We start from the raw sequence: 57,671 nt of genomic DNA, 5'->3' as shown, positions 1-57,671 counted from the left end.
ACGCAGAACCTGCGCACGCTCACCCGCAGCACCGTTCGTACCGGACAGGTCGCCGGTCGCATTGTGCATGTGCAGGAACAGTGCAGAAACGTTCTTCGCGTCGCCGTTACGGTGCGCCACCAGCTGAGCCTCCGGCGCGTCCACGAACAGGTTCGGCACGCCCGCCTCTTCGCCGCTGAACCACAGCTTCGGCGCCGCATAGTTGAACACCACCGAATCAGTCGTATCAACCACGGTCGTTGCGGAGAACGCGCTAGAAGTGGTCACCGAGTACGAAATCTCAGTGGACTCGGCGTCCGGGTCCAGACCCAGAACGCTCAGCGGAACAGTCATCACCAGAGTGTTCGAATCCATGATGTTGGTGTCCGTATCACCCCAGGTGCCGTTCAGCGGGTACAGGGCGTTCTCAATGGCCTGCCACTTGCCGTTGCTGCGCTTAGAAACCTTCACCAGCGGGTAGTCCAGGCCCTTCTCACGCACGGTCTGCAGGCGGTAGTCGCTCGTGCCGTCCTTGTTGGTGTCAACGAACACGTAGTAGGTGCCGCGCGGGGTCACCTCCTGCCAGTTACCCCAGGTGGAAATACCGAAGGACAGGTGCGCCTCGGAGGTGTCCGCACCGGCTGCCTTCAACTCCGCCACGTTCGAGGCGGCACCCACGTACTGCAGGTCCATGCGGGAATCCGAACCCACACCCAGCTTCGCGGTCGGGATGCGCGGGCTCGAAGCGCCCAGCTCAAAGGCACCCAGCAGGGAGCGGTAACCGCCCTGATCCACTGCGGTACCCTGCAGGGTCAGGGGCTGCTCGGTCGCGCCGGAACCCTCCGCGTCGAAGGCGATATCGGAGCCAGCCACACGCATCGCGGAGACAGGCTTCGGTGCCACATGCAGCGGCATGCGCAGGGTCTTCACCGCAGCCGACGAATCAGCGTCGGTCAGGATCAGGCGGCCCGAAGCACTCGCAATGTACTGGCGGGCACCCGAAATGGTGACCGTACCGGTCGAGTAGTTCACTGAATCCTGGTTCGGGTACATGGACGGGTCGCGGGTCTTTTCCAGCTTCGACGGGTCAATGCGCACCGTCACGGTGAACGTTGCCTTCTGGCCGGCACCCACAGACACGGACTGCGGGTAGGAGAACTCCACACCCGGGATGCTCGTGCTGCCCTCATAGTTCAGGGTGTAGGTGTGCGCCACCGAGTCGGTATTCTCGACGCTCACGCGGTGCTGCAGGGTCTGCACACCGGCGTTCGGGGTGTACTCGAGCACGCCGAAAGTGTCCGAAACCTGTTCGGGGCGTGCCGCGTTGAACAGCATGACGCGGTCAGCCACCGCCGCACGGGTGTTGATGCGGCCGGTACCCACACGGTCCACCGCGTAGGGGTTGCCCCAGGCGTCCTGCATGTGGTGGTCGGCGGTGTTCATGATAGCGGTCTTAATCATGCGCGGACCGTACTCCGGGTGCGCCTGCATGATCAGCGCCGCAACACCGGCAACAAAGGGCGTGGACATGGACGTACCGGTCTTCACGCTCGAACCGGTACCGCTACCAACCTCGATGGAGGAAATGTTCGTACCCGGTGCCGCAACGTCCGGCTTGGTGATGCCGTGCGAACCGTGCAGACCACGCGCGGTGGAGGTGTTCGCCTGATCCAGCTTGCCGTTGGGCACGCGAATCGAGTCGCGCAGGTTCTCGCCGAGCTGCAGGGTCAGCTCACCCGAATCAATCTGCGCGGAAAGGCGCTCCACCTGGCTCTTTGCCAGGCGCACGCCCGGAATGGAGGAGTTACCGCCGATAGCGGTGTCACCGACCTCAGTGTTCGAGGTGAGCACCACGCCGGTCGCGCCAGCCGCCTGCAGGTTGTCGAAGCGTACCTTCGAACCGCAGGGGGCGGTGCCGTCAGCGTCCGCCCAGTCGATGAGAGCCCACTTGCCCTTCAGTGCTGCAGCTTCCTCTTCGGTGAATGCCTCGCAGGCGTAGCGGTTGCGGGAGGCGGCACGCACCACGGTACCGCGCAGCTGCTCTTTGGTTGCCTTCGAATAGTCGAAGCTCACCGAGTAGTCACCGTAGGTGTCCGCCTCGTTCGCGGGGGCGAGAATCTTCACGCGGTCCACCAGCTGGGTCGAGCCGATGGAGTTCGCCACGGTCAGGCCGTAGGCGCTGGTGCCGGGGCCGCCCGAGTTGGAGTAGGTGTCGCCCACGGCGTTGTAGTTGTTGGCGTTACCCGCCGCGACCACGGAGAGGATGCCCTCGCGGTAGAGGGAGCCGACCGCGTAGTTCACGGTCTCATCGAACACGCCGAACTCGTTGCCGAGCGACAGGTTCGCGATGTCGGCGCGGTCGGAGAAGTCGCCGTCGTCGTTGGGGTCGAGCACGCGGTCCAGGCCCTTGGGGACGAACGCGGTGGTGCCCTTACAACCGAAAATGCGCAGGCCAATCAGCTGGGCGTCCGGTGCGGAGCCGGGGCCGATCTTCATGTCCTTGAGCTGCTCTTCGGTGAGCTTGGAGTAGTCGCCGTGGAAGGTGCTGCCGTCCGCGTTCACGCCGTAGCCTGCCGCGGTGCCGGCCACGTGGCTACCGTGGCCGCCGCAGTCGAGCGGGTTGTTATCCGGGTGGGGAGTGGAGGTTTCCTTCTTACCGGAGTTGTAGTCGTCACCGACCAGGTCGTAGCCGCCAAGGAACTTCTTCGGATCGTAGGTGCCCTCGGGAATCGTGTCGGATGCCTTCGCCTTCTCGAAGGCTTCCTGCGTGCCGGGGCCGCCCAAATCGGCGTGCGTGTAGTCGATACCGGTATCGAGCACGACAATCTTCACGCCCCTGCCGGTGTAGCCGGTGGAGGCGGGGTTTGCCGGGCTCTTCGCCCACACGGAGAGCGTGTCCGTATCAATGAGGGTGCCGCTGTTCTGCGGTGCCATGTCCTCAATGATGCTGATGCGTTCCACATCGTCACGGTTCGCGAGCGCACGAATCTGCTCGACGTTACCGTAGAGCGCCACGCCGCGCATCGTGTTGTGGGTGGTGTACAGGACCTGCGCGCCGGATTCCTTCGCCGCGGAGGCGCCCTGCTGCTGCACGCTGGCGCGGATTGCCTGCACCTGTGCTTGCGCGTTGACGGGTGCCTGCGCGCGGGAGCGGACCGCGTCCGGCTGGGTCTGGGCGTACGCGCCCTGACCCTTGAATCGGACGAACACGGCGCGTTCGCCGGTGGCGCCGTCCAGGCTGGGGGAGAGAACTTCGTTGTTGTTCTCGCCGGTGCCGGTGTTCTGGTGGGGTGCGTCCCGGTCTGCGCCGCGTACTACGCCCGGTGCCGCGTAGGCGGCGGTACCGAACGGCAGGGCGGTCAGCCCGAGGGTGAGCCCCAGGGTGAGTGCGCCGCAGCTGCGTGCCAGCTGCTTGAGGCGACCCGGCTGTGTGTGCCGGGCGGCTCGCGCGGGGGTAGCTTCAGGGAAGGTTGCCACTGAATGCTCCTTTTTAGTGATGGTGCGTTTCTTAGCGGTTTCTGCGCCGAGGTTCTGCGCCGAGGTTCTGCGCCGAGAGTTCTACTCGGAGAGCTGTACGGCAAGGGTTCTGCACCGAGAGTGCTTCGGTGCGTCTGCACTGTGTTTCCAGTGCGCCTCCAGTGCGTCTGTGCGGCGTGAACGTCAAGGTTCATGCCGATGGTGAAGAAACCTTCACTTATTGTCTCAACGATTCTTTATATAACCTAGTCAAACTCGTATTACGGAACATTACGCGTAAATAACAAAGCACCCAACCACAGAAAAAGGGAGCCGCACCGCGCAGAAACTGCAACGGTACGGCTCCCTCGGTGAAACCTGCTGAGGTAGCACCTACAGCGGTAGAACCTTACGAAACCTAGAATTTAGGGTTCTTAGATTCTGTGCCCCTAGATTTCAGGGCTTTCCTTCAGCACACCCGTGCTGTAGCGGTACACGAACGCCGCCATAGCGTCGCGGTGTACCGGCTCCACGGGGCGGAACGAACCATCGGGCCAACCGGTGGTCACGCCCTGCTCAGCCAGCCACGAGATTTCGCGGTAGAACTGCTTGTCGGTCGGAACATCCGTGAAACGAGCCTGCGCGGGGGCAGTGTACTCGGGCGAACCCGCGTAACGGTAGAAGAATGCAGCCATCGCGTCACGGTTCACCGAACCCTCGGGGCGGTAGGTGCCATCGGGCCAGCCGGTGGTGATGCCCTGAGCCTTCATCCACTCAATCTCCTTGTAGTAGGGGTGGTTGAGCGGAACATCCGAGAAGCTCGGGGTGGACGGTGCGGTGTACTGCGGCGAGCCGCTCATACGGTAGAAGTACGCAGCCATGGTTGCGCGGTCCATGTTGTTCAGCGGGCGGAAGGTGCCGTCCTGGTAGCCGCGGTCAATCTGACGGGCAGCAATCCACGTGATTTCACGGTAGAACTGGTTATCCGCCGGAACGTCGGTGAAGCGCGCATCGTGGAGGGTGCGAGCCACCTTCACGACCTGCGCACGGTCGCCAGCGGCAACACCGTTCGCGGTCTTACGGCCGCTCAGGTCGCCGGTCGCGTTGTGCATGTGCAGGAACAGAGCCTGACGCTCCTTGTTGTTGTTCTTGCGGTGAACGGTCAGCTGGCCGCCGTCACGGTCCACGAACAGGCCGGGTACGCCCGACTCCTCACCGGTGAACCAAACGCCGGGGTTGAAGGGGGAGTACTCGATAGCCGAGGTGGTGTCCACGTAGGAGTTACCCTCGTTGTACCAGGTGTCGGTCTGCACCGTGTACTTGATGGTCTGAGCCTTCTCAGCGGTCAGGCCCAGGTCCTTCAGCGGCACACCCAGAATCATGGTGTTGGTGTCCATGATGTTGGTGTCGGTGTCGCCCCAGGCGTTGTTCAGCGGGTAGCGTGCCACCACGGTGGATGCGTTACCGGAGATGGACCAGACCTTCACCAGCGGGTAGTCCAGACCCTTCTCGCGGGTCACTTCCAGAACGTAGTCTGCGGTGGAGTCGTTGTTGGTATCGATCTGCACCTGTACCTGACGGCCCCAGTGCATGCTATCCCAAGTACCCCAGGTCGAAATACCGAAGAACAGAGAACCATCGTTCGGGTTCTTGCCGGCAGCCTTCAACGCCGGAGCATCCGAGGCGGCACCCACATACTGCAGGTCAACAGACTGGTTCGACGGCAGCTTCAGCTGACCGGTCGGAATACGGTCACTGACCGCACCCAGCTCAAACGCACCCAGCAACGAACGGTAACCGCCCTGGTTCAGGGTCGTACCGCGCAGAGTCACTGTGGACTCCTTATCGGCAATGCCCTTGTAATCAATACGGGACGCATCAACACGCATCTTCGAGACGGGCTTCGGTGCCACGTGAATCGACTGGCGGATTGCCTCGCGGCCATTCTCAGAGAAAATCAGGCGACCAGAAGCGCTCGCAATGTACTGGCGCTTACCAGCAGCCAGAGTCTTACCGGTCGTCCAGTCCTGAGCGACCTGGTCGGCGCTCATCGCCGGGTCCATGGTCTTCTCCAGCTTGGACGGGTCAATGCGCACGGTCACGGTCACGTTCTTACGCTCACCGGCACCCACGCTCACCTGCTGCGGGTAGGAGTACTCCACACCCGGGATGGTCGTGCTTGCCTCGTAGTTCAGAGTGTAGGTGTGAGCCTGCGAATCGGTGTTGTCCAGAACGATTTCACGCTGAACAGTCTGAATACCCGAATCGGGGGTGTACTCCAGCACACCAAACGCGGTCGAAACACGCTCGGGGGTCTTCGCATCGTACGCGATAACCTTCGCGTCCACGGCGGCGCGAGCATTCACCATGCCCGTACCCACACGATCCACCGCGTACTGGGCACCCTGCTCATTCTTGATGGGGGTGGACGCGCCGTTCATCAGCGCAGCCTTAATCATCTGCGGGTTGTAATCCTGATGCGCCTGCATCACCAGGGCGGCAATACCGGTCACATGCGGGGTAGCCATGGAGGTACCGGTGAAGGAAACACCCTTATTACCCGTGCCCACAGCGGCAGAGACAATCTCAGTACCCGGTGCCGCAAGGTCAGGCTTAATGAAGCCATCAGAACCGTGCTGACCGCGAGCGCTCGAGGAATTCAAATCAAAAGCGTGCGAGTGAGGACCGCGGCCCGAAGCCTTGTAGTCCAGGTTCATCTCAACGGTCACCGGACCGGCTGCCAGAGCCTTCTCCAGGTCCTTCGTCGAAGAAGCAGTCAGACGCAGACCCGGAATGGTCGCATTACCACCAATGCCGATTGTGTAGCGCTCAGCCTTACCGGCCATCACCACGCCAACACCGCCGGCAGCCTGAACGTTATCGAAACGCACCTTCGAACCGCACGGGAACGTCAAATCGTCCTGATCCCACTCGAAGTAAACCCACTTACCCTTCAAAGCCTTCGCCTCTTCAGCGGTGAAAGCCTCGCAAGCGTAACGGTTACGCTTCGGTGCGGCAACAACCTCGCCGCGCAGCTGATCAGCGGACGCCTTCGAATAATCGAAGTTCACCGAGTAATCACCCTGCAACCACTCCAAACCAGTCTTCGTGGTCACGCGGGCACGGTCAATCGGCTGAGTGGAGCCGTAGGCGTTCGCCACCGACAGCGCCGCAGCAGCATTCGCCGGGCTACCCGAATCGGAGTAGGTGTCACCCACACCGTTGTAGTTATTGGCGTTACCGGCAGCAGCCACAGTGAACACACCCTGGCGCGCCATCGTATTAATCATGTACGACTCGGGGTCGTCAGCCGGAGCGAATTCGCCACCGAGAGACAGGTTCACAATATCGGCGCGGTCAGAGAAATCACCGTCACCATTCGGGTCCATCACGGTATCGAGCGCCTTCATCACAACACTCGAATTGCCGTAGCAGCCGAACACACGAATCGCCAAAATCTGAGCCTCAGGAGCAGTACCGGGGCCAATAGACATGCCCTTCAGCTGCTCCTCCGTCAGGTTCTTGTAATCGCCACGGTAAGTCGTACCGTTCGCCGTCACACCATAACCGGCGGCAGTACCCGCCACGTGGGTGCCGTGACCGCCAGAACCGAAACCATCCGGGCGGCAATCCAGCGGGTTATTGTCCGGCTGCGGAGTCGACTTCTCAGCCACCGACGCATTGTAGTCATCACCGACCAAGTCAATGCCGCCAATGAACTTATTACGATCAATCAGACCCGAATCAGCAGACGGAAGCTCCGTCATCGCCTTAGCCTTCAGGTACGAATCCACCGTACCGGGGCCACCAAAATCAGCGTGCGTATAGTCAACACCGGAGTCAACAACCGCAATCTTCACGCCCTTACCCGTGTACCCCGTATTCTCACGAGTCCACGTGGCAAGAGTTTTCGTATCAATCTCGCTACCGGAGTTCATACGCTCCTTCGCGATAATCGGCGAAATACGCTCCACATCCGGGCGCTCCGCCAACGCACGAATCTGCGCAGCATCACCAGTAATCGCCGCACCACGCATCGCATTATGCGTGGTGTACATCAGCTTCGCACCAGAAGCAGCCGCCACAGACTGAGCCTGCGACTGCACCTGAGCTGCAATAGCCTGCACCTGCGCCTGACGGTTTGTCGGCGCCTCCTTACGTGCCAGAACAGCCGCGGACTGGGTCTGCTCATACGCGCCCTTGCCCTTGAACTGCACATACACGGTGATTTGGCCTTCAGCCTTCTGCAGGCCCGGGCTGATACGCGAGGCAGCGTCACCGGATGCGCTCGCAGTGTTTCCTTCGACCTGCTGGGGGCTCTGAGCGTGAGCTGCAGAGAAAGTGGCGGGAACGCCGAGAGTAAGGGCAAGAGCTGCACTCAAACCGGTCGCACCGACAGCCTTCATTCTGCGGCGTGGCGCATGAGGCGTTGTCATGGAATCCTCCTTCGGATTTTCTATTTTTCGATAGTGCTGTGTGCTCTGTGGTTGTGTATCGGTGATACGCGGAGGCGGCCCCACCGGCAGACGACGAGTGAGTGCATCCGCCGGTGAAACCGCCACCAAAACTTGAGAGGTTCCGGGATTTTTAGGCCCCGGACCCTGCCGGTTCCGGGTCCCCTCCCACCCCATGCAGGAGGTGGGAGGGGACCCGAACTGTTCGCTACCGGTTAGCTACCGTCTAGCGGCCGGCCTGGTTAGCGACCTTCTCGGTGTAGCGGTAGATGAACGCCGCCATTGCGTCGCGGGCAATGGGGGTCACCGGGCGGTAGGTGCCGTCCGGCCAGCCGGTGCTGATGCCCTTCGAAGCCAGCCACGTGATTTCACGGTAGAACTGGTTATCGGTGGAAACATCGCTGAAGTGGCTGGTTGCGGGCAGGTCCACGTGCGGGGAACCCGCTGCACGGTAGAAGAACGCAGCCATGGCGTCACGGTTCACCGGTGCGGAGGGGCGGAACGTGCCGTCCGAGTAGCCGGTGGTGATGCCCTGAGCCTTCATCCACTCAATCTCCTTGTAGAAGGGGTGCGTGGTGGGCACGTCCTTGAAGCTCGGAGTGGAGGGGGCAGTGAACTGCGGGGAACCCTGCATGCGGTAGAAGAACGCCGCCATTGCGCCACGTTCCACGGACTCCAGCGGGCGGTAGGTGCCGTCCGGGTAGCCGGTGGTGATGCCGCGCTGAGCCAGCCACGAGATCTCGGTGTAGAACTGGTCTGTGTTCTTCACATCGGTGAAGCGGGACGGAGTGATGTACTCGGTCTGCTGCTCCTTGATGTTCAGCACCTCGGCGCGGTTGCCCTTGGCGCCGTTGGTGCCGGAGAGGTCGCCGGTGCCGTTGTGCAGGTGCAGCAGCAGCGCCTTGGCGGGGGTACCGGATTCGCCGAGCGCGGGGATTGCGTCAGCGGAGCGGTGCGCCGTCAGGGTGGTGGTGGGGGCATCCGGGTGGAGGCCAGCCACGGCGGAGGAGTCGCCGCTGAACCACAGCTTGGGGCTGAAGGGGCGGTACTTGATCCAGCCGGTTTCGCTGACGTTACCCCACTCGTACTGGGTGGTTGCGCTGACTCGGTACTGGATGTCCGGGTTGTTTGCGCTGGTCAGGCCCAGGTCCTTGAGGGGTGCACTCATGATGAGGGTGTTGGTGTCCATCATGTTGGTGTCCACGTCACCCCAGGCGCCGTTGAGCGGGTAGTAGCCGAGCTCGACGAGGTTGCCGTTCTTGTAGCCGTAGAGGCGAACCAGCGGGTAGTCCAGGCCCTTAGCGCGGTCGGTGACCAGCTTGTAGTCGGCGCGGTTGTTGCCGTCGGTGTCGATTTCTACGGTGAAGGTGTTCTCGTAGGAGACAACATCCCAGTTCGCCCAGGTGGAGATACCGAAGCGCAGGGTGCCGTCATCGGCGTTGCCGCCGGCTGCCTTCAGTGCGGGCGCATCCGAGGAAGCGCCGACGTACTGCAGGTTCGCCTTAACGTTGCTGTTCAGTGACAGGGAGGTGGGAGCCACACGGTCCACGCTCGCACCGTACTCGAACGCGCCGAGCAGGGAGCGGTAGCCGCCCTGGTTGACCTCGGTGCCGCGTAGCGAGATCTGGGACTTGGTCCAGCCGGTGTCTGCCTTCTGAGCCTCGTCGCTGGAGGGCTTCTGGGTGAAGGTGACGGTGTCTTCGGCAGCGTGCATGGTGCTCACGGGTTTGGGTGCCACGTGAACGGGCAGGCGCAGTGCCTTGGTGCCGTCTTCGGTGAGGACGAGTCGGCCGGATGCGCTGGCAATGTACTGACGGTACTGTGCGGGAACGGTTTCGGTGCCGGTGTAGTAGTCAGTTGCGTTCTGGGTGGTGTCCATTGCTGCGTCGCGGGTCTTCTCCAGCTTGGACGGGTCGATGCGCACGGTGACTTCGAACTTCTTAGTTTCACCGGGTGCGAGGGTGACCGCGGAGGGGAAGGAGTATTCCACGCCGGGAATATTAGTGCTTTCAGCGTAGGACAGGGCGTAGGTGTGTGCCACGGAGTCGGTGTTCTCGACCGTCACCTCGCGGGTGAGGATCTGAACGCCAGCATCCGGTGCGTACTCGAGCACGCCGAAGCTCAGGGACACGGTGCCGCTCTTGTCAGCGTTGTAGACGAGGGACTTCGACTGCACGGCAGCGAGGGTGTCGACTCGTCCGGCGCCCACACGGTCCACCGCGTATGCGGCACCGGATTCAGTGCGCACATCGTGGGTTGCGGTGTTCATGAGGGCGGACTTGACCTGTGCGGGGGTGTAGGTCGGGTGGCTCTGCATGACCAGGGCGGCGGAGCCGGTCACGTAGGGTGCCGCCATGGAGGTGCCGCTGAAGGTCACGGAGTTGCTACCGGTCGCTACCGCCGCGGAGGTGATGTACGAGCCGGGTGCTGCAATGTCGGGCTTGGTGTAGCCGTAGCTGCCGTGGAAGCCGCGGGCACTCATGGGGTTCAGCTGATCCAGCTTATCGGTGTCCACGCGCAGGGAGGACTTCAGCTCGTTGCCGAGGCGCACGGTCAGGGGCTTACCTGCCGCTTCTGCTGCGGTGATCTGTGCACGCAGGTCCTTAGCGGCGGATGCTGCCAGGCGGAAACCGGGCAGGGTATCGTTACCGGCAATACCCAGGCCGGGTTCTTCGTCGTGGCCTGCAAGCAGTACGCCCTTGGCGCCTGCCGCCTCCAGGTTGTCGAAGCGCACCTTGGAGCCGCAGGCGAGTTCACCGTCATCTTTAGCCCAGTCGATGAGCACCCACTTGCCCTTTACAGCTGCCGCTTCGTCGGCGCTGAGGGCGTTGCAGGCGTAGCGGTTGTTCTCGGAGATTGCGGTGAGTTCACCGGTAAATTCCTTGGTGCCCGCCTGTGCCCAGGGGTAGGAGACGCTGTAGTCGCCGCGTACCTTGCGGGTGGTGCCGGTGGCGGGGTCGGTCAGCTCTGCCGCATCCACAGCACGGGTGGAGCCGTAGGCGTTAGCTACGGTGATTGCGCTGGCTGCGGTGGCGGGGTGCCCGGAGTTGGAGTAGGTGTCGCCGCGCAGGCTGTAGTCGTTGGCGTTACCCGCGGAGATGACGGAGAGCACGCCGGCGCGGGTGAGCGCGTCAACGGCGTAGGCTTCGGGGTCGTCCTGCGGGGAGAATTCGCCACCGAGGGACATGTTGACCACGTTCACGCGGTCGGAGAAGTCGCCGTCACCGTTGGGGTCGAGGGCACGGTCGAGCGCCTCAATAACGACGTTGGTGCTACCGCTGCAGCCGAAGACGCGGAAGGCGTAGATTTCAGCGTCGGGGGCGACGCCGGGGCCGATCTTCATAGTCTTGAGCTGCTCTGCGGTGAGCTTGCTGTAGTCGCCGGTGAAGGTGGTGCCGTCGGCGTTCACGCCGTAGCCTGCTGCGGTGCCCGCCACGTGGGTACCGTGGCCGCCGGTGGTGCAGTCGAGCGGGTTGCCGTCGGGGGTTGCGGTGTTGCTGCCGTCGTAGGCGTCACCAACGAGGTCGTAGCCGCCAGCAACCTTGGTGCGGTTGATGAGTCCGGAGTCTGCGGAGGGCAGCTCGGTGAGCTTGGATGCCTTCTCGTAGTCTTCGAGCTTGCCGCTACCGCCGAAGTCGGTGTGGGTGTAGTCGATGCCGGAGTCGATGACGGCGATCTTCACGCCCTTGCCGGTGTATCCGCCTGCACCGGCGGGGTTGGTGGTGCCGGTCCAGGTGGCGAGGGAGCCTGCGTCAATAGCGGCGCCCGCGTTCTGGCGGTACTTGGGCAGGATGGGTGAGATTTTCTCTACGTCGGGGCGGTTGGCGAGTGCCTTGATGGACTCGGCGTCACCGCGCACTGCCACGCCGCGTACTGCGTTGTGGGTGGTGTAGAGGACCTGCGCGCCGGACTGGCTACTGACCTGCTGTGCCTGGCTCTGCACCTGGGAGGCGATTGCCTGCACCTGTGAGCTGGTGTTGACGGGTGCCTGCACGCCGGCGCGTACGCCTGCGGGCTGGGTCTGTTCAAAGGCGCCCTTACCCTTGAAGCGGACGAAGGCGGTGACGGTGCCGCTGGCGTTCTTCATGCTTTCGCTGAGTACCTGCTTGACGGCGTCGGGGTCTTCCGCGGCGTGGGCGGTGGTGCCCAGGGCCGCGAGGGGGCTCAGCGCCATGCTGAGGGTGAGTAGCCCGCTGCCGATTCGGCGTCGATGCGACCGGCCGCGGGGGTTTGGGGAGGCGGTGTGTGTCACGGTGCTCCTTTGCTTGGCTCCCGGGGTGTTTCTGGGAGGCTTGTGGTGTTGTTCTGGTGGGTTCCAGCTGAACTTGAACACACTAGATGTGAACTAGGATACACCTCAAAATGGCTTGTGAAGCGTTTATTACTTCTAAATGCATCAAATTGTGGACATGTTCGACCCTTTTCTTTTTCACGTTTTTCATTTGCACTCGGGTTCAGGTTCTTTTCAGGTTCGGTTGTTACTGTAAAACCATCTATTGAACATCTATCAAAAATGTTGGGATAGGGAGGGTCGAACCATGGTTAAGCGACGCATTTCCACTGAGGATTCTGTTCTGCTGATGTCCTCCCAGATTATTTACGGTCGCCCCGGCCCACGGATAGAACGCATCCATAGGGGAGAGGTGCAGGGCATCCTCACCGAGCGCAGCTCATCCGCCTGGCAGATTGGCGATGTGGTAGGCTACGCCCCCATGGAAAAGCCACCCGAAACCTTGGATATGAAGAGCCTTTTCACCGACTGGAGCGGCTTCACCTGGTATGTCCTGGGGCCGCTGCTTCGGATGGTGTTCTGGTCATCTTTCTTTATCGTGCTGATGAGCCCGATACTTTTCAGCCTGGGTTTCAGGGGAGTGGGCGAGGAAATGGCGATGATACTTGTCATTTTTTTGATTCCGCTCTTTTATTTCCCTCCACTGATTTTGATTGTGGGCTTTGTCGGCCTCGTCGCAGAAATCTGGTTGCTGCTCCTCTGCGTAGGAAAGTTTCTGAATGCTGTTGGGGATGCCGTCGAATCGACGCGCCTGCTCGTTAGGCAGCACAAGATTCAGCAGGATTTTCAGTTCCGGCTGGTGTACGAGTGCACCCCGCTTGACGGTGGTTCAGCCACGGCGTTGCTGCACCGCATCTTTGAATCGCACCATGAGGAGGAATCATGACCGCCGATAACAACCAGCCCATCGACGACCAACCCGTTTCCCCTCATCAGCGTGTTTTGAAGGTGGCACCCCAGGTGCATTACGGTCGCCCCAACCCGCAACTGATGCGCATCCACGCCGATGATGTTCAGGGAACTCTCCCCCAAGGAGAATTGCCGGAGGAGCACGGCGGCGAGCTGGTCGGATACAGCCCCGTGCCGGTTCCTTACCGTAAGCCTGGCACTGGTAGACGTGTGGTGGAGGCGTTGGCATATCTGGCGTTGGCTATCGCGGCGAATCCTTTCGTATATTTCTTGTTGCCTTCTTATACCCTGAGCGAAGAAACTCTAGGTTCTCTTTACCTGGCAGGCATAGGATTTTCGGTGCTGAGCATCGGTATTCTTCCGCTAACGCTGTTCTTTTTCTCTCTGTGGGCTCTCATCAATTTCTTAGGTGTGATGGTGCGGCTCATCTGGAGGCGTAAGGCCGGGGAGAAGCTTACGTTCCGGCTGGTGTATGACTGCGCCCCGCCCTCTAAAACAAACCAGGAGCGCTACGCTTCGCCTCGTCGTATTGGCATTACTCAGCCGGTGACGAGTTTTGGCGGTTCGTCTGATTCATCTCAGAAGGGGGAGGCGAAGCTTCTGTTCTTTGCCGTTTCCGTACTGAATCCTTATATTGCGGCGGGGATTCTCTCCATTACGGGCCTGTTCGGGGCGGGGCCACTCGTCGCAGCTCTCTTTGTGACGGTGAATCAGGTGAGCGCAGGGCTCATGGGGATTCCCGGCATCATCTGGTTTGTGGCGTGGATTCTGAGCCTTGTGCGGCTTAACGAATCGGACGAGGCTTAAGCAGATGAGCCCCCGCGCATCGAACACACAATGTAGACAACACAACAGACACATAACAGCAGACAAGCATTGGAGGAGGTCACCGTGGCGGAGCATCGCGAAGCACCGAAAAACCCTCAGAACCCAACCGAGAAGAGCGATAGCGAGTATCAGCCCCTCTGGGATATGGAGCAGCCCGCCCCCGAATACTCGGCTTTGCTACTTCACGGAACGCCGGTTCCCACGCCGACCGGGGATATTCCCGAGCCGGTGAAGGAGGTCCTGGAGATACAGAAGGCTCGTTCTGCATCCGCGACTGCTGATTCTGCGGTTCCTGCTGCGCCCGATTCTGCGGTGTCCAACCCTGCAACGCCCAATCCTGCGGCATCCACTCTGGCGGTTTCTGCTCCTGCGCCGTCTGTGCAGGCGGCGAATTTTTTCCCTTCCGCGGAGGGGTACCCGGTGCTGAACCGCCCGCTGTATGGCCGTCCAGGCCCCACGATGCGCCGCATGTCCCCCATGGGCACGGAAGGTAGCGCAGCCACAGATCAGCAGGTGCCAAGCGTGTTTCCCACCTGGCAGGAGGGGAAAGTAGTGGGTACACCGCGACCCATCGGGTATATCTCAGCGACCCCACTTGCGGGCAAGGTGCGTGTATCAGACCTGTGGTGGAAAGCCTGGCCTGAGTTCATAGTGCTCTTCTTCGTGGGTGTGGTGTTTAATCCCCTGACTTATCTTCTGTTGGCTACCGTTACAGAGGACCCTCGCTTCGGCGGGTTTGTTTACTATTTCTTCCTGATGCTTTCTCTGGTGACGGCGGGTCTTCCCATGTTCTTGTGGGTTGGTGCGCTGTTTTTTGCGCTACTCCGAGTGAGCCGAAAGTATCGGGCACTGAAGTGGAAGGCCATGCCTCTCGGGTCGTTCTGGTTCTACCTGGTGTACGACCGCCTGCCTAAGGATGCCGAGGAGATGCAGTGGATCCTGGGTGCGGCGTCTTCGATGTCTTCCGTGGCGGTTGCACCTACTCCTCAGCCGCCGGTCGCTCCGAACCTTGGCTCTGCCTCGAACATGGGTGGCGCATTATGACCGGTGGAGCGCAGGCGCAGAGCCTGCAGTGGCGGATGGATTCTTTCACCGTTGATGCCGCTCTGCCGGTGGCGACGGAACCTGTCTACGGCATCCCCGACTCGAACCTGCAGCCCATGCAGCTACTGAGTGCGCTGTCGAAGGATGCCGGACCCACGCAGGTGGCTTCTGTGCGCTGGCAGAATCAGCCCGGCACCGCTGCGGCTCTGTCTGCACCGGGTCTGTCTGCACTGGGGGAAGACACCGGCGAAGCTCGGGCTGTTGGCTACATCCCCGCAAGTACACCGGAAGCCACCGTGGATTGGGCTAAGGCTCGTCTCGGGTACGTGTGGTGGCTGATTTTGTGCGTGGTGTTGCAGGTGGTCAACCCGTTCCTTGTGCTGCCCCTGCTGTATATGGTGGATGAGCAGGCTGCATGGCAGGTTTTTGGCGCCTATTTCTTTGTCGGGCTGTATTCGTTTTTCACGGTGCCTTTTATTTGGCTTGGCTTGATGATTTATTCGCTGGTGAAGTTCCCGCAGAAGCGTCGGGAGGCGGTGGCGCGGGCAACGACGTACGGTGCGTTCTGGTACTACCCGGTGTACGACTGCCTGCCGGAAGGATCTCCTGTTCCAAACTCAGTGGATGCAGCCTAAATAGCTTCCCGTGAGTCTCGGAGCTCCGGCAGCACTGAACCCCCGGCAGTGTTAACACGTGAGTGTTTGCGCTTGTCCGGGGGTTTTTAGATTCTGGCGGGCAGGTTTTAAGGGACTGTTCAGTATGAGCTGGTACTGTGGGTGCGCTAGGAGTATGTCAGGTGAGCGAAGGAGACAACCATGGCAGACCGCCCCACCGCGAAACGTGAAGGTACGCATCACGAAAATATGAAACACGAAGAGGCATACCAACCCCTCTGGGACACTGACCAGCCCATCCCGGAATACATGACGCTACTCATGGGCGAGCAACCGTCGACCACAGAAGATGCTGAGCTGCACGAAGACTCCGAAGAGTACGAGTATGAAGAGCTAGAGCACCCCGACCCGGATTATGAATACGTCTACCCGGGCGCCCCTAAGCGCTACGACTCTGCGCGTAAGGACTCAGAAGATGAAGAGCCCGAGTATGAAGATGATGAGTATGAAGAGTACGAGCCTGAACCCTCTGATGATGCTGACGATAACAAGGATGATACGGAGAACTCCCAAGACAACCGGTTGGTAGCGCTCGCCTCCACCCAGCCCGCCCAGGCCACTGAGCCCACCCAGCCAGCGCTCTCTGCCTGCGAGGGAACAACCGAAAATACGGGACGCCTCACGACTGACGGAACACAGACGCAGAGCCCGCCGGAGCCTACGAAGCCCTCTACCGTTGACACTTCCTTGCCCGTGGCAACGGAACCCGTCTACGGTATTCCTGACCCGAACCTGCAGCCCATGCAGCTACTTCATGCGCTGTCGAGTGATGCCGGGCCTACGCAGCTGGCTTCAGTGCGCTGGTGGAATAAATCTGGTGCCGCTGTGGCTCCGTGGGACGCGCTTGGGGAAGAGACGCCGGGGGAAGAGGCAGAGACCGCGCGGATGATTGGTTACATTCCTGCAAGTACACCCGAAGCCACCGTGGATTGGGCTAAAGCTAGGCGGGGCTACATGCCCTGGGTAATTTTTGTGGTGGCGATGCAGGTCATCAATCCGTTCTTACTGTTGCCACTGGTGAATATTGTGAGTATGGATGCGGCGTTGCAACTTCTCGTACTCTATCTCGCCCTTGCGGTGCAGACGACGCTCCTGGCGCCTTTGATATGGCTGATACTGATGATCTACTCCTTGGTGAAGCTCTCGCAGAAGCGGCAGGAGGCGGTGGCGAGGGCAACGACGTACGGTGCGTTCTGGTACCACCCGGTGTACGACTGCACCCTGCAGGAGGGTGCCCACCCGGACGAAGCGGGGGAGCCTGAGGGATTGTCAGCGTCAGCGGAGTAGCTTCCCGCAAATGCCCCCCAGTAGACCCCTGATAACGTTGAACCCCCGGCAGTGTTAACACGTGCGTGTTGGCGCTTGTCGGGGGCTTTTTCTCAGCTTTTATCAGGCAGGTTTCAAGGGACTGCCCAGTGCACGCTGGTACGGTGGTGCCACTAGGAGTATGTCTGGTAAGCGAAGGAGACGACCATGGCAGACCGACCCACTGAAAATATAGAAACTGCAAAGAAGGAAACTGCAAAGAAAGACGAGGCGTACCAGCCCCTCTGGGACACCGACCAGTCTATCCCGGAATACATGACGCTACTCATGGGCGAGCAGACGCAGAAAAATGAAGACGCTACGCTCCACCAAGAATCCGACAACGAAGACGAAGAGCTAGAGCACCCCGACCCCGCTTATGAATACGTCTACCCGGGTGCCCCCAAGCGCTACGACTCCGCGCGGAAAGACTCTCATGACACCGACGACATCGAAGAGCCGGAAGACGCATCAGAAGATACCCCGGAAGATACTCACGAATCCCGCAAGGGCGACGATGCGAACCACCCGGTAGCGCTCGCCTCCACTGAGCCCGCACCCTCTCCTGGTGCGCAAACTGAGGTAATAGGGGCTGCCCACGCCTACGGGGAATATATTCTGCTGGAACACCTCGGTCTGCATCCGGGCGCTATTCTGCCGGTTATTCCTGAGCCGTTCTTCGGCATCCCCGACTCGAAACTTATCGAAATGCGCCTGCTGGATCGTTCCCAGGACGAGTCCGCACCCATGCAGGCGTGCGCTGCTCACCTGAACCCGGTCAAGGACGAAGGGAACCCCACCTCTCGGGCAGCCAAGCTGCAACCGGTGGGCTACGTCCCCATCAATAATCCGTTCGCTGGCTCCAACATTGAAGAGATCGAGAGTCAGCGCACATTCTGGAAGACCGTGCTTATTGTCCTGCTGATACTGAACCCGTTTGTGCTGGTTCCTCTGGTGAGCATGTTCGATTCTAGTGCCGGCATGTCGATGCTGCTCTTCTTCATCACTATCGGTGTGGGATCATTGTTTGTGGTGCCGATCCTATGGATTGTGGGTATTGTTCAGGCGGTGAAGCGTAAGAACCAGCTGAGGGAACTCCTCCAGAAAATAGAGACGGCACATGTCGAGTTCTGGTACTACCTGGTGTACAACCGCCTGCCGGACGACTACACGGGCATCAACGGATACACGAAGAAACAGGGTTTTTTCGATGAGTATGAGGCGTTGAAAAAGCAAGAACACGCAAAGCTACGCGAGGCCGCCGCACTACATAAGCCCGCCGCGCATCCTGCGCTCGCCGATGAAGAGAAACAGGACTAACGACCAAACCACACAGCCCCGAACTGTATAACGACCTGCCCCTCCACGCACATATGACCGCGTGGAGGGGTAAGTTGCGTCTTTTCCTTGTCATGTTTCCCTGTCATATTCGGGTTTCTTCGTCTGTTGTCCGGCGAGGGTTAATACTCCATTTACTTTGCCTTGATAGGGTGAAACCATCACGAGCGTTGCGACCAAGCAGAGCGAGGCGGGCACCCTCCGAGAACGGCGAGTTAGCCTGCCGCCGCACCTCAACGATTAGCTGTATCCACTCATCGATAGATTAAGGAAAGAACGATGTCCCAGAACCCGAACCCTGAACAGTACAACCAGTACTCCCAGCAGGCACCCTCCTACTCGCAGGCGCCGGGTCAGCCGTCCAACGGTTACGTAGTCTCCTCCAAGGACGACCAGAACATGGCGATGCTCGCGCACCTGGCTTCTGCGATTCTGTCTCTGCTGTCCTTCGCATCCGCAAGTATTCTCGCGCCGCTGGTCATGTGGTTCATCTACAAGGACAAGCCCGGTTACGGTTTCACTAAGGAAGCATCCCGCCGCGCGTTCAACTTCAACTTCTCCCTGTGGCTCGTCAGCATGGCTTCCTGGCTGCTGATTATTCTGACCTTCGGCATCCTGGGCATCATCCTGTGGGTTGTCCCGACGGTTGTGACCGTCCTGATGGTTATCTTCCACAGCCTGGCTGCTATGGCCGCAAACCGTGGTGAGCAGTACACCTACCCGATGACTTTCATCGAGATCATCAAGTAGTCTTCACGGCTCATACCGGTAACGCCCCCGTCCGAATATCGGATGGGGGCGTTGCCGTGCCCGGTGAGGCTCACCGACACCGTATCCGGCACGCCTACCGCCCCGTCACACGGGACTTAAAGGGGCGGGCACGGTATCATTAGAAGAGGTGTGCCTACCCGGATCATGAGGCGGTAGGTCGCCGCCGCGCCGTGAAATCCGGTGCGTATCTTCAAGGCTTTCAAGGAGCACAAAATGTCAGCTGTCGTGATTGTGGGCGCCCAGTGGGGCGATGAGGGTAAGGGTAAGGCAACCGACCTGCTCGGCCCCCGCGTAGACTACGTGGTCAAGCCCAACGGCGGTAACAACGCCGGTCACACCGTGGTGGTGAACGGCCAGAAGTTTGAGCTGAAGCTGCTGCCCGCGGGTATTCTGAGTGATAATGCCGTCCCCGTGATTGGTAACGGCGTGGTTGTTAACCCCGAAGCTCTGTTCGCTGAGATTGACGGCCTTGAGGCACGCGGTGCAGACACCTCCCGCCTAAAGATTTCCGCTAACGCACACCTGGTCGCACCCTACCACCAGACCATGGACAAGGTGACCGAGCGTTTCCTCGGCAAGCGCGCTATCGGCACCACCGGCCGCGGTATCGGCCCCGCCTACATGGATAAGGTTGGTCGCCTCGGCGTGCGTGTTCAGGACATCCTGGACGAGTCGATTCTGCGTCAGAAGGTTGAAGGCGCACTGCGTCAGAAGAACGAACTGCTGGTGAAGGTGTACAACCGCCGCCACGTTGAGGTCGACGAAATCGTCGAGTACTTCATGTCTTACGCTGAGCGTCTGAAGCCCATGATCGTGGACACCACCCAGCTGCTGAACAAGGCACTGGACGAGGGTAAGACCCTGCTGATGGAGGGCGGCCAGGCAACCTTCCTGGACGTTGACCACGGCACCTACCCGTTCGTGACCTCCTCCAACCCGACCTCCGGCGGTGCCTGCGTTGGTTCGGGCGTGGGCCCGACCCGCATCTCCCGCGTGATTGGTATTCAGAAGGCGTACACTACCCGCGTGGGTGCTGGCCCGTTCCCGACCGAGCTGTTTGATGAGATGGGCGAGTTCCTGCGCACCACCGGCGGCGAGTTCGGCGTGAACACCGGCCGCCCGCGTCGTTGCGGCTGGTACGATGCCGTGCTGGCGCGTCAGGCTGTGCGCATCAACGGTTTTACCGACCTGTTCATCACCAAGCTGGACGTTCTGACCGGCCTGGAGAAGATTCCGGTCTGCGTGGCTTACGACGTTGACGGTGTGCGCCACGACGAGATGCCGATGACTCAGACCGAGTTCCACCACGCTAAGCCGATTTTCGAGTACTACGACGGCTGGACCGAGAACATTTCGGACGCGAAGAGCCTGGATGAGCTGCCCGAGAACGCCCGCAAGTACGTGCTGAAGCTGGAAGAGATTTCTGGCTGCCGTATCTCTGCGATTGGTGTGGGCCCGGACCGCGACCAGACCATTGTGGTTCGCGACCTCATCAACGAAGACTAAGCGCAATAATTCAATACGTGAAAGCCCCCCGAGGGTGCCTTACAGGTGCCTTCCGGGGGCTTTTTCTATGCCGGGTGCACGCGCGGTGCACATGACCGGGCGGGGCGCATCCCGTATGCTGGAAAGAGCGCCCCGCACACGCGGCGCCAAAGCGTACAGAGGAGGACAACGATGACCTACATCACCGGAGCCATCTACCCCAGCGGCGACCGCATCCGCGTAGGCGCACCCGAAGAAGAAACCTTCACCGCCTACCAGCAACCCGACACTGCCGTAGCCCTCGGATACGCCAACCCCGGCATCCACGAACTGCACGGCCTGCAAGAAACCTTCAACCTTCACGAACTTGCCATTGAAGACGCCGGACGAGGACACCAGCGCGCCAAACTAGAACGATACGGCGACTCCCTCTTCACCGTCATCCGCCCCGCCATCTACCTCGACAAAGAAGAAGAAGTGCGCCTCAGCGAACTGCACCTCTTCACCGGCCCCCGCTACACCCTCGCACTCGTCCGCGACGAACAACGCAGCGACCGCAACATCAACGACCAGTTCAACCTGCTCTACGCCACCCCCGACGCATCACCCGCCCGACTGCTGCACCGCATCCTCGACAACACCGTCGACGGGTACGCACCTGTGCTCGACGGCCTCGAAAACGACAACGACGAAATCGAAGACATCCTCTTCTCCACCAGCGAGCGGCGAGATGCCAACTCCCTCGCACAGCGTATCTACGAACTGCTCAACCAGGTCATCGACTTCCAGCGTGCCTGCCGACCCCTCGAATCCATGATCGGCCGCATCATCGAAGGGATGCGCACCGGCGCGCTCGACCCCTCACCCTACCCGGGCGCATCCGACGAAGAAAAGAACGAAGAAGCGGTCGAGCTCGCCCGGCAATTCCGCAACGTGCTCGACCACGTAACCCAAACAAAAGAACGCCTCGAAGACCTTCGCAGCTCCCTTGAAAACGCCCTGCGCGTGCACGACACCCTGCTTGGTCAGCAGCAGAACGACGACACCAAGAAAATCTCCGCCTACGCGGCGCTACTCATGGTGCCCACCATCGTTGGCTCCGTGTACGGCATGAACTTTGAGGTCATGCCCGAACTCAAATGGGAGTTCGGCTACCCGGCCGCACTGCTACTCATGGTGGGTTCCTGTCTGCTCCTCTACTGGTTCTTCAAGAAGAATAAATGGCTCTGATATGCGCGTATGCCGCATAAGGCATAAACGATATACCTTATGCGGCACGGTCGTACTGGGCACGCATCGCGCGGCGGCAATCACGACGCTCACGCTTGAACTTCTTACACACAGCCTCCGAATCGGCAAACATGTAGAAGTCCTCCGGCTCAGCCGACAGACCCAAAGTCGACAGCTCAACCAGCGACAGCATCGCGTAGAACATCTCGCGGCGCAGCTCAAAATTGCAGGCACCCGGAGCGGACTCCACCGCGAACACACCCCCGGTGCACTCCAGCGCGCGCATCGCCCAGTGCTGAGTCCACAGGTCACCATTGACCGGGCTCACGCCCAGGCGGGTCAGCGCCAGGCCGGTACCCTGCACACGTTCAAAGCGCAGGCACATCTCCAGGTCCTTCTCCAGGGGGAACACGAACAGCAGCGCGTTCTGCGCCGACGCACGCAGCTCAGCCAGGTTCGCCTCGTAACCGGAAGCGCCCTGAGTCAGCTGACGCATCACACGGCCCATAGTCGAAGACACCGGCGCGGTGCGGAAGCACGAACCCTCAGCCACCAGCTGCTCCAGAACGGCGCGGAGCTCCTCCACGTTGAAGCGCTCCATACGGACGATGGTGCCGGACTGCATCAGCAGGTTGAACTCTGCATCACGGCACAGCTGCTCATCTGCGGTGCAGGAAATCTCTGCGTTTGCGTACTGGCTCTCGTGAGTGGTGTTTTCCATGACCGTTCCTTCCGTAGATGCTGAATCAACCTAGCGGCGACACCGGAGGAGACGGCGTGCCCGGTTGGAAGGATCGTCCCTTCCAACACCTACACTCTATGAGCGACCCCTGACACGATAAGCAGTTTTTAATCTACCCCGGGGTAAAACTGGGAAAATTCTGAAACCACCCGTGAAACCCAGCGAACCCCCCCCCGTGAAATCCCGTAAAACACAGAAAACCGGGTGCCCCCACAATCGGGAACACCCGGTCACTCATACGGAATAAGACGGCGCAACTAGCGTTGACGGTACAGCAACCACAGCATATACACGCCACCCAACGCGCCCGTCACCAGACCCACCGGAATCTGGAACGGCGCCAACGCACGAGCCGACACAAAATCAGCCAGCACCAAAATAACCGAACCCAGTAACGCCGAATGCCACATCGCCATACCCGGAGTGTTCCACAGGCGGCGCGCAATCTGCGGGGCAACCAGCGCCAAGAAACCAATTGGGCCGGCAACAGAAATCGCCACAGCCACCAGGAGCACGGCAGCCGCCACCAGCATGTTCACGGTCCTCTTCACAGGCAAACCCAAACCCGCCGCCAAATCGTCGCCGAGCTCCAAGACGCGCAGGCGGCGCGTCAACAACAGAACCAGCGGAATAGCCACCAGTAGCAGCACCGCCTGAACCGACATCTGATTCCACGACAGAGCATTCAGCGAGCCGTGCTGCCAGGTCTTTGCCGCCTCCGCCTTCTCCAGGTCACCGCGCGTAATCAGGTAATCATTCACGGAACTGAGCATCGCACTCACCGCAATACCGATCAGCACCATCTTCTGACCCATCGTCGCGCCACCGCGGGCACCCGCAAGAAGCATCACCACAGCCGCCGTCGCAAAACCGCCAATAATAGCGCCCATGCCCATACCCACGCCGGTAGAACTCAACGACCCAATCAGCACCACCGACAGGGCACCGGTCGCCGAACCCACCGTGAAACCGATAATATCCGGCGAACCCAGAGCATTACGCGAAACCGACTGAAAAATAGCGCCCGACAAGCCCAAAGCCGCACCCACCACCACGGCGGCAAGCATACGCGGCAGACGCTGATTCAATACCAGCTGACGCTCAATCTCCGTGCCCTCACCCTGAAAAATCAGGCGAAACACCTGATCAGGGCTCATCTGATAACTACCAAACACCAGGGAGGCGACCGCCGCCACCACCAGCACCGCCACCACCAGCAGGGTACGCGGAATGGGGGTGCGGTAACGCCCCGGGATACGCACAGACCCGGCTACAGAACGAGACACAACGCTCACAATAAAACCTCTCAGAAACCGGGACCTACGAACCAGATACGCCAGTCGAACCAGACGAACTCGAACCAGACGAACCGTGCAGAACAGGGTGGTGAGCACGATGCGCGCCGTGCTCCGACACGTGAGGCGGGCCCGCCTCCTCGTGCGCCTGCGCCTTTGCACCCATGCGGCTCTTCTTCGCACCGCGCGCACCGGTACTCAACCGCAGCACCAGAACCATCAACACCGGGGCACCAATAAAGGCGGTCACAATACCCACCTCAAGCTCACTGGGCATGACCAGAACCCGACCCAAAATATCGGCGGCAAGCACCAACACCGGGCCGTACACGAGCGAGAGCGGCAGTACGCGCGCAATATCGGAGCCCACCAGCAGACGCACCACATGCGGCACGACCAGACCCACAAAACCAATCGGACCCGCAACCGCGGTCGCCGCACCACACAGCGCCATAATCGCAATAATCGTCGCCCCACGCACCATGGTCACCGGCACGCCCAGGCCGGCTGCCGCATCCTCACCGAGCGCCAGGGCACGCAGGGGACCAATCAGCATGAACGACAGCACCAAACCCAGCGCCACAAAGGGCAGTGCCGAGAGCACCTGCTCAAAGGTGCGGTTCTCCAGCGAACCCACCACCCAGAAGCGGTGCGAATCAAAAGCCTTCGAATTAAACATCGTGATAATGCCGGTAATCGTGCCCAGGCAGGCATTCACCGCCACACCCGTGAGCACCAGACGCGCCGTCGAATCCAGGTTCGGCTTAGAATCCACCAGGCCCATGACGAACACCAGCGCCGCCGCCAGACCCGAACCCAACAGTGCCAGCCACAGCTGAACGAACGGGGACGACACCCCAAAAACGCCCACACCCACCACCACGGAGGCGGCAGCACCCGAGTTCACACCCAGCAGACCCGGCTCAGCCAGCGGGTTACGGCTCAACGCCTGCATGAGCACACCCGACACCGCCAATGCGGCACCCACCAGCAACGCCGCGGCGGTGCGCGGGGCACGCTTTGCCCAAATCAGCTTCGATTCGATGGTGTTCGCCTCCGGGTGGAGGAAACCGTCAATGGAGCGGTCCAGGGTGAACATGCGCGAACCCACCGCAAACGACAGGGCGCAGAGCAGTACCAGCAGAACGCCGCCAATGATGAGCGCAATCGCCAGACGCGAGATGGACTTGCCGCCCTGACCGCCCGAGGAGGCGCCAGATACGGCGTCCGAAGAAGCGGAGAGAGCACGAATTTTCGCCAGGGAGGCTTCGCTGACGGCGGGGCCGGAAGAGGTAGTGGTCTGTTGGGTCATATGCCTTGGAGGTGGTGGGGGAGCGGTGTGCTCCCGTGCGGGCGGAGGATGTTCAACGTATCAATAGATAATTATTAAGTATCGCATATGCATATATGAGGCTATCCTAATAAAATGGCAAATATGACGAACAAGATCACCCGCCGCTCCTTCGGCGCACTCGCACTCGGTTCCTTTGGCGCCCTTGCCCTGGCGGCTTGCGGCTCCTCCAACACTTCAGGTTCTTCCTCCTCTTCCTCCGCGTCCGCTTCGGCGACCGGTAAGAAGGTTGCACCCTCCGCTCTGCCCTCCGGCATGGGCACCACCACCGTTGACGGCGAATTCCCCCGCACCGTCAAGCACTTCCGCGGTGAAACCACCATCAAATCTGCACCCTCCAAGGTCGTGATTCTCTCCACCGGTCAGCTCGACGGCGTGCTCTCCCTGGGCATCGTGCCTGTTGGCGCGGCAACCGCCGGTGACGCCGACCTGGTCCCCAGCTACCTGAAGACCAAGTTCTCCGATAAGTCTGCAGAGCTCGACAAGATCGCCAAGGTCGGTAAGCGCACTGACCCGGATCTTGAGGCCATCGCAAACCTCAAGCCCGACCTGATCCTCATCAACAACACCAACAAGAAGGACGAGCTGTACGATTCCCTCGCCAAGATCGCGCCGACCGTGGTCACCGAGGGCACCGGCATCAACTGGAAGCAGGACTTCCTGCTGATTGCCGCCGCGCTGGGCACCACCGAGAAGGCTGAGAAGCTCATGGAGGAGTACAACACCAAGGCGAAGTCGGTCGGCCAGAAGGCGGGCAGCGAGAAGACTTTCTCCTTCCTGTACGCTTCCGCTGACCGCACCCGCATCTTCGCGAAGTCCTCGTTCGTGGGCTCCATCTGCGTGGATGCATCCCTGGCACGCCCCGCAGCTGCGCAGGTTGAGAAGACCTCCGTCGACCTGAGCTCCGAGCAGCTTGACCAGGCTGACGGCGATTACCTGTTCTACGGTGTGCAGGGCGGTGATGAGTCTAAGCTGACCGGTGAGGCGCTGTGGAGCACCCTCAAGGCTGTCACCGAGAAGCGCGCGCACAGCGTGGATTCTGACATGTTCTTCCTGAACGCTGGCCCGGCTGCTGCGCTTGGCGTTCTGGAGACCATCGAGAAGGCGCTCTAAGCCTTTCATCGTCTCGTGTAGAGATTCACTGAGAATCACCGGAGAGCCCCGCGTTCTTGCCGCTCATGCCCGCGCATGAGGGTGAGGAGGCGGGGCTTTCTGCACGCTGTGCACCTGCTTCTACCCGCCGGATGCACTCGTGACCGGAATTGGTGCGCGCCCGCCCGAAATAGGGTCTAATGGGGGTAGAAGGCGCCGCGGTACCGTTGCCTCGCTCCTTCACACCGAACCTTTCACACCGATTAATTCACCGACGAAACGAGCACATCATGCCGATGAATAACCCCTCCGAAGAGACCCTGGCGCAGGCACGCCGCGTTATTGACGCGCTCAACGAGCGTGGCGCGCGTAAGCAGGCGATTCGCCTGAAGGTAAGTAGCCCCGGCGCGCCGCTGCCGCAGACCGCCTCCAAGTTTGGTGGCCGCCCGTACCTGCCTGCTGGCGAGTCCGCACCTACTAATGAGAAGGGCGAACCGCTGGGCATGATTGCGCAGATTAACTGCGCCGACCTGCCCGAAAACGACATCTACCCGGCAACCGGTCTGCTGCAGTTCTGGATCAACCCGAACGACGAAGAGTGCATGTGGGGTTACGACTACGAGAACCCGCTCTCGCAGAAGAACCACCGCGTCATCTACTACGAAACGTTGGGTGAGCCGAACCCGGAGGCGCCGTACCCGATCGTGAACTGGGATGACTACGGCTGGCCCTTCGGACGCGGCGGCAAGGGTACCGCTGAGGAGGTTGTCGAGTACGCGCTCGCCTTCGATACCTGGGAGCAGGGCTTCCTGGATGGCGGCTACGAAATCTACGACCAGTTCGCTGACGCCTGGGACGAGATGTACCCGGACCAGAAGCTACCCGAGGAGCCGAACGCACGCGATGACGCCTCCTACAACCTGCTGGAACCCTTCGAATCGGAGGAGAGGGATTACTCGCATATCGGCGGCTACCCCTCGTTCGTGCAGAATGACCCGCGTGACGAGTTCGAGGAGCTGCGCGGCCACACGGTAAACCTGCTGACTATCGAATCGGAGTGGGGCGAGGACGCCGATGAGGGCGTGTACGTGATGTGGGGTGACGCTGGTGCGGCGAACTGGCTGATTACTCCGGAGGCGCTGGCCGCCCGCGACTTCTCGCAGGTCGTCTTTGAGTGGGCTTGCGGCTAGACACTGCGCTACTTTCACATCATCAATGAGGAGATTCTAAGATGCTCGACAACAAGCCGTTCAAGGACATCGAAAAGCAGGTGAAGCACGTTATCGACCTGCTCAACCAGGAGGGTGCCCGCAAGAAGGCTATCGCGCTGAAGCCCTTCGTTCCCGCCGATCCCTTGCCGCAGACTGCCTCCAAGTTTGGTGGCCGCCCGTACCTGCCCGCTGGCGAATCCGCACCGACCAATGAGAAGGGTGAACCGCTGGGCATGATTGCGCAGATTAACTGCGCTGACCTGCCCGAGAATGACCTCTTCCCGAGCACGGGCATGCTGCAGTTCTGGATTAACCCGAACGATGACGAGTGCATGTGGGGTTATGACTACGAGAACCCGCTCTCGCAGAAGAACCACCGCGTTATCTACTACGAGACCCTGGGCGAGCCGAACCCGGATGCGCCCTTCCCGAACGTGGACTGGGACGAAGGCGGCTGGCCTATCGGTGGTTTCGATTGTGAGAGCGGCCCGCTCGAGATTGAGTACGGCGTGACCTTTGAGGTGCGTGAGCAGGGCGTGACCGCCTCCGGCTACGACTACTACGATGTTTTTGGTGCGAAGTGGGATGAAACCTACCCGGATGAGTTGCTGCCCGAAGCGCACGAGAACCCGTATAAGAACCAGCCTCGCCGCGAAGCTCTCTACGAGTTGACGGAGCCTTTCGAATCGGAGGAAGAGTACTCCCACGTGGGCGGATACCCGTTCTTCGTGCAGAATGACCCGCGTGACGAGTTCGAGGAGCTGCGCGGCCACACGGTGAACCTGCTGACTATCGTCTCTGAATCGGAGAACGAGGAGAACGAAGACGAGGAGATTGAGATCATGTGGGGTGATGCCGGTGCGGCGAACTGGCTGATTACTCCGGAGGCGCTTGCCGCCCACGACTTCTCGCAGGTCGTCTTTGAGTGGGCTTGCGGCTAAGTAAGGTCTTGGCTGAGTAGCCGCAGGGGAGGGAAATAGAGAATAACCGCTCTATTTTCCTCTCCCTTTTTGTGTACCTTTTATCGGGCACGTCTAAGCAGCGCGATACTTACGTTCTTACTACGCGGCGGAGCCGTAGGAACAATCAGCTTCGCCTCCACAAGACGGCGCAGATCATTCGTAATGGAGGTACGTGAAGCGCCCCAACCCCAATGCTCTTGGATATATGTCGTGGAAACAGCCTTGCCGCGAAGCTCTCTACGAGGTGACGGAGCCTTTTGGGAAGATTTATCAAGGACATAAACAAAATTTCTTTGACAAATTTATATCTTCTCCGTTTCTCTCTTGATTAACTTTAGTATTGTATCTTTGTATGTTTCGCCTGTACCTTGCTTGAAATGTAGATTTACAGCATATTTTGTCTTTCCAATATCCATTATTAACTGTTTATGTGGTGGTGTTTTTATTTCTCTTTTTTCTTCTTTCATAAGTCCTCCTTTCTGCTTTTAAGTAAAGAAAAAACAGTAAACCAATTTGATTTACTGTTTCATAAGTTGCTATATTATTGTTTTTATGAGTTATTTAATAAGTTTACTTGCCAACCTGTAGACTTGACTTATTTCTTTGCTTTCTATATGCCAGCTATTAAGTTCAATTTTAATTAACTCTGGAAATTTCTTACTAATATCCTTTAAAGCATTTCCTGCCGATTTTCTAACATATTCACTCGTATCTTCTTTTAATGCAGCAATTCGTCTAATAGCTTCATTCGGATTATCTTTGAAATATGGTCTACTCGTCCATATTCTTAGTCCTTCCGTAACAGCTCTCCTTGTATTAGGGTTATTGTTTTTTAACCATTCATCAATTATTGGAAGTGCTTTTTCATATCCTATTTTCTTGCAAAATTCATCAAATGCCTTTGCCAATACTTCCTGAACTCTCCAATTATCATCTTTGGAAACTTCATCTCGCATAAATGCTAAAATATCATCTTGTTCTGATAAATATCCAAAAAGAAATACACTGTACATTCTTACTTGATAGGTATCAGATTTATAGGCTAAAAATGCCAACTTCTTAACATATTTATTATCGTTGGATTTATAATCTACAAAGGCTCTTTTTTCTTCTTCTTTAAAACCATTTTCTATCAAAGAAAATTCTTTTTCCAAACTCATAATATATTCTTTCAAGAAGCCTTGCCTCCTCACAAAATTCAATTTTTTCTCTCTCAATAATTCAGTAATATTATACCATTTTTAAGGCATTTTTTCAATATCAGCTTTCTGTGCCACTTGACGGTTGCCTGTAAAGTTAAAGTACACATCGACTTGTTGCTTTCTATTTTCGCCTTGCCTTCCTCCTGTTGCTTCGTATACTACAACTTTTTCTATATACTCATTTATTATTGGTGCTGTAAGTTCCTCAATGTCTGTATATTTCCTGCGTGTTTTTCACTATCTATTCCGTTGTTGATAGCGATAAACCTCACTCCTTTTTCTTTGAACAGTATTTCGGTGTAAAAGCCTACTTTGAGGTAATCTCTGCCAAACCTGCTCATATCTTTTACTATCACAGTAGATACTTTGTTTTCTTCTACTGCTTTTATCATCTTTTGAAATCCCTCTCTATCAAAGGTCGTTCCGCTTACTCCATCATCGGTATAGTGATAGATATTTACAAAACTGTGTTTCTTTTTGCATAGCTTTCAAGCAGCTGTTTTTGATTGGTGATGGAATTGCTTTCTCCTTGCATTTCATCATCACGATTTAAACGCTCATAAAGTGCCGTTTGTCCTGTTCTTTTCGTATTTGACATGAGAATTACCTCCTTTTCAAGTTTTTATTATTTTCTCTGTCCTAAGAGGTTAGTCCTTTCGAATCGGAGGAGAGGGATTACTCGCATATTGGCGGCTACCCTTCGTTCGTGCAGGAGGACCCGCGCGATGAGTTTGAGGAGCTGCGCGGCCACACGGTGAACCTGCTGACTATTGTCTCCGAGTCGGAGAATGAGGAGAACGAAGACGAGGAGATTGAGATCATGTGGGGTGATGTCGGTGCAGCGAACTGGCTCATTACCCCGGAGGCGCTTGCCGCTCGTGATTTCTCGCAGGTCGTCTTTGAGTGGGCTTGCGGCTAAAACTTAGCGGTACAACTTTATGCAGGAATGTTGTGAATTTATTCTTCGCAACGTCATAACAACATCATGGCAAGACTTGTCATGATGTTGTTATGATTCTGCGATGATGTTGATATGATGCGGTATTTTCCTCGCGCCTTGAATCTTAAAAACCCCGGAATTGCAGTCTGAAACCGGGCATTCCTGTCGGTCTCATTGACCGCGCATCATAACAACCGTCATAACAACTTCTGTTATGACGGCTGATATGATGCCCCGTCATAATCCGCAATAAACGACACATAGGTACCCGCACTTGGTGCGCCCCCGTGACGGTGGCACAGTATAAAGTCGAGCCACTATCGACTCCCCGCCCATCCCCGGCGGGCAGATACACCAGGAGCAAACCAATGGCTGAACACACTTTCGGCTTCCGCACCCGCGCACTACACGCGGGCGGCACCCCCGACGCTGAGCACGGTGCCCGCGCGGTCCCCATCTACCAGACTTCCTCCTTCGTCTTCAAGGACGCTGACGACGCGGCGAACCTCTTCTCCCTGCAGAAGTACGGCAACATCTACTCGCGCCTGTCCAACCCCACCGTCGCCGCGCTGGAGGAGCGCATCGCCTCCCTCGAAGGCGGTATCGGTGCGGTAGCGACCGCCTCCGGCATGGCCGCCGAGTTCATCACTTTCGCGGCGCTCTGCCAGCAGGGCGACCACATTGTGGCTTCTTCGCAGCTGTACGGCGGCACCGTCACCCAGCTGGACGTGTCCCTGCGCCGCTTCGGCATTGAGACCACTTTCGTGCCTGGTACCGACCCCGCCGACTACAAGGCGGCACTGACCGAGAACACCAAGGCAATCTACACCGAGATCGTGGCGAACCCCTCCGGTGAGGTTGCCGACCTGGAAGGCCTCGCAGAGGTCGCACACGAGGCGGGCATCCCCCTGGTCGTGGACGCAACCCTGTCCACCCCGTACCTGATTCGTCCCCTCGAACACGGCGCCGACATCGTCATTCACTCGGTCACCAAGTTCCTGGGCGGTCACGGCACCACCCTCGGCGGCATTGTGGTCGAGTCCGGCCGCTTCAACTGGGGTAACGGCAACTTCCCGTCCATGACCGAGCCGGTTCCCTCCTACAATGGCGTGTCCTGGTGGGGTAACTTCGGTGAGTACGGCTTCCTGACCAAGCTGCGTTCCGAGCAGCTGCGTGACTTCGGCCCGTCGCTGAGCCCGCAGGCCGCGTTCAACCTGCTGCAGGGCGTTGAGACCCTGCCGCAGCGCATGGACGCGCACCTCGCCAACGCTAAGCAGGTCGTTAACTGGCTGGTTGAGGACGCCCGCATCGCCTACGTGAACTACGCCGGCCTGCCCGACCACCCGCACCACGAGCGCGCGAAGAAGCTGCTGCCGCTGGGTGTTGGTTCCGTGTTCTCCTTCGGTGTGAAGGGCACCGAGAAGGCTTCGGGCCGCCTGGTCGGTGGCGAGTTCATTGGTGCGCTGCAGCTGGCAAGCCACCTGGCGAACATTGGCGACTCCCGCACCCTGGTGCTGCACCCGGGTTCGACCACGCACCAGCAGCTCTCCAGCGAGCAGCTTGAGGCCGCCGGCGTGGGCGAGGACCTGATCCGCATTTCGGTGGGTCTGGAAGATGTGGAAGACATCATCTGGGACCTGGACCAGGCGCTGACCTACGCGACCGGCCTGAACCACGCCGGTGAGCGTGTGGGCGAGTCCAGTGCAGACAAGATTGTGGAGGCCGAGGAGGCGGTTGCCGCCGCCAAGGCCGCCGAGGACGCTGCCGCCGCTGAGGCTGTTGCTGGCGCATCCTGCTCCCTGCCCGCCGCTACCGCTCAGGAGGAAAAGTAATGACCGAGAAGCGTACCTGGGTGGGTCCTTCCGCCCCCGAGCGTCTGAACATTCTGCGTAATACCCGCACCATCGCGATTGTGGGTATGAGCGATAAGATTTCGCGTGCCTCCTACTTCGTGGCGACGTACCTGCAGTCGGCGTCGCCGTACAAGCTGTATTTTGTGAACCCGATTCTGGCGGCGAAGGGCAAGCTTGTGCTGGGTCAGCCGGTGTACCCGTCGCTGCAGGACCTGCCGGAGGTTCCGGATCTGGTGGAGATTTTCCGCCGTAATGAGGACCTGCCGGGCGTGGTTCAGGAGGCTGTTGACCTGGGCGCGAAGACCGTCTGGATGCAGCTGGGCTCCTGGAACGAGGAGGCTGCCGCGATTGGTGAGGCTGCCGGTCTGAACGTGGTGATGGATAAGTGCGTGAAGATTGAGCACGCGCGTTTCCACGGTGGTCTGCACTTGGCTGGTTTCAATACGGGCGTGATTTCTTCGAAGCGTCAGGTGCTGTCGAAGTAAGCAGCCTGCGCTGTATAAGCCGCGGCTTGTAATTACAAAAATCAGGCGCTTGCAAGCGTTTGAACGGAGGGGCGTACCCGGAGTGATTCCCGGGTGTGCCCCTCCTTCTTTGATGCTGTTGCAGTGGTATAAGCAACCATAAGATGACCAGGGAAAACGCCCAGATTCCTTGAGAGCGTGTAGCTTCAATGTTATGGTTGTACTAACAGTCCCCCCTCCGCCTCTGGGTTTACCTAAGCGCATCTCGAGGGGGTCCTTTTGTATGTTCGGTTCTACGGCGAACCGAAGTGAGGAGAGCAACGGCATTGCCCAAGGAATCGTGCGTATTTCTACCTTCAATAGAGGAGCAGAAGGAATACCTTATTACCAAGGGGTATTTTCCTCAGGGAATAACCCTGAGCGACGATGACCGAGACATGCTTGCATGCTCTAATTTCCACTACCTTCTGGGATATTTTCGTAATTACAACAAATACAAGAACGAGGGGCTTCTGCCTGAGAATCCAGACATCTCGGACGTTTTAGATATTGTGCGTATGGATGTTGCGGTCTCTTCCCTCTTGTACGGGTACATGAGGCAGAGCGAACAGGCGATTCGAGCTGCATGGGTGGACGTATTTTGCACTTACCGTAGTCCCCATGAGTACCTCAACCCGGATGCGTATATCTGCATGAATCAGGACAGGCCAGTAGATGCGCTCATCAAAGATATGATGCGGCACATCCTGCGATACCGTGAACCGTATGTTCGCGAGCGAATCGAGGCTTGGTGGAAATCCTGCGGAAAAGGTTCCTCTAAAACCCCCTCTGAAAACTTGGACGATTGGGAGGACATTGAGGAGCTTCGAAAGATGATGCAAAAGGAACTTCCTCTGTGGTCTGTTGTTGATTCGTTTTCCTTGGGGCTTCTCTCCCATGCGGTGGTCCAAAGTTATGCTTCAGAAACCTCCACCGAGTCTGGAGATGCTGAAAAGCTGCTGCTTTACAAAAAGACCGCAGAGTATATGGGCGTAAACCATAAGCACTTTGAAGGTCGTCTTAAGTCTCTGACCACTTTACGAAACCGTGTAGCTCACGGTTCTCGTCTCTGGATGATGCCGACTACTGACACTTCGGCAAAGCCAAAAATTTTTGCTAAGGACCTTCGCGAAGCGGACCCGAAAGGTATGTTGGTCAGCTTCGCTAACGTCGCCCTTTTGCAAGGAAACACCCGTCGTCAGCGGGAGGCATGGAAAGCGATAAAAGCTCTAGTGGAGCAGAACGAGAGCTACTGCGTTGGCGTAGGTTCGCAGAAAATCTTCTAAAAAACGGCGTCGGCCCTGCAGTTACCTCGCATTATGACGCTGACATACTCATGAGAGTAAGCGGAGGGGCGTACCCGGGGCGATTCCCGGGTGCGCCCCTCCTGCTATGCCCGGTGTAGCGTCCGGCAGAGTGTCCGGCGTGTTTTGGGCGGGATTGAGGGCTTAGTATCGCCCCTTGTGGAGGGCGGTTCAGCTTTAAGGTAAACCTACCCTTACGCTTTCGCACCGTAAGCCGGTATCCTAGTGTGGAGCCCGGCGGCCGGTACACAGCACACACGCGTACCGACCGCCGGGTTTTCCTCTCTCGCAGATTGTGACGGAATGTTACGTTGAATTCTTTCCGACCGGGAATAGCTGTACGATAGCCAGCGTTGCACCCGCAGAGAGGGGCACACCGCATGATGCCCCCGGGTTACCTCAGGGTGACAACCCGCAGCTACAAGAGCATCAACCACCACACGAAAGAAGAACAATATGTCCGCAATGATTAACCGCCGCACCGTCCTCGCAGGCTCCGCTTTCACCGGCCTGGCAGCTCTGCTCGCAGCGTGCGGTTCGTCCAGCAGCAGCACCTCCGCGTCCAGCACCAACAAGCTGGAGGCCATCAAGTCTGCCGGTAAGATTCGCGTGGGACTGGAAGGCACCTACCGTCCCTTCTCCTTCCACGAGTCCAACGGCACCCTGGTCGGTTTCGAGAAGGAAATCGCCGACCTGATCGCCAAGGACCTGGGCGTGACCGCCGAGTTCATCGAGACCCCCTGGGATTCGCTGATCGCTGGCGTGGACGCTGACCGCTACGACATCGTCATCAACAATGTTTCTGCAACCGACGAGCGCAAGCAGAAGTACGACTTCTCCGTACCCTACCTGTACTCGGAGCCGAAGGTTGCCGTGAAGAAGGACTCTTCCCTGCAGAACGTGAGCGAGATTTCCGGCCACTCCTCGGCGCAGTCCGAAACCTCGAACTTCCGCAAGATGGTGGAGGCGAAGGGCGCCTCGATCGTGGTTGTTTCCGGTTTCGATGAGGCTATCGAGCAGGTCCTCTCGGGCCGCGCAGAGATGACCGCGAACGACTCCGTGTCCTTCGCCGAGTACTTCAAGGAGCACCCGGACGCTAACCTGCGCCTGCTCTCCGGCGACCTGGGCACCGGCAGCAACTCCTCCATCCTGATGGCTAAGGGTCAGGACGCCCTGCGCAACGCTATCGACGAGTCGCTGAAGAAGCACCTGGGCAACGGCGACATCAAGGCGATTTACGAAAAGTACGTGGGCGAAGACCTCTCCCCGAAGAACTAACACTCTTATAAGGAGCTGAGTTCCGCGCATGGAACGCTACCTCAACCTCTGGGCAGAATCACTGCCGCAGCTGCTGGCCTCAACGGTGGCAGTGACCATTCCGCTATCGCTCATCTCCTTCGTGCTGGCGCTACTGGTGGGCATCGTGTCCGCCGGCGCGCGCACGAGCCGCTTTGCGCCGGTGAACTGGCTGGCGTGGCTGTACATCTGGATTTTCCGCGGCACCCCGCTGCTGGTTCAGTTGTTCATCGTCTTCTACGGCCTGCCGAAGGTCGGTATCGCCTTGGACGTGTGGAGCGCCGCGATTATCACGATGAGCCTGCACACCGGCGCGTACGTGGCGGAAACCTTCCGCTCGGCCGTGGCGGCCATCCCCGGCGGCCAGTTCGAGGCGGCAGCGACCCTGAACTTCACCCGCCTGCAGACCCTGCGTTACGTCGTGATTCCGCAGGCGGTGCGCATCGCACTGCCGAACCTGGGCAACAACTTCATCGACCTGATTAAGGGCACCTCGCTGGTGTCGGTCATCTCGATGGTCGACCTGTTCCAGACCGGCAAGCAGATTGCTTCGCGTACCTTCGAGCCGCTGGCAATGTACTCTGAGGTCGCCATTATTTACCTGGTGATTTTCACCCTGCTGACCGCCGCACAGTCGGCGCTGGAGAAGTACAGCAACCGTTACGTAAGGAGCCGCAATGCTTAGCGTGGAATCCCTCTCGAAGAGCTTCGGTGAGACGCAGGTTCTCAAGAACATTAGCCTGGACATCCCCAGCGGCGAGACCACCGTCATTCTGGGTCCCTCCGGTAGCGGCAAGTCGACCCTGCTGCGCTGCCTGAACCTGCTGGAAACCCCGCAGTCCGGCACGCTCACCATTGACGACGCGCAGGTGGACTACAGCCAGAAGCTCACCGACGCGCAGGTGCGTGATATTCGTTCCCGTTCGGCGATGGTGTTCCAGCAGTTCAACCTGTTCCCGAACTACACGGCGCTGAAGAACGTGGCGCTCGCCCCGACCCTCAACGGCACCCTGGACGCCAAGCAGGCTGAGGAGCGCGCCCGCGAGCTACTCGCCAAGGTGGGCCTAGCCGATAAGACCGGCTCCTACCCGGAGTCGCTTTCGGGTGGCCAGCAGCAGCGCGTGGCGATTGCCCGCGCCCTGGCGCTGGAACCGGCATACCTGCTCTTCGACGAGCCGACGAGCGCCCTGGACCCCGAACTTGAGGCCGAGGTGATTCGCGTGCTCATGCAGCTGGCGAAGGAGGGCCGCTCCCTGGTCATCGTGACGCACAATATGGCGTTCGCGAAGAAGGTCGCGGACCGCATCGTGTTCCTGGAAAACGGCACGCTGCGCTATAACGGTGAGCCGAACGGCTTCTTTGCCTCGGACGACGAGCGCATCCGCAAGTTCCTGACCGTGTACGACAGCACCGAGTACACCATCTAGTCGGCACCGCAACAGAGCCTATAACAGAAGGATGGGCCGGTCTCCTACAAGGGAGACCGACCCATCCTTCTTACTCTCTTCTAATCCTTCTTGGGTTTCGCCTGGGACTTCGCGCGGCGGTACTCGTCCAGCTGCTCGGGGCTGACCACCTGCAGCTGGTCGGTGAGCGGGTCACCCGGCGACCAGCCCTCGTTGTGCACCGCGCTCTCCTCACGGTTGAAGAACGTGAGAATGCGCGGGCGGTGCACCCGCAGACCACCCGGTGTGGTCGGCAGCTGCCAATTCTTCGTGTGGGAGAGTACGCCCAACACCAGGCACAGGATGATGGAGAGCGCCATCGCCAGGTTCGGGCGGTGAAACAGGCCGGTTACGAGGGCGGTTTCTGCGGCACCGAATAGGGCGACGGTCGCGTACAGGGAGTTGCCGCCAAAGATCGCGGGAATACGGTTGACCATGATGTCACGAATCAGGCCGCCACCCACTGCGGTGGTAATACCCAGCGCGATAGCCGGCAGCCAGTGCAGACCCAGGTTCAGGGACTTGATGGTGCCGGTTGCCGCCCAACATCCCATGCCCACGAAGTCCACGACGAGTAGCGTGCGGGTCGCCCAGCGGGCACTCAAATCAATGCTGTACGCCAGGATGGACGAACCGATCGCACCGATCCAGTAGCCGCCGTCCGTAAGCGCCACGGGCAGGCCCGAGTTCAGCAGCACGTCACGAATCATGCCGCCGCCCATACCGCAGGCAATAGCGAGCAGCAGGAAGCCCACAATGTCGAACCGGAAGGCGCGCGCCACAGCACCGCCGAGCAGGCCGTTAGCAACAACGGCGGCAATGTCGACGATGCGGAATACCTGATCGGGGTCAAAGAGCTCGTGCATGGGCGTTCTCCTGCGTGTGTGCGTATGTGCGTCTGCGTTTGGGCGCCCGCGAGGGGGCACCTGAGGGGGTATCGGAGTGCCTGTGGGGGAGGGGCGCACGGGGTCGGGTGACGACGTTATCACCGCATCCGGCTCTGTCAGCCTGTGCTCGCACCTGATATGGCACCGATTCATTGTAGACCCGCCGCCGCTCCTACTCCTATTTGAAAGGTGCTCATGACGAGCTCTGAGACGGAACTAAGAAGCCTGTGGACGTGCTAAAAGATGGGCGTAGAATGAGTGAATCTCCACCCCCAAGGCTGTCATGATTGTTTTTGCGCTTGGCGCCACATGGTGTGCCATTGCCGGTGCGGCGCTGTCGGCGCTCATGGTGTGGTTGCCCTCGCGCAGCCGGAACGCTCGCTAAGCTGGGACTAGACGAAATCTGCGTAAGGTGAAAGGAGCCGCCGTGGCGGTATCTCGCGATGAAGTTTTCGGGGTCCTACAGGGGATCGTACCCCGTCTGGAGGAGGCGCTTCCCGGTTGGTCGGTGCGCCCCAACATCACGGGTACCGGCGCGGTGGGGCTCTACCTGGACGGCCCCGCAATCTACCGGGGCGGCGAGCCCCTGGCCGGCGTGAACGCCGAGGGTGAGCCGGTCGTCCGCCACCTGTGCGGCACGATTCAGACCGCTGACCGCGGCCTGCCGCAGGAGCTCGGGCAGGTGCGTTACCAGTACATCCTGGGCGTGAGCGTGGCGGAGCACGAGAGCGAGTATCCCGAGCTGGCTGACCTGGCGAGCGTGGGGGAGCCGAGCTGGGTTCCCGCATTGAGGGTCCTGGAGTCGCTGGTGGAGTCCGAGGGGCGCGAGGCGCTGTTCATCAGCCGCGGCGGGTACGTGCCCGGCCGCCGCGCCCTGGGTAAGCGTCGCGTGGCGCTGCGTCGAGAGCTCTTCCCCGGTAAGCCCTGGCTGGGTTTGGGCACGATTGACTGGTGCGCGGGCGTTCGCTCGATCCCGGTGTACGCCGAGGACTTGGCGGCTCTGGTTGCCGCGGTGACGCGCCTGGCGAGTAGCTGGGATGCCGCCCTCCGCACTGGCTCTGCGGACAGCCAAAAGTAGTTAAAACAAAGCGGCGCATCCGACCCGTAAAGGGGTGGATGCGCCGCTTCTGTGTAAGCTCTAACGCTTAGTGGATTTAGCCCAGTGCCTCAGCCAGCTGAATGCCCTGTGCCACGCCACCGAGGGTTGCAGCAATACGGATCAGGTCGTTGACCTGCTCCTTGGTTGCGCCCTCTTCACGCAGGGTGTGCTCGTGAGCCTCAACGCAGTGGGAGCAGCCGTTGACTGCGGACACTGCCAGTGCGAACATTTCGAAGTCCAGCTTCTCAATGCCACCGTTCTTACCGATGATCTGCATGCGCAGGTTTGCACGCTGGTCATCGTATGCACCGTTCAGGAAGCCACGGGTGCGGTAGAAGATGTTGTTCATGCCCATGATGGATGCAGCACCCAGAGCAGCCTCGTAAGCGGTGTCGCTCAGGTGCTCCTTAGCCTCTGCAGCAATCTCAACAACAACAGAGTCAACCTTGGTTGCTGCTGCGGTTGCGAGGATTGCGCCCCAGAGCTGCTGCTCGGACAGGGAGGTGATGCGGGGCAGGGAGGACAGGTTGAGGTTCATGTCCTTCGCGTAGGAAGGCAGAGCCGAACGCAGGTTATCGATGCTCATGGATTACTTCATCTCCTTGAATGCGTCGATGGTTGCTGCGCCCTTCTTCCAGTTGCATGCGCACAGCTCGTCGGACTGCAGTGCGTCCAGCTGGCGGAGCACCTCGTCGGTGTTACGGCCGACGGAGTCAGCGGTAATGGAGACCGACTGGATGGTGTTGTGGGGGTCGATGATGAAGGTTGCGCGGTCTGCAACGCCGTCCTTGTTCAGGATGCCCAGTGCGCTAACCAGCTCACGCTTGAGGTCGGATGCCATGACGATGGGCAGGTCCAGGAGCTCTTCGTGGGAGCGGCGCCATGCGTAGTGGGTGTACTCGTTGTCAACGGAAACACCGATCACCTGGGTGTCGCGTGCCTCGAACTCGTCAGCGAGCTTGCCGAATGCAGCAATCTCGGTGGGGCAAACGAAGGTGAAGTCCTTGGGCCAGAAGAAGACGACGCGCCAGGTGTCTTCGTCCAGACCCTCGGAGGAGACGGTGGTGAAGTAGTCTTCGGGCTTGGTTGCTTCGATGTCAGCCAGCTTACCGGGGACAACGCCGGTGAGCTCGTATGCGGGGAACTGGTCGCCGATGGTCAGAACTGCCATGGTGTTCTTCTTTCTACTTCGTGCCGCGCGGATTCGTTGCGCGGCGCTTGTTCTAGTGATGCCCAGTGGGCGGGCTTGATACCTATTCTATTATGAATAATTCATAATAATCAAGTGATGGCGAGTGAAAGCACGAGTATTAAGTCGTGATTTGCGTCACCGAATATTCTGGGATGTTCACAAAAGCTTTTCCGGCGCACAAACCCGAGGGTTTAAGCTCGAACCATGACCCCCGAACACAGTGCACACGCAGAGCCCAATCAGCCCGAACTCATCACCGAGCGCCTCACCCTGCGCCACATGCGCGAGGCGGATATCCCCGACATCGTGGAATCCTGCCGCGACGAAGAAACCCTCCGCTACACCCGCCTCCCGTTGAACTACACGCGCGCCGATGCTGAGGACTACCTGCTCACCACCGCACGCCAGATTGCCGCCGGGCAGATCCAGCGTTGGGCGATTGACGCCTCCGGCGTGTTCGCCGGGACCATTGAATTGCGCTTGCCTGACGGCACCCCCGAAAGCCCCGGAAACCGCGCCGAACTGGGCTACTACACCGCCCCGAAGTCGCGCGGCAAGGGCTACATGACCGAGGCGCTGCGAGCCGTCCTCGGCTACGCTTTCGACCCGCTCGGCCTGGGTCTGGAGACCGTCCGCTGGACCGCCCTGGCGGGTAACGAGCCCTCTGAGAAGGTGGCGGTTAAGGCGGGTTTCACCGGCATCTACGACGATATTGACCCGAACTCCGGCCGCCCCGATGAGAACGGCCACCCGGTGCAGCATCGGGTGCGCCGTGCCGATATGACCCGCGCGCAGTTCGCGGCGCTCTGGTCTGATTAGCTCTGGTCTAACTAGGTTGGCTAGCTAAACTGCGCTACCGAATGCCGAAGCCGCGGAACGAGCCGGACGGCTCCTCCCACTCGACGAGCACCTCATCCACGCGGCCCGCGGTGTCGTCACCGCGTAGCACATCCACCAGGCGAGCGCAGGAGGCGGCGGTACCTTCCGCAACGACTTTCACGCGCCCGTCGTCGAGGTTTTCGGCGTAGCCGGTCAGGCCCATGGGCTTGGCGGTTCCAGCGCACCACCAGCGGAAGCCCACGCCCTGCACTTTGCCGTTGATGAAGGCGACGAGGCGGATTTCGGCGGGTTCTGCCGGGGTGCGGTCGGTGAAGAAATCAAAGAAACCCATGGGTCCTCCCGGGGTCGTCTCGTTGAGGGTGGTTTGATGGGGGCGCGCCAGCATTGGCGGCGCCCTGTCAGTTTCTATAGCTTCAGTCTAGAGGGTTCAGAGTGCTTCGGGGTGGCATCAGGGCGCCTGTTGCCCGGTTGCCTCGCACGCGTCGTGAACAGCTGAATTAGGGTAGAGCAACCGGAGCTACGCCCACAAGGGGAGTAAGATGGGGTGATATTTATCAGCGGCAACGCTGAACACGCAGACTGTACCCGCAACGCTCATCCACTGGAGGATCATGAGTTCACGCCCCAAGAAAGAGCCCCTCGTCGGTAACCCGGCGAAGGCACCCTACAAGCCCTGGCCTGCTCTCTGGTCCCTGGTCGTTGGCTTCTTCATGATTCTGGTGGACGGCAATATTGTCACCATCGCCCTGCCGCACATGCTGCAGGATTTGGATGCGTCGCTGTCGGCGGGCATGTGGGTGACGAGCGCCTACCTGCTGGCGTATGCGGTGCCGCTGCTCATTACCGGCCGTATGGGTGACCGCTTCGGTCAGAAGAACCTGTACATGATTGGTATGGCTATTTTTACTGCCGCTTCCCTGTGGTGTGGTCTGGCGCCGAGCGTTGAGTCGCTGATTACTGCCCGCGTGGTGCAGGGCCTGGGTGCGTCGCTGATGACCCCGCAGACCATGTCTCTGATTACGCTGATGTTCCCGCCGAATGCGCGCGGTGTTGCGATGAGTATCTGGGGTGCGACTGCGGGTGTCGCCTCGCTGATTGGCCCGATTCTGGGCGGCGTGTTGGTGGATGCCCTGAATTGGAGCTGGATTTTCTTCGTGAACATTCCGGTGGGTCTGGTCGGTCTGTTCTTGGCGTGGCGTAACGTGCCGGTGTTTGAGCAGAAGAAGCACAGCTTCGACTGGCTGGGCGTGGTGCTTTCGGCGGTTGGCCTGTTCCTGCTGGTCTTCGGTATTCAGGAAGGCGCTAGCTACGACTGGGGCATCATGACCGATTCGTTCCTGGGTACCGGTATTGCGGTGAGCGTGTGGGGTCTGATTATTGCTGGCATTCTGGTGCTGGGCCTGTTCATTGGTTGGCAGGCTATTAACCCGCGTGAGCCGCTGGTTCCGCTGAGCCTCTTCAGTGACCGTAATTTCTCCGTGTCGAATGTGGCTATCTCCGCTATGGGTGTAGTTGCTATCAGTATGGCGTTCCCGCTGACCCTGTACCTGCAGCAGGTGGAGGGCCTGGATCCGACCCAGGCCGCGTTGATGACCGCCCCGATGGCGTTGTTCTCGGGTGCGTTGGCGCCGGTGGTGGGCGCGCGTCTGAACCGTAACGATCCGAAGTGGATTGCCGTGATTGGCTTTACGCTGCTGGTGATTGGTTTTGCTCTGCTCCGCCCGACGATGGTTGCGGACGGCAACCTGTGGCTGATGGTTGGTCCGATGATTATTCTGGGCGCGGCGAACTCCTGCATTTGGGGTCCGCTGTCGGTGTCTGCGACTCGTAACCTGCCGCCGCAGCGTGCCGGTGCCGGTTCGGGCGTGTACAACGAGACCCGCCAGATGGCGTCCGTGCTGGGTTCGGCTGCGATTACTACGATTATGGCTTCTGCGATTACCTCGCACCTGTCCGCGTTGGGTCCGGCTGCCGCAGCGGGCGGTAGCTCTCACGGCGGCGCTGCTGGAGGCGTACTTCCGCAGATTCTGCGTGAACCCTACGCGGCGGCAATGGCTGATTCCATGATGCTGCCCCTGGTTGCCGCGGCGGTGGGCGCCGTCGTGTGCCTGTTCTACGCCTCCAAGAAGACCTCCGAGGCGAAGGGCGCCGCACAGAACACTGAGGCGGAGACCATCAAATAGAAGGCTTATCAGAACGGTTTTACGTCATATTTGGTGCATAAACCTGAAAAATGGTGTTATACCGGGAAAATCTAGATGCACTCTGTGTATGATGATGCGGATTATTGTTGCCCTGAGGTGCCAAAACCTCGTGAGGGCGCAATGATCCGCTGTTCTTTAAGCGGCATCCCGTACCACCATGTTTGTATGGGATGCCTCACCGCAGCGCACATATATACACTCTCCGCATAGACTGTGCCCAATGATCCAATAATTCACTCAACGCTGCCTCCGGCAAACATATAATCACGAGGGTCCTCGCGCGCATTTATGCGAACGAATACGAGAAGAGATACAAATGGCTTTCTCATTTTCTACCCGCGCGGCACGTACCGCGCTCGCCTCGGCGGCGATGCTTGTGCTCAGCTTGGTTGCTGTCCCCGCAGCGCAGGCGTACAACCCCGATATTGATGGCGACGGAATCGGTAATATTTTGGAGATGAGGGGGTACGATGGCGACCTTGACGGCAAACTGGAGATTGACTATCCAGGCATGGGCGCCAACCCCTTGAAGAAGGACCTCTTTGTCGAGATGGACTACATGCCCGGTCTGCTTGCTAGCGAAGAAGAGCTCGACCGCATCACCGAAATCTTCGCGAATATGCCGATTCGCAACCCCAACGGTACCACCGGTATCAACCTTCACCTGGATGCCGGTAACGCCCGCAGCGCCAAGTATAACCTCGGCGGTGGTAACGAAGTCCCCTACCAGCAACTGGATAGCACCATGGAGAAGTGGTACGAGATCCGAAGGGCTAACATGGACCCGGACCGTGGATCTGCCTTCCACTACATGATTTGGGGTGACGCCCACGATGAATACGGTTCCTCAGGACTGGGTTACATAGGCGGTCTAGGGTTCGTTGTGACTGTGGGCCCGCGCTTCTGGGGCAAGTCCGCAACCTCCGATGTGCGCGTGGCGACCTTCGTGCACGAGCTCGGCCACAACCTCGGCTTGCGTCACGGTGGTACCGAGGAGGTGAACTACAAACCGAACTACATGAGCATCATGAACTACCGTTACCAGCTTAGGGGCATAGAACGCCCGGACGGCACGAAGTACTTCGGCTACTCGACCCGTGCCTACAAGGATCTGGATGAGAACAAGCTGGATGAGAAAACCGGCTTTGGTCGCAATGCATACGGCCTGTACTATAGGGGAGTTCCCGCCTGGGAGGCTATCGACTTCAACCGCAACGGCAAGATTGACGACGAGCCGGTGTCGGTCGACCTTAACCGTGACGGTGAGAAAACCATCCTGACCGCACCGAATGACATGAAGAATATAAAGCTGCCGGCTACTGATGGGCTCTATAACGAGGACGGTGCGAATCCTTCCGAGCAGAAGTTCTCTGGAGAGATTGAAGAGAATGAGATGACCGCCGACCGTGCGCGTGCTGAGGGTCTGGTTCCCGCGAAGGACTAACCTGTGGCAGCTACTGGCGGCTGAGAAGCTAAGGTTTTAACACGACGAGGGGCCCGGCATCCATAACGGATGCCGGGCCCCTGATGTTATCTAGCCTCGTTGCGCTGTCGTACTGCGACGCATCAACGGTAGAGCAGCTGAGCTATACACCAGAACTACGGGCGGCTGATAGTTGCCGAAGCGCGCAAACCTGCCAGGTCCTTGAAGGTGTACTCGCCGCCCTCGGTCAGCTGCATTGCGACGCTACCGCTGGTGATCTGAGCGGTGGTGGTCAGAGTGTAGCTGGAGGTCACCTCGGTGAAGTACACCGGAACCAGCGAAGCCAGCACCTGTGCGTAGCTCACGCCGTCCTTCGCGGTGGCTTCCAGGTAGTCGGAGGTGCGGATGTCCAGTACGCCGGTCCAGACGTTGTCCTCGATGACCGGCTCGTAGAACTTCGCGGTGTATGCGATGCCATTGAATGCCGCCACAGCGGGGTTGTTGGTCTTCGCGCCGCCCTCGCTCTTAGCGAGTGCCGGGATCTCAACGTCGTTCTCGGGGTCCCACAGCAGCGGGTCGGTGACATCCTCGGCGGTGGGGAAAGTGAACTCGAAGGTCACCTGCAGGTGCGCCTGAGGGTACAGCCAGGAGCTACCCTGGAACTCGCCCTTGGAGTTAACGGGTGCGGAAATCCACAGACCCGCACCACCGTACAGGCCAGCGCCGACGCTACCGCCGGGGGTGAAGGTGCCGCCGCCGCGGCTCTGCGGGGTGGTGGAGGTTGCGGTGATGTTGGGTACCTGCACGGTGTAGGAGTCCAGGCCGTAGCGGGTATCAAAGTCGTTGGCGGGGTTCGAGTTGAACGCCTGAGTGAAGACACCGAACTTCAGGGTCGGGGTTTCTAGCGCATCGGTGGACGCCGCGTAGGCGGGTACCGCCGCTGCGGTTGCGATGACGGGGGTGCTCCACGCGGCACCCTTGATGAGTGCGCGGCGGTTCAGGCCATTAGTGGTGTTCGAGGAAGAAGTCATGGGATCTCTCTTGTCATTAAGAATGTGGTGATGCATGTGAGTTGAATTACTGATACTCTAATGTAATTCAGCTCATCTTCAAAATTATCTCAACTTTTACCTTAAAGTATGAATGTTACGGCACCCAGCTCACCTAACACGTGAAACGGGAGCATCATGGAAACCGAGGAGAACGTCCTCCCGGAAAACTCCACAGAAACACCACCGGTCACCACACACTAAGGAACACAACATGGCATTTCTGAAGAGCGCACGCGTCACGCTTGCCTCCCTCGCAGTGCTCTGCCTGGGCACTATCGCAGCCCCCGCAGCAAACGCCTACAGCCCCGACATCGACGGCGACGGCATCCCCAACACCTGGGAGCTGAAGGGCTATGACGCCGACGGCGACGGCAAAATCGACGTCGACTTCCCCGCAATGGGCGCAAACCCCAACCACAAGGACATCTTCGTCGAGATGGACTACATGCCCGGCCTGCTGCCCAGCGAAGACGAGCTGGACCGCATCACCAAGATTTACGCCGACCTGCCCATACGCAACCCCGACGGCACCACCGGCGTGAACATCCACCTGGACGCCGGTAGCGCCCGCAGCGCCAAGTACAACCTCGGCGGTGGCAACGAAATCACCCACCAGGAACTCGACAGCGAATTCAAGGCGCTCCACCGCATCAAGGCAACCGAAGGTAAGTTCAACACCGCCCGCGAAGGCACCTTCCACTACGTCATCTGGGGCGACTACTACGACAACAGCACCTCCTCCGGCATCGCTAACTTCGGCGGCCGCAACCTCATGGTCACCGTTGGCCCGCACTTCTGGGGTAAGGCAACCAGTGACATCCGCGTGGCAGTGTTCGTGCACGAGCTCGGCCACAACCTCGCGCTGAGCCACGGCGGCTGGGATGAAATCAACTACAAGCCCAACTACTACAGCGTCATGAACTACCAGTACACCCTCACCGGCGTGCCCATGGCTGATGGTAGCCGCTACTTCGGCTACTCCACCGCCGAGTACCGCATGCTGAACGAGGCGAAGCTGTACGAGGCGCGCGGCTTCGGTCCCCGCGCGGCTGGCTTCCTGTACAAGGGCAAGCCCGCCGACCAGCCGATTGACTTTAACGGCAACGGCAAGATCGACACCGAGCCGGTGTCCGTGGACCTCAACGGTGACGGCTTGATCACGAACCTGGGTGCGGCAAACGACCTGAAGATGATTCGCTTCCAGGCGACCGAACACCCGGAGAAGAACAAGGGCCCCGAGCACATTGAGCCGAGCGGCATTACCGCCGAACACGCTCGTTCGCTGGGTCTGATTTAAGCGGCGCAACGCCGATAAAGAGCCTTGTCGGCTCTATAAAACGAAAAGGTGCGGATACCGAATCATCATTCGGTATCCGCACCTTTACTGTATGCAGCTTTCAGCTCAGCCTAGCGTTCAGGCCAGTCTAGCGTTCAAGTCAGCAACAGAGCCTAGACAGCCTCGCTCACGCGGCCGGTATCCACCAGCACCTGCGCAATGTGGCCCAGTGCCTCCTCGTTCTGCAGCGAAGAAACATCGCCCAGCGAACGGCCCTGGTACAGCTCGCCCAGCAGGCGGCGAGTAATCTTACCCGAACGGGTCTTCGGGATATCGGCAACCGCCACAACGTCCTTCGGCTTAGCAATCGGGCCAATGTGCTCACGCACGTGCGCGGTCAGCGCCGCCTTCAGCTCATCCTCAGTCAGGGCCTTACCCTCATCGGTGAGCGTCACGTAAGCGACCGCCTGGTGACCGGTCAGCTCATCCTCCACGGGGCAGACACCAGCCTCCACCACGGCAGGGTGAGTCACCAGAGCCGACTCAATCTCAATCGTGGACAGGCGGTGACCCGAAATGTTAATCACGTCATCAATACGGCCGAGGATGTACACGTTACCCTCTTCGTCTTCCTTCGCGCCGTCGCCAGCGAGGAACCAGCCGCGCTCGCCGTAGTGACGCCAGTAGGAATCCAGGAAGCGCTGCGGGTTCTGCCACACGGTACGAGCCATGGACGGGCCAATCTTATCGACCACGATGAAGCCCTGCTTGCCCGGCTCGACCGGGTCGCCGTGCTCATCCACCACACGGGTGGACACACCGGGAACGGCGCGGGTAGCGCAACCGGGCAGGGGAGTGCAGTGCGGGGTGCCCTCCGGGTAGGTACCCTCGGGTGCGAAGGCGGGGTCGTGCGGGCGCGGGGAGCACACGGTCGAGCCGGTCTCAGACTGCCACCAGGTGTCGATGAACGCCGCGGTGCCGCCACCCACGTGCTGACGCAGCCAACGCCACGCCTCCGGGTTGATGGACTCGCCCACCGAACCGAGCAGACGCACGGTCGAGAAGTCGTACTTGCCGGGCTCGGGGCCGTCGGGGAATGCGCCCATGAGGGAACGAATCAGGGTCGGGGCGGTGTAGTAGTTGGTCACGCCGTAACGTTCAATGACCTCAAAGTGGCGGCCGTAGTGCGGGGTGTTCGGGGTACCCTCGTAAATCACCTCGGACACGCCGTTAACCAGCGGACCGTAGATTTCGTAGGTGTGCGCGGTAACCCATGCGAGGTCGGCGGTGCACCAGTGAACGGTGGATTCCACCTTTTCGGGGTCGTTGACGGCGGACAGCTCGTCGGGGCGCAGCACGCCGTTCTCGTCCACGTAATCCGGCAGCAGATCGTAGAGCAGAGCGTGGGTGTACGCGGTCTGCACCAGGTATCCAGCCATGGTGTGCACCAGGCCCTTGGGCTTACCGGTCGTGCCGGAGGTGTAAATGATGAACAGCGGATCCTCGGCGTCGTGCAGTTCGTAGGCGTGGGTATCCGGCTGGTCGTCCACCAGGTCGTGGTACCAGACGTCGCGGCCCTCAGTCCACGGCACAGCGGCGTGCGCAACCGGGTCGGAGGCGCTGGTGCGGTCCACCACGATAACGTGCTCAATGTTGTTCTCACCGGAGCAAGCTTCGTCGGCGTTCACCTTCACGGGAACGACCTTGCCGCGGCGGTTCTGACCGTCGGTGGTGATGAGCACCTTTGCGCCGGTGTCTTCCACACGGAACTTCAGCGCCTCGGCGGAGAAACCACCGAAGACGAGGGAGTGGATCGCACCAATACGCGCGCAGGCGAGGGTGAAGATAATGGTTTCGGGGATGACGGGCAGGTAGATGACCACACGGTCACCCTTGCGCACGCCCAGGGACAGCAGACCGTTCGCTGCCTTCGCGATGCGGCGCTGCAGTTCGGCGTAGGTGATGGCCTCACGGTCGCCGGGTTCACCTTCAAAGTAGAGGGCTACCTTGTCGCCGCGGCCCGCCTCCACGTGGCGGTCCACGCAGTTGTAGGCGACGTTCAGCTTGCCGCCCTCGAACCACTTAATTTCGGGGATTGTGAACTGTTCGATGCCGTCCTCATCGAAGCCGAGGGACTTCGGCTTCTCGAAGCGGTGCGCGGTGTGCCAGGGCTCAGCCCAGGTGAGGCGCTGCGCCTGCTTCTCCCAGAACGCGACGCGTGCCTCGTCGGATTCGAGCGCGGGGTTCGGGGTGGGGTTCAGCGGGTCGGTGAACGAGTAGGGGGTGGGCAGTCCCATTTTTCTCCCATCGGTTGCTGGCATTAGCACCCTTGCTCGCCGCGCCGCTGTCTGTGTGACCGTGGGGTCTGTGTGTGCGTTGGCGAGGGGGTTGCTGCGACGTCACGGAGCCAGGTCTCTCGGTCGCTCTGGATGGTTTGCCTTCTTAGTAAAGCGCGCTCCGGGCTAGGAAGCAAAGGGGACCGTCATATTCGGCATGCTGTGTATCGGTTCGTAATATAACGACATATTTAAAGACCCCGCCCCGCGCTCACTGCTGTGGGGCGCGGGGCGGGATTCATCATCATCATTCAGTAGGCGACAGGTTTCCCCGCCGACTTCTTTTTCCGGCGCGTAGCGATGATTAGCTCACCTTCGGGAGCCACCACGCGGCGGACATCTCTCCTAAAACTCAGCGTGAACGCCGAGCTTTTCTATTAGTTGCTGGGGTACTTTGCCTTCACCCAGCGCTCGAACACGCCCACCAGCGCGTCGGTAATCTTACCGAGCACCGCCAGCGCCACGATGGCGAGCAGCAGGCGGTCGGTGCGGCCGTTGTTCTGCGAGTCAGTCAGCAGGTAACCCAGACCCATGGAGGCACCCAGCAGCTCGGCGGCGACCAGGAACAGCCACGCCTGAGCCAGCGCCAGACGCAGACCCGAAACTACCGACGGCAGGACCGCGGGAAGCTGAACCGTGGTGAATAGGCGCAGACCCTTCAGACCGAAGGCGCGTGCCGCCTCCACAAGCTTCGGGTCAACGTGCGCCAGAGCCGCAGAAACCGTGGTGTACACCGGGAAGAACGCACCAATAGCAACCAGGGTTACCTTGGAATTCTCACCAATACCGATCCACAGCAGAAGCAGCGGGACCCACGCGAGCGAGGGGACCGCGCGCAGAGCGCCGATGGTCGGGGCGACGAACACGCGCACGGGTGCCGAAAGACCAATCAGCGATCCGAGCACCAGGCCGAGTACCGCGCCGATGCCGAATCCGAGCAGCACGCGCTGAGTAGAAATCGCCACGTGACGGCCCAGTTCACCGCGCTGCGCCAGCTCAATGCCGGCGCTGACCACACGGTCGGGGGAGGGTAGCTGAACCTGGGTGAACACGCCGTTCGTGCTCAGGATGTACCAGAGGGCAATCAGCGCCAGGGGCAGGATCAGGCCCAGGTACTGCTTGCCCGCGAAGGGGTTCGAGGGTAGCTTCGGCGTCGGGAGCTTGGCTGCGCTCTCCTTCGCGGGGGCAATGGTTGCGGCGGTCATTACTTCTCAACCACCTTTGCGATCTTCTCGACGGCTGCGCTGTCAGCCTTCTTGGCGAACTGGTCATCCACAATGCTGTTCAGTGCCTTGTCCACGTCGGACTGGGAAGGAACGTCGCCGGACTCAACCAGAATCGGGCCGACACCCTTGAGAACCTCAACCTGCTTTGCGCCCGGAACCGGGTCAATGTCCAGGTGGGTGCGTTCCATGACGACCTGGGCGGTCTCGTGCTTAATGCCGGACTCCTCCTCAACAATCTTCACAGCCTCTTCGGGGTTCTTCTTAGCCCAGGCGCGAGCGTACTCGTACACGTCCACGATGGTCTGTGCGGCGGTCGGGTTGGACTGAATGAACTTCTCGGTTGCGTTCAGGAAGCCGTAGGTGTTGAAGTTCAGGTTGCGGTAGAAGAGCACGTCGCCGCTCTCCACCTCGGCGGCAGCCATGATCGGGTCCAGGCCGCTCCACGCGTTGACCTGGCCGTTATCCAGGGCGGTGCGGCCGTCGGCGTGCTGCAGGTTCTGAATGGTCAGATCCGATGCAGAAATGCCCTCTTGCTTGAGTGCCTGCAGCAGCAGGAAGTACGGGTCGGTACCCTTGGTCACGGCAACGGTCTTACCCTTCAGGTCCGCGACCTTGGTGATGCCCGAATCCTTGCGGGTCACCAGCGCCGACCATTCCGGCTGCGAGTAGAGGCTAATGACCTTGATGGGGGAGCCATTAGCGCGTGCCAGCAGCGCCGCCGAACCTGCGGTGGAGCCGACGTCGATGTTGCCGCTGCGCAGCGCCTCGTTTGCCTTGTTCGAGCCGGCGGACTTGACCCACTCAACCTTCTTACCCTCGGCGGACAGGGCGGTCTCGAGCCAGCCCTTCTTGCGGATAATCAGCGAGAGCGGGTTGTAGGTGGCGTAGTCAATGGTCACGGTGTCCTTGCCGCCGCCGGCTGCACCGGAGGCGTTGGAGGAGCCGGAACCCTCACCGGCGCAACCGCTGAGCAGGGTTGCGAAAGCGGCGGCAGCGGCAAGGGACTTGAGGGCGGTACGGCGAGACGGGGAGAAAGTCATGATGGTTCTTTTCGCTTCTGAAGATGATGATGTGTTGATGAGATGAAATGCGGCAGCTCTGGCGTTGCCTGCAGATTCAGGCGTTGTCTTCCACGCCGAGCTCAGCCAACAGTTCGCTACGCAGCGCCGTGATCTCTGCATCGGCGCGGTCACGCGGGTGAGAACGGTCAACGGTCACGATGCGCTGGATGGTGGCGGGCGCCTCCGGGGTGTCCTTGCCGAGCACGATGACCCGGTCGGAGAGGTACAGCGCCTCTTCCACGTCGTGGGTGACCAGCAGAATCGTGGTCGGATCCTGACGGTGCACGTCCAGCAGCAGATCCTGCATGTTGATGCGGGTCAGTGCGTCGAGGGCGCCGAATGGCTCGTCGAGCAGGAGCACGCCGGGGTTGCGGGCGAGCGCTCGCGCCAGGGACACGCGCTGAGCCATACCGCCGGAAATTTCCTTAGGGCGGTGGGTTGCGTATTCGCTCAGGCCGACCAGGTCGAGCAGGCGGGTTACGGATGCTTCACCCTCAGCCTTTTTGGTGCCCTGCGGCAGGCCGAGCGCCACGTTGTCGGCGACGGTGCGCCAGGGGAGCAGGCGCGGTTCCTGAAAGCCGATAGCGACGCGGGGGTCGAGGCCGGTCACCGACTTCTCACCGATACGCACGGTGCCGGCGGTGATGCGGTTCAGGCCGGCGGCGGCGCGCAGGAGGGTGGATTTGCCGCATCCGGAGGAGCCGATGACGGAGATAATCTCGCCGGGAGCCGCGGTGAAGGAAACTCCGCGAAGAACTTCGTGGGTTCCGCCGGGTACGGGGAAAGACTGCCCGACGTTTTCGAAGCTGAGGGGGACAGCGGCGGTGGATACGGCGCGGCGGCCGTTCTTTTCACTGGTGGGTGCGTCAGTTACTGCACTGTTGAGTGTCATGTCACTTCCATCGGTCCTGGCGTTAGCACCGGGGCGGATAAATCCGGGCCGGTTGCTGCGACGTCGTGGAGCCAGGTCTCTCAGTCGCTCTGGATGGTTTGCTTTACCCACCCTATGGTTTGTGCCACGCCTCAATCAACCCGACGGGCGCGTATGAATTTCTGTGACCGTATATTTCGCATTTGTCACGAAATATTTCGGTTCCGCGTCACAAAAATATTTTTTCGTCACAAACGTGACCTCCCTCCCGTACGCCCCGTACACTCAAACCACGAGATCATGAGTCCCGGCGCTAAGCTCTGGCTAGCCGGGCGGCAACCCTCTCCCGTAGCGGGGTGCCCCAGATGATGATCTGGCCTCAACGGAAAGAGGCAAGTACGGCGCGAACGCGCCACCTGCACGAAGGTCACCACCGAACGCAGAAGGCATCAGGAGGCGGCGCGCGGGGTGCAGGGTACAAACCCGATCGTCCCCGATCATTCGCGAAAGGAAAATCGATGGCTGAGCAGAAGAAGCGCATCGTAGTCAACGCATTCGAGATGACCTGCATCGGTCACCAGAGCTTCGACCTCTGGCGTCACCCGCGCTCCCGCGCAACCGAGTACAACACCATCAAGTACTGGACTGACCTGGCTAAGACCCTTGAGCGCGGCCTGTTCGACGCCGTGTTCATCGCTGACGTGGTCGGTATCTACGACGTGTACAAGAACTCTGCCGCTCCCGCCATCGAGGGTGCCGCTCAGGTTCCCGTGAATGACCCCGCAACCCAGATTTCCGCAATGGCTGCAGTGACCGAGCACCTCGGCTTCGGCGTGACCGCTGCCGCTACTTTCGAGCAGCCCTACACCCTGGCTCGCCGCTACGCCTCCCTCGACCACCTCACTGAGGGCCGCGTCGGCTTCAACGTGGTGACCTCCTACCTGCCCTCGGCTGCTGAGAACCAGGGCCTGCCCACCCAGATCCCGCACGACGAGCGCTACGATATCGCTGACGAGTTCCTGGACGTCTGCTACAAGCTGTGGGAAGGCTCCTGGGAAGACGGCGCAGTCGTCAAGGACCGCGAGCGCGGCGTGTACGCTGACCCCTCCAAGGTTCACCCGATTGGCCACAAGGGCAAGTACTTCTCCGTGCCCGGCATCTCCCTGACCGAGCCGAGCCCGCAGCGCACCCCCGTGATTTTCCAGGCTGGCGCATCCAGCCGCGGTCAGAAGTTCTCCGGTAAGCACGCCGAGGCTGTGTTCATCAGCGCCCTGCGCCCCGACCTGACCCGCGTTGTGACCGACCGTATCCGTGCCGCTGCCGAGGAGCAGGGCCGTAGCCGCGACGACGTCAAGATTCTCGCAATGCTCTCGGTCATCGTGGATGAGACCGAAGAGAAGGCAAAGGCAAAGTACGAGGAGTACAAGAAGTACATCAACCTCGAATCTGCACAGGCTATTATCGGCGGCTGGTCCGGCGTTGACCTGTCCCAGTTCGACGAGGACGAGGTCCTGAACTACGTGCAGACCGAGTCGATTCAGTCCTTCCTGACCCCCTTCACCCTGCAGGCGAAGGACAAGAAGTGGACCCGCAAGGCTATCGCTGAGCACACCACCATCGGTGGCATGGGCGAGGTCATTGTTGGTGACCCGGTTCAGGTTGCTGACGAGCTCGAGCGCTGGATCGACGAGGGTGGCCTGGACGGCATCAACCTCGCGTACCACGTCTCCCCGGGTTCCTTCGAGGACTTCATCGAGTACGTTGTGCCCGAGCTCCAGAAGCGCGGCCGCTACCGCACCGAGTACGAGGGCAACACCCTGCGTGAGAACATCTTCGGTAAGGGCCACACCAAGGTCGCTGACAGCCACCCGGCTGCTAAGTACCGCGGCGCATACGTGGGTAAGCCTTCCGCGGCTGACACCCCGGCTCGCGCAATCGCTGAATAAGCGGTGCTCTTGAAGCGTACCGTGTAGGTTCGCTCAAACTTAACGATTGAAAACAAGAACGCCCGTTCTGCTGAGGACAGTATCCCCGGCGGAGCGGGCGTTTCTCTGCGCTGTGGTCTCTTGATGCGGTGCGTTCCTTATACTGGGTGGCATGACTGAACTAAACCAGGCTGAACTAAACCATGACGACCGCTGCCCCTGCTCGAGCGGCGAGGTGTACGGCGCCTGCTGCGGCAGGTTCCTGGGCGAGTTTGCCGCCTCCGGCACGCTGACTGCGCCCGCGCCGGAGCAGCTGATGCGCTCGCGTTTTACTGCCTTTGCGACGGGTGACGCGGCGTACCTGTTGGCGAGCTGGCATCCGAGTACCCGCCCGGGCACCCTGGAGCTGGAGGATGATATCCGCTGGTACCGCCTGGATATTCTGGGTGCTTCGGGTGGTCCCTTTGACGCCTCCGGTACGGTGGAGTTTATCGCCTACTACCGTTCGGTGCCGGGCACTCCTGCGGAGGAGCGGGTGAAGGGCAACATGCACGAGCTGTCGCGCTTTGAGAAGGTGGACGGTGCCTGGTTCTATGTGGATGGTGACGTCCGCTAACTCTAGCTCTCGCCGCCCCCGTCTCGTGCAGGGTGCGAGCACATAAAGAAATGGCAGAATCATTCCGAATCCGGAACGATTCTGCCATTTCTTGTTTTAGCTAGCTTCTGTCTTTTAGAAGCTTTTAAAGTCAATCTGAGATATCAGCCAGGCCAAGCCAAGAGGCACGCTCTGCCCCCAACAGCAGGAATCAAAATAGGGGATGCGGTCATAACTAAGAGGCCTTCCTGAAAACAGAATCTTGAAGAATGCGTTCTGCCTCAGCGGAACTTCGCGGATCCCCCAAATCTAGAAGATCTACCGCCACATGCAGGGGCAGAATATGGGGCGGCTCATCGCATTCACGCAAGATAACATTCGCTGAATCTGCGGACGCCGGAAGCAGATTGTACAGAAAAATGATGTTCTCTAAATCCTGATGCGAGATATATGCGTCAACCATTGAGCCGTACACCTGCGAAATATCGCTACTAATGCCGGTCAGCGACAACGCAGGGTCTTCCAAAATTGCAGGAATTTCAGCGGGAGGAGCCAACAGGTGATGCACTTTCAACCCGCGGCGGGCTCGGTATCGTTCAACAGAAGCTGGACCCTGTTCCTGAATCGCTGAGGCACGTTCTTTTGCCCTGCGGCGTTCCTCAGCAGATAGAACAGACAACTGCCCATCGCAGTAACGCGCCAAAGCGTTGAATGCTTCAAAAGAAATAGGGCGGCCAGCATTACTGCGGTGTGCTGCGGGAATGGCGTCGACAATCCAGCGGCTTCCCAACTTACGCCCTTGGAGCATTCCGCGTTCTAGACGGGCGCGTACGCTTCGCTCTGAAACCTTAGCTTCTTGAGCATACTCTTGAACGGACATCATGGCAGAATCATACCGGAAACGGAATGATTCTGCCATGATTTTTTCTCGCACGCAGGCACGATAAGGAACGTGTAAGAGCGAGCCAGATACACCAAAGGCAGGCCCTTCGGCAGCTTGAAAACTTACGTTCTCAACTGCCTCAGGAACCTGCCCTCAGCAAATATGTGCTCCGTTGGACTTAGTGGGTCCAGCCGTTAATGATGCCCATACCGAAGTAGATCACGAACACTGCGGAGACCAGGTACATCAGCCAGTGCACGTCCTTGCCGCGGCCCTGCACCAGGCGAATGAAGGTGTAGGAAACGAAGCCTGCACCGATACCGTTCGCAATCGAGTACGACAGCGGCATGAAAATAATGGTCAGGAACGCCGGAATACCCAGACCCCAGTCGGTCCAGTCAATGTTTACGGCCTGGCGGATCATCAGGAAGCCGACCACGACCAGTGCGGGGGCAACCGCCTCGAAGGGAACGATGGTGACCAGCGGCGAGATGAAAATCGCCAGCAGGAACAGCACACCGGTCACAATGTTCGCGAAACCGGTGCGTGCACCCGCACCAATGCCGGTAGCGGACTCCACGAAAATCTGGTTCGCCGAACCGGACGCGCCACCACCGACAACGGAACCGAAAGCGTCCACGAGCAGGACCTTGTCGATGTCCTCAACCTTGCCGTCCTTCATGGTGCCAGCCTCGGCGGCAAGACCCACCGAAACGCCCATCGCGTCGAAGAACACGGACAGCAGAATGGTGAACACCAGCAGCGAAGCGGCCAGCGGGCCGATGTGGGTGAACGCGCCGAACAGGTCAGCGGAACCGATGAGGGAGAAGTTCGGGGTGGTGAACTTCATGTCAGCCAGGGAGGGCACGTTCAGGGACCAGCCGGTTGCCGCCTTCTGCACGGAACCGGAGGGGACGACCGCCTCCAGAATCAGGGACAGCGCGGTGGATGCGAGCACACCCCACAGAATCGCGCCCTTCACGTTGCGGATGAACAGGGCGATGGTCAGGAACAGGCCGAAGAGGAAGACGAGGGTGGGCCAGCCGAGCAGGTGACCGCCCGCGCCGAGGGTCACCGGCACGGTGGAGCCGGCAGCGTCAGGCATGCGGCGGATAATGCCGGAGTCGACCAGGCCGATAAAGGAAATGAAGAAGCCGATACCGACCACAATCGCGGTCTTGAGCGACTCGGGGACCGCCTCAAACACCGCGGTACGGAAGCCGGTGAGCACCAGCACGGTCATGATCAGACCGGCAAGAACGACCAGACCCATGATGTCTGCCCAGGTCAGGTTCGGGGTGGTGGCAATGGTGGAGGCGAGCAGCGCATTCACGCCCAGGCCAGCCGCCATGGCGAAGGGCTGCCTGGCGATAACACCCATGAGGATGGTCATCACGCCAGCAACCAGCGCGGTCACAGCCGCGACGGGTGCGATACCGAGGGTGCGTTCGGATGCGTCCTTGCCGAGGCCGATGATGAGGGGGTTCAGCACCACGATGTAGCTCATGGCGAAGAATGCGGCGAGGCCGCCGCGGAATTCTGCGGCGATGGAGGAGCCGCGTTCGGAAATCTTGAAGTAGCGGTCGAGTGCGCTGGTGGGCGCTGCCGCCTTCTGGGGTTCAGACATGTGAGGATCCGTTGATGTTGTTCGGTGTGTACTGTTGCGCCGCCGGTTTCACGGGTGAAAGCCATGCCGGGCGCCACAATGGTTCAACCATTGTAGGCGCCGCCGCTCAGCTTGTGCCGGTGAAACGCGTTGTGTGCGGCGGTTCAGTCGGTGATGTGGTGTTTCCCTTACACCCGCAACCAGAATCGGCAACCGGGGCAAAGGGGAGAATAGC

The 57,671-nt window shown here is 59.8% G+C and carries 45 protein-coding genes, 2 pseudogenes and 2 riboswitches (1 of these 49 only partly in view); of the genes and pseudogenes, 26 read left to right on the top strand and 21 right to left on the bottom strand.

Annotated elements, in window-relative coordinates:
- From RWZ58_RS02655 to RWZ58_RS02645, 3 genes are all read right to left on the bottom strand, one after another.
- On the bottom strand, nucleotides 1-3,456 hold the 5' portion of the coding sequence (locus tag RWZ58_RS02655; protein ID WP_314657194.1) for a S8 family serine peptidase. Its footprint begins 585 nt before the window's first position; only the first 3,456 of its 4,041 coding nucleotides appear in the window; it begins with the start codon at nucleotides 3,454-3,456; the stop codon falls past the left edge of the window.
- A gap of 428 nt (nucleotides 3,457-3,884) precedes the next feature.
- Nucleotides 3,885-7,871 (bottom strand): S8 family serine peptidase, encoded by a 3,987-nt coding sequence (locus RWZ58_RS02650; protein ID WP_314657192.1) that lies wholly within the window; start codon nucleotides 7,869-7,871, stop codon nucleotides 3,885-3,887.
- Between the two features lie 244 nt (nucleotides 7,872-8,115).
- The gene (locus RWZ58_RS02645; protein WP_399549395.1) at nucleotides 8,116-12,063 is read right to left on the bottom strand and encodes a S8 family serine peptidase; all 3,948 of its coding nucleotides are present in this window, start codon (nucleotides 12,061-12,063) and stop codon (nucleotides 8,116-8,118) included.
- Nucleotides 12,064-12,427: 364 nt separating this feature from the next.
- Between RWZ58_RS02645 and RWZ58_RS02640 the strand changes: the two genes are divergently transcribed.
- From RWZ58_RS02640 to RWZ58_RS02600, 9 genes are all read left to right on the top strand, one after another.
- Entirely contained in the window at nucleotides 12,428-13,066 is a 639-nt protein-coding gene (locus RWZ58_RS02640) for a hypothetical protein (RefSeq protein WP_314657188.1), read from the top strand.
- Nucleotides 13,063-13,896 (top strand): type VI secretion protein, encoded by an 834-nt coding sequence (locus RWZ58_RS02635; protein WP_314657187.1) that lies wholly within the window; start codon nucleotides 13,063-13,065, stop codon nucleotides 13,894-13,896. Before RWZ58_RS02640 ends, RWZ58_RS02635 begins: the two co-directional genes overlap by 4 nt.
- Nucleotides 13,897-13,980: 84 nt before the next feature.
- Entirely contained in the window at nucleotides 13,981-14,961 is a 981-nt protein-coding gene (locus RWZ58_RS02630) for a hypothetical protein (RefSeq protein WP_314657186.1), read from the top strand.
- The gene (locus tag RWZ58_RS02625; RefSeq protein WP_314389901.1) at nucleotides 14,958-15,596 is read left to right on the top strand and encodes a hypothetical protein; all 639 of its coding nucleotides are present in this window, start codon (nucleotides 14,958-14,960) and stop codon (nucleotides 15,594-15,596) included. The genes RWZ58_RS02630 and RWZ58_RS02625 overlap by 4 nt, the downstream gene beginning before the upstream one ends.
- A 228-nt stretch (nucleotides 15,597-15,824) precedes the next feature.
- Nucleotides 15,825-16,922: a hypothetical protein gene (locus tag RWZ58_RS02620; RefSeq protein WP_314657184.1), complete on the top strand. Its 1,098-nt coding sequence runs from the start codon at nucleotides 15,825-15,827 to the stop codon at nucleotides 16,920-16,922.
- Nucleotides 16,923-17,108: 186 nt separating this feature from the next.
- The gene (locus tag RWZ58_RS02615; protein ID WP_314657183.1) at nucleotides 17,109-18,260 is read left to right on the top strand and encodes a pyruvate ferredoxin oxidoreductase; all 1,152 of its coding nucleotides are present in this window, start codon (nucleotides 17,109-17,111) and stop codon (nucleotides 18,258-18,260) included.
- A gap of 297 nt (nucleotides 18,261-18,557) precedes the next feature.
- Nucleotides 18,558-19,028, top strand: a complete 471-nt coding sequence (locus RWZ58_RS02610; protein WP_314657182.1) for a DUF4870 domain-containing protein — start codon at nucleotides 18,558-18,560, stop codon at nucleotides 19,026-19,028.
- 234 nt (nucleotides 19,029-19,262) lie between these two features.
- On the top strand, nucleotides 19,263-20,555 hold the full coding sequence (locus RWZ58_RS02605) for an adenylosuccinate synthase (protein ID WP_049327414.1): 1,293 nt from the start codon (nucleotides 19,263-19,265) through the stop codon (nucleotides 20,553-20,555).
- Between the two features lie 171 nt (nucleotides 20,556-20,726).
- Entirely contained in the window at nucleotides 20,727-21,764 is a 1,038-nt protein-coding gene (locus RWZ58_RS02600; protein WP_314657180.1) for a magnesium and cobalt transport protein CorA, read from the top strand.
- A 37-nt stretch (nucleotides 21,765-21,801) separates the two neighbouring features.
- Here the strand turns inward: RWZ58_RS02600 and RWZ58_RS02595 are convergent, their stop codons facing one another.
- From RWZ58_RS02595 to RWZ58_RS02585, 3 genes are all read right to left on the bottom strand, one after another.
- Nucleotides 21,802-22,485, bottom strand: coding sequence for an integrase (locus tag RWZ58_RS02595; protein ID WP_070687185.1), 684 nt, complete (start codon nucleotides 22,483-22,485; stop codon nucleotides 21,802-21,804).
- A 278-nt stretch (nucleotides 22,486-22,763) separates the two neighbouring features.
- On the bottom strand, nucleotides 22,764-23,801 hold the full coding sequence (locus tag RWZ58_RS02590) for an iron chelate uptake ABC transporter family permease subunit (protein WP_314657177.1): 1,038 nt from the start codon (nucleotides 23,799-23,801) through the stop codon (nucleotides 22,764-22,766).
- A 25-nt stretch (nucleotides 23,802-23,826) separates the two neighbouring features.
- The gene (locus RWZ58_RS02585; protein WP_314657176.1) at nucleotides 23,827-25,113 is read right to left on the bottom strand and encodes an iron ABC transporter permease; all 1,287 of its coding nucleotides are present in this window, start codon (nucleotides 25,111-25,113) and stop codon (nucleotides 23,827-23,829) included.
- A gap of 123 nt (nucleotides 25,114-25,236) precedes the next feature.
- Here RWZ58_RS02585 and RWZ58_RS02580 point away from each other — a divergent pair, with 123 nt between their 5' ends.
- The 3 genes from RWZ58_RS02580 (at nucleotide 25,237) to RWZ58_RS02570 (ending at nucleotide 28,396) form a co-directional block, all read left to right on the top strand.
- Nucleotides 25,237-26,265 (top strand): iron-siderophore ABC transporter substrate-binding protein, encoded by a 1,029-nt coding sequence (locus tag RWZ58_RS02580; RefSeq protein ID WP_314657173.1) that lies wholly within the window; start codon nucleotides 25,237-25,239, stop codon nucleotides 26,263-26,265.
- Between the two features lie 269 nt (nucleotides 26,266-26,534).
- On the top strand, nucleotides 26,535-27,434 hold the full coding sequence (locus RWZ58_RS02575) for a YwqG family protein (protein ID WP_314657172.1): 900 nt from the start codon (nucleotides 26,535-26,537) through the stop codon (nucleotides 27,432-27,434).
- A 41-nt stretch (nucleotides 27,435-27,475) separates the two neighbouring features.
- Nucleotides 27,476-28,396, top strand: coding sequence for a YwqG family protein (locus RWZ58_RS02570; RefSeq protein WP_314657170.1), 921 nt, complete (start codon nucleotides 27,476-27,478; stop codon nucleotides 28,394-28,396).
- Nucleotides 28,397-28,719: 323 nt separating this feature from the next.
- Here RWZ58_RS02570 and RWZ58_RS02565 read toward each other — a convergent pair whose 3' ends face one another.
- The 4 genes and pseudogenes from RWZ58_RS02565 to RWZ58_RS02555 form a co-directional block, all read right to left on the bottom strand.
- Nucleotides 28,720-28,884, bottom strand: a complete 165-nt coding sequence (locus tag RWZ58_RS02565; RefSeq protein WP_314657168.1) for a transposon-encoded TnpW family protein — start codon at nucleotides 28,882-28,884, stop codon at nucleotides 28,720-28,722.
- 90 nt (nucleotides 28,885-28,974) lie between these two features.
- Nucleotides 28,975-29,577: a HEAT repeat domain-containing protein gene (locus tag RWZ58_RS02560; protein ID WP_303976332.1), complete on the bottom strand. Its 603-nt coding sequence runs from the start codon at nucleotides 29,575-29,577 to the stop codon at nucleotides 28,975-28,977.
- Nucleotides 29,578-29,658: 81 nt separating this feature from the next.
- The gene (locus RWZ58_RS08705; RefSeq protein ID WP_399549393.1) at nucleotides 29,659-29,793 is read right to left on the bottom strand and encodes a DUF4368 domain-containing protein; all 135 of its coding nucleotides are present in this window, start codon (nucleotides 29,791-29,793) and stop codon (nucleotides 29,659-29,661) included.
- Nucleotides 29,794-29,816: 23 nt separating this feature from the next.
- Nucleotides 29,817-30,217, bottom strand: a pseudogene (locus tag RWZ58_RS02555) (recombinase family protein); the annotation flags it as partial.
- Nucleotides 30,218-30,271: 54 nt separating this feature from the next.
- Between RWZ58_RS02555 and RWZ58_RS02550 the strand changes: the two are divergent.
- The 7 genes and pseudogenes from RWZ58_RS02550 to RWZ58_RS02520 form a co-directional block, all read left to right on the top strand.
- A pseudogene (locus RWZ58_RS02550) lies at nucleotides 30,272-30,538 on the top strand (DUF1963 domain-containing protein); the annotation flags it as partial.
- A gap of 389 nt (nucleotides 30,539-30,927) precedes the next feature.
- A complete protein-coding gene (locus RWZ58_RS02545; protein WP_296544962.1) occupies nucleotides 30,928-32,391 on the top strand; it encodes an O-acetylhomoserine aminocarboxypropyltransferase/cysteine synthase family protein in 1,464 nt (487 codons plus the stop codon).
- Nucleotides 32,391-32,897: a CoA-binding protein gene (locus RWZ58_RS02540; protein WP_012904274.1), complete on the top strand. Its 507-nt coding sequence runs from the start codon at nucleotides 32,391-32,393 to the stop codon at nucleotides 32,895-32,897. The genes RWZ58_RS02545 and RWZ58_RS02540 overlap by 1 nt, the downstream gene beginning before the upstream one ends.
- A 305-nt stretch (nucleotides 32,898-33,202) precedes the next feature.
- Nucleotides 33,203-34,201 carry an Abi family protein gene (locus RWZ58_RS02535; RefSeq protein ID WP_314657164.1) on the top strand — a complete coding sequence of 333 codons (999 nt, stop codon included), beginning with the start codon at nucleotides 33,203-33,205 and terminating at the stop codon, nucleotides 34,199-34,201.
- Nucleotides 34,202-34,675: 474 nt separating this feature from the next.
- Nucleotides 34,676-35,497 (top strand): transporter substrate-binding domain-containing protein, encoded by an 822-nt coding sequence (locus RWZ58_RS02530; protein WP_049327405.1) that lies wholly within the window; start codon nucleotides 34,676-34,678, stop codon nucleotides 35,495-35,497.
- A 28-nt stretch (nucleotides 35,498-35,525) separates the two neighbouring features.
- Nucleotides 35,526-36,200 (top strand): amino acid ABC transporter permease, encoded by a 675-nt coding sequence (locus tag RWZ58_RS02525; RefSeq protein ID WP_049327404.1) that lies wholly within the window; start codon nucleotides 35,526-35,528, stop codon nucleotides 36,198-36,200.
- Entirely contained in the window at nucleotides 36,193-36,942 is a 750-nt protein-coding gene (locus tag RWZ58_RS02520; RefSeq protein ID WP_314657162.1) for an amino acid ABC transporter ATP-binding protein, read from the top strand. Before RWZ58_RS02525 ends, RWZ58_RS02520 begins: the two co-directional genes overlap by 8 nt.
- Nucleotides 36,943-37,022: 80 nt before the next feature.
- Here RWZ58_RS02520 and RWZ58_RS02515 read toward each other — a convergent pair whose 3' ends face one another.
- The gene (locus tag RWZ58_RS02515) at nucleotides 37,023-37,826 is read right to left on the bottom strand and encodes a TRIC cation channel family protein (RefSeq protein ID WP_313969584.1); all 804 of its coding nucleotides are present in this window, start codon (nucleotides 37,824-37,826) and stop codon (nucleotides 37,023-37,025) included.
- A gap of 448 nt (nucleotides 37,827-38,274) precedes the next feature.
- Between RWZ58_RS02515 and RWZ58_RS02510 the strand changes: the two genes are divergently transcribed.
- Nucleotides 38,275-38,925, top strand: a complete 651-nt coding sequence (locus RWZ58_RS02510) for an L-alanine-DL-glutamate epimerase (protein WP_314657160.1) — start codon at nucleotides 38,275-38,277, stop codon at nucleotides 38,923-38,925.
- A gap of 76 nt (nucleotides 38,926-39,001) precedes the next feature.
- Here RWZ58_RS02510 and RWZ58_RS02505 read toward each other — a convergent pair whose 3' ends face one another.
- Together RWZ58_RS02505 and RWZ58_RS02500 are read right to left on the bottom strand one after the other, a co-directional pair.
- Nucleotides 39,002-39,532 (bottom strand): carboxymuconolactone decarboxylase family protein, encoded by a 531-nt coding sequence (locus RWZ58_RS02505; RefSeq protein ID WP_049327399.1) that lies wholly within the window; start codon nucleotides 39,530-39,532, stop codon nucleotides 39,002-39,004.
- 3 nt (nucleotides 39,533-39,535) lie between these two features.
- Nucleotides 39,536-40,117, bottom strand: coding sequence for a peroxiredoxin (locus tag RWZ58_RS02500; protein ID WP_070605115.1), 582 nt, complete (start codon nucleotides 40,115-40,117; stop codon nucleotides 39,536-39,538).
- Nucleotides 40,118-40,342: 225 nt separating this feature from the next.
- Here RWZ58_RS02500 and RWZ58_RS02495 point away from each other — a divergent pair, with 225 nt between their 5' ends.
- Nucleotides 40,343-40,957, top strand: a complete 615-nt coding sequence (locus RWZ58_RS02495; protein ID WP_314657157.1) for a GNAT family N-acetyltransferase — start codon at nucleotides 40,343-40,345, stop codon at nucleotides 40,955-40,957.
- A 34-nt stretch (nucleotides 40,958-40,991) separates the two neighbouring features.
- Here the strand turns inward: RWZ58_RS02495 and RWZ58_RS02490 are convergent, their stop codons facing one another.
- Complete coding sequence (locus tag RWZ58_RS02490) at nucleotides 40,992-41,363, bottom strand: acylphosphatase (RefSeq protein ID WP_399549386.1); 372 nt, start codon at nucleotides 41,361-41,363, stop codon at nucleotides 40,992-40,994.
- A 226-nt stretch (nucleotides 41,364-41,589) separates the two neighbouring features.
- Here RWZ58_RS02490 and RWZ58_RS02485 point away from each other — a divergent pair, with 226 nt between their 5' ends.
- Together RWZ58_RS02485 and RWZ58_RS02480 are read left to right on the top strand one after the other, a co-directional pair.
- Nucleotides 41,590-43,161: a DHA2 family efflux MFS transporter permease subunit gene (locus RWZ58_RS02485; protein ID WP_314657155.1), complete on the top strand. Its 1,572-nt coding sequence runs from the start codon at nucleotides 41,590-41,592 to the stop codon at nucleotides 43,159-43,161.
- 337 nt (nucleotides 43,162-43,498) lie between these two features.
- Nucleotides 43,499-44,626: a zinc-dependent metalloprotease family protein gene (locus RWZ58_RS02480; protein WP_314657152.1), complete on the top strand. Its 1,128-nt coding sequence runs from the start codon at nucleotides 43,499-43,501 to the stop codon at nucleotides 44,624-44,626.
- A gap of 155 nt (nucleotides 44,627-44,781) precedes the next feature.
- Here the strand turns inward: RWZ58_RS02480 and RWZ58_RS02475 are convergent, their stop codons facing one another.
- On the bottom strand, nucleotides 44,782-45,636 hold the full coding sequence (locus RWZ58_RS02475) for a transcriptional initiation protein Tat (RefSeq protein ID WP_314657151.1): 855 nt from the start codon (nucleotides 45,634-45,636) through the stop codon (nucleotides 44,782-44,784).
- A gap of 232 nt (nucleotides 45,637-45,868) precedes the next feature.
- Between RWZ58_RS02475 and RWZ58_RS02470 the strand changes: the two genes are divergently transcribed.
- Nucleotides 45,869-46,954, top strand: a complete 1,086-nt coding sequence (locus RWZ58_RS02470) for a C4-dicarboxylate ABC transporter substrate-binding protein (protein ID WP_314657149.1) — start codon at nucleotides 45,869-45,871, stop codon at nucleotides 46,952-46,954.
- A 152-nt stretch (nucleotides 46,955-47,106) separates the two neighbouring features.
- Here RWZ58_RS02470 and RWZ58_RS02465 read toward each other — a convergent pair whose 3' ends face one another.
- The 4 genes from RWZ58_RS02465 to RWZ58_RS02450 all read right to left on the bottom strand — a co-directional run bounded on the left by RWZ58_RS02465 (nucleotide 47,107) and on the right by RWZ58_RS02450 (nucleotide 52,448).
- A complete protein-coding gene (locus tag RWZ58_RS02465; RefSeq protein ID WP_314657147.1) occupies nucleotides 47,107-49,230 on the bottom strand; it encodes an AMP-binding protein in 2,124 nt (707 codons plus the stop codon).
- Between the two features lie 416 nt (nucleotides 49,231-49,646).
- Nucleotides 49,647-50,474: an ABC transporter permease gene (locus RWZ58_RS02460; protein WP_303976014.1), complete on the bottom strand. Its 828-nt coding sequence runs from the start codon at nucleotides 50,472-50,474 to the stop codon at nucleotides 49,647-49,649.
- Nucleotides 50,474-51,535, bottom strand: coding sequence for an aliphatic sulfonate ABC transporter substrate-binding protein (locus RWZ58_RS02455; RefSeq protein ID WP_314657144.1), 1,062 nt, complete (start codon nucleotides 51,533-51,535; stop codon nucleotides 50,474-50,476). The genes RWZ58_RS02460 and RWZ58_RS02455 overlap by 1 nt, the downstream gene beginning before the upstream one ends.
- A 76-nt stretch (nucleotides 51,536-51,611) precedes the next feature.
- Nucleotides 51,612-52,448 (bottom strand): ABC transporter ATP-binding protein, encoded by an 837-nt coding sequence (locus RWZ58_RS02450; protein ID WP_314657143.1) that lies wholly within the window; start codon nucleotides 52,446-52,448, stop codon nucleotides 51,612-51,614.
- 4 nt (nucleotides 52,449-52,452) lie between these two features.
- Nucleotides 52,453-52,548, bottom strand: a riboswitch (SAM riboswitch).
- A gap of 175 nt (nucleotides 52,549-52,723) precedes the next feature.
- Nucleotides 52,724-52,832, top strand: a riboswitch (SAM riboswitch).
- A gap of 113 nt (nucleotides 52,833-52,945) precedes the next feature.
- Here RWZ58_RS02450 and RWZ58_RS02445 point away from each other — a divergent pair.
- Together RWZ58_RS02445 and RWZ58_RS02440 are read left to right on the top strand one after the other, a co-directional pair.
- Nucleotides 52,946-54,373, top strand: coding sequence for an LLM class flavin-dependent oxidoreductase (locus tag RWZ58_RS02445; RefSeq protein ID WP_314657141.1), 1,428 nt, complete (start codon nucleotides 52,946-52,948; stop codon nucleotides 54,371-54,373).
- Nucleotides 54,374-54,524: 151 nt separating this feature from the next.
- Nucleotides 54,525-54,968 carry a YchJ family metal-binding protein gene (locus RWZ58_RS02440; RefSeq protein WP_314657139.1) on the top strand — a complete coding sequence of 148 codons (444 nt, stop codon included), beginning with the start codon at nucleotides 54,525-54,527 and terminating at the stop codon, nucleotides 54,966-54,968.
- Nucleotides 54,969-55,182: 214 nt separating this feature from the next.
- On the opposite strand, the gene RWZ58_RS02435 is transcribed toward RWZ58_RS02440, so the two are convergent.
- Nucleotides 55,183-55,866 (bottom strand): hypothetical protein, encoded by a 684-nt coding sequence (locus tag RWZ58_RS02435; RefSeq protein ID WP_314657137.1) that lies wholly within the window; start codon nucleotides 55,864-55,866, stop codon nucleotides 55,183-55,185.
- A 142-nt stretch (nucleotides 55,867-56,008) separates the two neighbouring features.
- Nucleotides 56,009-57,457: an NCS2 family permease gene (locus RWZ58_RS02430; protein ID WP_314657135.1), complete on the bottom strand. Its 1,449-nt coding sequence runs from the start codon at nucleotides 57,455-57,457 to the stop codon at nucleotides 56,009-56,011.
- Nucleotides 57,458-57,671: the final 214 nt, after the last annotated feature.

The sequence above is a fragment of the uncultured Rothia sp. genome (genome assembly GCF_963544205.1).
Taxonomy (GTDB): Bacteria; Actinomycetota; Actinomycetes; order Actinomycetales; family Micrococcaceae; genus Rothia.
Note: the sequence above shows the minus strand (reverse complement) of the source record. Positions and strands in the feature narration are given on the sequence as shown.

Excerpts from the sequence above, each read along its gene's own strand:
- RWZ58_RS02480 (WP_314657152.1), top strand. The coding sequence starts at position 43,499 with ATGGCTTTCTCATTTTCTACCCGCGCGGCACGTACCGCGCTCGCCTCG.
- RWZ58_RS02455 (WP_314657144.1), bottom strand. The coding sequence starts at position 51,535 with ATGACTTTCTCCCCGTCTCGCCGTACCGCCCTCAAGTCCCTTGCCGCT.
- RWZ58_RS02530 (WP_049327405.1), top strand. The coding sequence starts at position 34,676 with ATGTCCGCAATGATTAACCGCCGCACCGTCCTCGCAGGCTCCGCTTTC.
- RWZ58_RS02515 (WP_313969584.1), bottom strand. The coding sequence starts at position 37,826 with ATGCACGAGCTCTTTGACCCCGATCAGGTATTCCGCATCGTCGACATT.
- RWZ58_RS02445 (WP_314657141.1), top strand. The coding sequence starts at position 52,946 with ATGGCTGAGCAGAAGAAGCGCATCGTAGTCAACGCATTCGAGATGACC.
- RWZ58_RS02565 (WP_314657168.1), bottom strand. The coding sequence starts at position 28,884 with ATGAAAGAAGAAAAAAGAGAAATAAAAACACCACCACATAAACAGTTA.
- RWZ58_RS02495 (WP_314657157.1), top strand. The coding sequence starts at position 40,343 with ATGACCCCCGAACACAGTGCACACGCAGAGCCCAATCAGCCCGAACTC.
- RWZ58_RS02490 (WP_399549386.1), bottom strand. The coding sequence starts at position 41,363 with ATGCTGGCGCGCCCCCATCAAACCACCCTCAACGAGACGACCCCGGGA.
- RWZ58_RS02525 (WP_049327404.1), top strand. The coding sequence starts at position 35,526 with ATGGAACGCTACCTCAACCTCTGGGCAGAATCACTGCCGCAGCTGCTG.
- RWZ58_RS02465 (WP_314657147.1), bottom strand. The coding sequence starts at position 49,230 with ATGGGACTGCCCACCCCCTACTCGTTCACCGACCCGCTGAACCCCACC.
- RWZ58_RS02435 (WP_314657137.1), bottom strand. The coding sequence starts at position 55,866 with ATGGCAGAATCATTCCGTTTCCGGTATGATTCTGCCATGATGTCCGTT.
- RWZ58_RS02500 (WP_070605115.1), bottom strand. The coding sequence starts at position 40,117 with ATGGCAGTTCTGACCATCGGCGACCAGTTCCCCGCATACGAGCTCACC.
- RWZ58_RS02520 (WP_314657162.1), top strand. The coding sequence starts at position 36,193 with ATGCTTAGCGTGGAATCCCTCTCGAAGAGCTTCGGTGAGACGCAGGTT.
- RWZ58_RS02640 (WP_314657188.1), top strand. The coding sequence starts at position 12,428 with ATGGTTAAGCGACGCATTTCCACTGAGGATTCTGTTCTGCTGATGTCC.
- RWZ58_RS02625 (WP_314389901.1), top strand. The coding sequence starts at position 14,958 with ATGACCGGTGGAGCGCAGGCGCAGAGCCTGCAGTGGCGGATGGATTCT.
- RWZ58_RS02430 (WP_314657135.1), bottom strand. The coding sequence starts at position 57,457 with ATGTCTGAACCCCAGAAGGCGGCAGCGCCCACCAGCGCACTCGACCGC.
- RWZ58_RS02600 (WP_314657180.1), top strand. The coding sequence starts at position 20,727 with ATGACCTACATCACCGGAGCCATCTACCCCAGCGGCGACCGCATCCGC.
- RWZ58_RS02460 (WP_303976014.1), bottom strand. The coding sequence starts at position 50,474 with ATGACCGCCGCAACCATTGCCCCCGCGAAGGAGAGCGCAGCCAAGCTC.
- RWZ58_RS02470 (WP_314657149.1), top strand. The coding sequence starts at position 45,869 with ATGGCATTTCTGAAGAGCGCACGCGTCACGCTTGCCTCCCTCGCAGTG.
- RWZ58_RS02650 (WP_314657192.1), bottom strand. The coding sequence starts at position 7,871 with ATGACAACGCCTCATGCGCCACGCCGCAGAATGAAGGCTGTCGGTGCG.
- RWZ58_RS02615 (WP_314657183.1), top strand. The coding sequence starts at position 17,109 with ATGGCAGACCGACCCACTGAAAATATAGAAACTGCAAAGAAGGAAACT.
- RWZ58_RS02450 (WP_314657143.1), bottom strand. The coding sequence starts at position 52,448 with ATGACACTCAACAGTGCAGTAACTGACGCACCCACCAGTGAAAAGAAC.
- RWZ58_RS02580 (WP_314657173.1), top strand. The coding sequence starts at position 25,237 with ATGACGAACAAGATCACCCGCCGCTCCTTCGGCGCACTCGCACTCGGT.
- RWZ58_RS02485 (WP_314657155.1), top strand. The coding sequence starts at position 41,590 with ATGAGTTCACGCCCCAAGAAAGAGCCCCTCGTCGGTAACCCGGCGAAG.
- RWZ58_RS02545 (WP_296544962.1), top strand. The coding sequence starts at position 30,928 with ATGGCTGAACACACTTTCGGCTTCCGCACCCGCGCACTACACGCGGGC.
- RWZ58_RS02575 (WP_314657172.1), top strand. The coding sequence starts at position 26,535 with ATGCCGATGAATAACCCCTCCGAAGAGACCCTGGCGCAGGCACGCCGC.
- RWZ58_RS02570 (WP_314657170.1), top strand. The coding sequence starts at position 27,476 with ATGCTCGACAACAAGCCGTTCAAGGACATCGAAAAGCAGGTGAAGCAC.
- RWZ58_RS02635 (WP_314657187.1), top strand. The coding sequence starts at position 13,063 with ATGACCGCCGATAACAACCAGCCCATCGACGACCAACCCGTTTCCCCT.
- RWZ58_RS02560 (WP_303976332.1), bottom strand. The coding sequence starts at position 29,577 with ATGAGTTTGGAAAAAGAATTTTCTTTGATAGAAAATGGTTTTAAAGAA.
- RWZ58_RS02475 (WP_314657151.1), bottom strand. The coding sequence starts at position 45,636 with ATGACTTCTTCCTCGAACACCACTAATGGCCTGAACCGCCGCGCACTC.
- RWZ58_RS02605 (WP_049327414.1), top strand. The coding sequence starts at position 19,263 with ATGTCAGCTGTCGTGATTGTGGGCGCCCAGTGGGGCGATGAGGGTAAG.
- RWZ58_RS02595 (WP_070687185.1), bottom strand. The coding sequence starts at position 22,485 with ATGGAAAACACCACTCACGAGAGCCAGTACGCAAACGCAGAGATTTCC.
- RWZ58_RS02540 (WP_012904274.1), top strand. The coding sequence starts at position 32,391 with ATGACCGAGAAGCGTACCTGGGTGGGTCCTTCCGCCCCCGAGCGTCTG.
- RWZ58_RS02585 (WP_314657176.1), bottom strand. The coding sequence starts at position 25,113 with ATGACCCAACAGACCACTACCTCTTCCGGCCCCGCCGTCAGCGAAGCC.
- RWZ58_RS02440 (WP_314657139.1), top strand. The coding sequence starts at position 54,525 with ATGACTGAACTAAACCAGGCTGAACTAAACCATGACGACCGCTGCCCC.
- RWZ58_RS02645 (WP_399549395.1), bottom strand. The coding sequence starts at position 12,063 with ATGGCGCTGAGCCCCCTCGCGGCCCTGGGCACCACCGCCCACGCCGCG.
- RWZ58_RS02610 (WP_314657182.1), top strand. The coding sequence starts at position 18,558 with ATGTCCCAGAACCCGAACCCTGAACAGTACAACCAGTACTCCCAGCAG.
- RWZ58_RS02620 (WP_314657184.1), top strand. The coding sequence starts at position 15,825 with ATGAAACACGAAGAGGCATACCAACCCCTCTGGGACACTGACCAGCCC.
- RWZ58_RS02505 (WP_049327399.1), bottom strand. The coding sequence starts at position 39,532 with ATGAGCATCGATAACCTGCGTTCGGCTCTGCCTTCCTACGCGAAGGAC.